We start from the raw sequence: 57,671 nt of genomic DNA on the forward strand, positions 1-57,671 counted from the left end.
TTTTCTCGCGTCCTACATTTCGTCTGCAAATTCTTGTAGGAAAAAACATAAAAGAGTACAAATGTACTCCATGACGACTTTAACTCCCCGCCGCACCGCCATCCTGACCTTTATCCGTGATCGAATCGCGGAACATGGCCAGTCCCCGAGCCTCGCTGAAATCAGCGAGGCCTTTGGTTTCGCCTCCCGCAGCGTGGCGCGCAAGCATGTGCTGGCGCTGACCGACGCCGGTTTCATCGAGGTCAATCCGCATCAGGCCCGGGGTATCCGCCTGCTCGGGCAACCGGCGCGCCCCGAGTTGCTGGATATTCCGGTACTCGGGCGGGTGGCGGCCGGGGTGCCGATTGGCGCCGATGCCGAGGTCCACAGCCGTTTGCTGCTCGATCCTTCGATCTTTTCCCGGGTGCCGGACTACATGCTGCGGGTCAAGGGCGACTCGATGATCGAGGACGGCATTCTCGACGGCGACCTGGTGGGCGTGCACCGCAATCCAGAGGCCTTCAACGGCCAGATCGTCGTGGCACGGCTTGACGGTGAAGTGACCATCAAGCGCTTCGAGCGGGTCGGCGACACGGTGCGCCTGTTGCCGCGTAACCCGGCCTATGAGCCGATCATCGTTGAAGCCGATCAGGACCTCGCCATCGAAGGCGTGTTCTGCGGCCTGGTGAGGCAAGGGTGATGGGCGCCGTCGTTGCACTGGACACGCTGTTCAATGGCGGCCAGGTCTGGAAAGGCCGGCCTGCGCCGCCCACCGTCAGCCCGCAACCCACCGGGCATGCCACGCTGGATGCGGCATTGCCCACCGGCGGCTGGCCGGAAGCGGCGCTGACCGAAATCCTCCTGGCCGGGCAGGGCGTCGGTGAATTGCAACTGGTGTGGCCGGCGCTGGCACGCTTGTCGGCGGCGGGTGAGCGCATCGTGCTGGTGGCACCGCCGTACGTGCCTTATCCGCAAGCCTGGCAAAACGCCGGGGTCGATCTGCGGCAGTTGTCGATCATCCAGGCCAGCGAGCGCGATGCGCTGTGGGCGGCGGAACAATGCCTGCGTTCGGGCAGTTGCGGCGCGGTGCTGTGCTGGCCGCACAAGGCCGATGACCGGGCGTTGCGGCGCTTGCAAGTGGCGGCGGAAACCGGCTCGACCCTGGCGTTTGCCTACCGCTCGATCCATGAAGCGATCAACCCTTCACCCGCGGCCCTGCGCATCGCCATCGATGCCAGGCCTGCGCAATTGCGCGTGCTCAAGTGCCGCGGCGGGCTGGCCCGTTCGGCACCGATTGCCTTTCCTGTGGGGCATTGAGGTTGCCATGCGTTGGGTGTGCATTCTGTTCCCGCAATTGGCGCTGGACGCGGTCCTGCGTCAGCGCCCCGATCCCGATCAGCCACTGGCGTTGTTGACCGGCCCGGCGCAGCGTCGGGTGTTGCAGGCGGTCAACACGTCGGCGCGTGCGCTGGGCTTGCGGCCCGGCCAGTCAATGACCGCCGCCCAGGCGTTGAGCAAAGGTTTCGTCACGGCCGAATACGACGCGGCCGAGATCGAACACTGGCAGCAGTTTCTCGCCGCCTGGGCTTACCGCTTCAGCGCTCAGGTCAGCGTGCATTACCCGCGTGCGGTGGTGTTTGAAATCGAGTCCAGCCTGGGGTTGTTTGGCGACTGGCCGCAATTCGAAGCCCGCTTGCGCCGCGAACTCGGCGAACTGGGGTTTCGGCATCGGATCGTGGCGGCTCCGAACCCGGTGGCGGCGCGGATTCTGGCCAACGCCTATGACGGCCTGGTCGTACCCGACGACCAGGCTTTGCAGTATCACCTGGGGCAATTGCCCGTCGAGCGGATTGGCCTCGAGGCCAACGTGGCCACGGCGTTGTCGCGAATGGGTCTGCGTACCTTGAGTCAGGTGCAGGCGTTGCCCCGGCAAAGTCTGGCCCGGCGTTTCGAGTCTCAGGTGCTCAAGCACCTGGATGCGCTGCTGGGCGCGCGGCGCCTGGCGCTGGCGTTCTACCTGCCGCCGGACCGATTCGATGTGCGCATCGAGCTCAATTTCGACGTGCAATCCCATCAGGCGCTGCTGTTTCCGCTGCGGCGCTTGACTGGTGACCTGTCGGCGTTCCTTTGCGGTCGCGACAGCGGCGTGCAGCGTTTCGACCTGCACCTGGAACACGCCGGGTTGCCGGACAGCGTGATCAAGGTCGGCCTGCTCAGCGCCGAGCGCGACCCGGCGATGCTTTTCGAGCTGGCTCGCGGACGCCTGGAGCAGGTTCAGGTCGAGGCCCCGGTGCGTGGTTTTCGCCTGCGCGCCGAAGACTTGCCGGCCTTCGTTCCGCAATATCAGGAGCTGTTCGACGACCGTCCGCAGCAGTCCTTGCCCTGGGAGCAGCTGCGCGAACGTTTGCGCGCCCGGTTGGGCGATGACGCGGTGCATGGCTTGCGCTTTCAGGCCGATCATCGACCGGAGTGTGCGTGGCAGGCCAGTGTCGACAGCCAGCGTTGCGCGGCGATGCCTGGCGTGCAGCGTCCAGGCTGGTTGCTGACCGAACCGCAGGCGGTGCATGAAGGTTCGACGCGCATCCTCATGGGGCCGGAGCGCATCGAGTCCGGTTGGTGGGACGGCGCCGACGTGCGCCGGGATTATTACCTGATCGAAACCCGATCCGGCCAGCAAGGCTGGGCCTATCGGGCAGTCGGCGAAGACGGCCCGTTGTGGTTGCAGGGCTGGTTCGCATGAGCCTTGACTATGCCGAGCTGCACTGCCTGTCGAACTTCAGTTTCCAGCGCGGTGCGTCCAGTGCGCTTGAACTCTTCCAGCAGGCGAAAAAGCAACGCTATCAGGCGCTGGCGATCACCGATGAATGCACCCTGGCGGGCATCGTCCGCGCCTGGCAGGCGGCCAAATCCGTGGAAATGCCACTGATTATCGGCAGCGAAGTGCGCATCGAGGGCGGGCCGAAACTGGTGCTGCTGGTGGAGAACCTTGAGGGCTATCAAAACCTCTGCCGGCTGATCACCCGGGCGCGACGGCGCACGCAGAAGGGCCAGTATCAGGTGCTGCGAGAGGATTTCAGCGAGCCATTGCCGGGGCTGTTGGCGTTGTGGGTGCCGGACGCCGTGGATGATTTTGCCAGCGGTCACTGGCTGAAACAGGCGTTCGGCGAACGCCTGTGGCTGGCGGTTCAGTTGCATCGTGGCCAGGACGATGCCCAGCGGCTGAACGCGTTGCTGACGCTGGCCAGGGAACTGCGCATTCCCGCCGTGGCCAGTGGCGATGTGCACATGCATGTCCGTGGCCGACGGGCCTTGCAGGACACCATGACCGCTATCCGCCATCACCTGCCGGTGGCCGAGGCCGGACTGCGTCTGCACCCCAATGGCGAGCGGCATTTGCGCAGTCTTGATGCACTGCAATCGATCTATCCCCCAGGGTTGCTGGATGAAACGCTGATCATTGCCCGGCGCTGCAGTTTTGATCTTGGACAATTGCGTTATGAGTATCCACGGGAGCTGGTGCCGGAAGGTCACAGTGCCACGTCCTGGCTGAGTGAATTGACCGAGCGTGGCATTTGCGAGCGCTGGCCCAAGGGTGCGAGCGAGAAGGTGCGAGGGCTGATCGACAAGGAACTCGGGCTGATCGCCGAGCTGGGTTATGAAAGTTATTTCCTGACCGTCCAGGACATCGTGGCCTTCGCCCGACGCCAGAACATCCTCTGTCAGGGCCGTGGCTCGGCGGCCAACTCGGCGGTGTGTTTCGCCTTGGGCATCACCGAGCTCGATCCGGACCGGATCAACATGCTGTTCGAGCGTTTTCTTTCCAAGGAGCGCAACGAGCCCCCGGACATCGACGTGGACTTCGAGCATGAACGCCGGGAAGAAGTCTTGCAGTACGTGTTCCAACGTTATGGCCGGACACGCGCGGCACTGACGGCGGTGGTCAGCACCTATCACGCGGCCGGCGCGGTGCGTGATGTGGCCAAGGCCTTGGGCTTACCGCCGGATCAGATCAATGCCCTGGCCGATTGCTGCGGGCACTGGAGCGACAACACGCCACCCGTCGAGCGTTTGCTTGAAAGTGGCTTTGACCCCGAGAGCCCGGTGTTGCGCCGGGTGTTGAGCTTGACGCAACAGCTGATCGGGTTTCCCCGGCACTTGTCCCAGCACCCTGGTGGCTTCGTGATTTCCGAACAGCCGCTGGACAGCCTGGTGCCGGTGGAAAACGCGGCGATGGCCGAGCGCACCATCATTCAGTGGGACAAGGACGATCTGGATGCGGTCGGGTTGCTCAAGGTGGATATTCTGGCCTTGGGTATGCTCAGCGCGATCCGGCGTTGTTTCGATTTGCTGCGTCGGCATCGCAACCGGAACTTGAGCCTGGCCACAGTGCCCTCGGAAGACCCGCAAACCTACGACATGATCAGCCGTGCCGACACCATCGGCGTGTTCCAGATCGAATCCCGGGCGCAGATGTCGATGCTGCCGCGACTCAAACCGCGCGAGTTCTATGACCTGGTGATCGAGGTGGCCATCGTTCGCCCCGGGCCTATACAGGGCGGAATGGTGCATCCGTATCTGCGGCGAAGAAACAAGGAAGAGCTTGAAAGTTATCCCTCCGAAGAATTGCGGGACGTGTTGAGACGTACCCTCGGGGTGCCGCTGTTCCAGGAACAGGTCATGCAGATCGCCATCGTCGCGGCCAACTACAGTCCGGGTGAAGCGGATCAACTGCGCCGCTCCATGGCCGCCTGGAAGCGTCACGGTGGGCTCGAACCGCACAGGGATCGCCTCGCGGCCGGCATGAAGGAAAAAGGCTACACGCCGGAGTTCGCCGCGCAGATCTTCGAACAGATCAAAGGCTTCGGCAGCTATGGTTTTCCCGAGTCCCACGCCGCCAGTTTCGCCTTGCTGACCTACGCCAGTTGCTGGTTGAAATGCCACGAACCGGCGGCCTTCGCTTGTGCACTGATCAACAGCTGGCCCATGGGCTTCTACAGCCCGGACCAGATTCTGCAGGATGCGCGCCGCCATCATTTGCAGATTCGCCCGGTGGACGTGCGCGCCAGTGACTGGGATTGCAGCCTCGAACCGATTGTTGGCGCGCAACCGGCGATTCGCATGGGGTTGCGGATGATCAAGGGCTTTCGCGAGGACGATGCCCGGCGTATCGAAGCGGCGAGGTCGATGGGGGTGTTTGTCGACATCGCTGACCTGGGCGACCGGGCGCAACTCGATGCCCGTGCGCAGGAGCAACTGGCCGATGCCGGGGCGTTGCGTGGGCTGGCCGGTGATCGTCATCGTGCGCGCTGGGAAGTGGCCGGGGTGCAGAAACAACTGGGTTTGTTCGCCGGTTTGCCGAGCCAGGAAGAGGACGCGGTGTCGCTGCCAAAGCCTACGGTGGGCGAAGACCTGCTGGCCGATTACAACAGCGTCGGCACCACCCTCGGCCCGCATCCGTTGGCGCTGTTGCGCGGCGAGTTGCGGGCGCGGCGGTGTCGCAGTTCGAAGGAATTGCTGGACGTCGAACATGGCCGCCCGGTCAGCGTCGCCGGGCTGGTAACCGGCCGACAACGCCCGGGCACCGCCAGCGGTGTGACCTTCGTCACCCTTGAGGACGAGTTTGGCAACGTCAACGTCGTGGTCTGGCGCGACTTGGCCGACAGGCAGCGAAAGGTCCTGGTCGGCTCGCAATTGCTCAAGGTCGACGGACGCTGGGAGAAGGAAGGCGAGGTGCGCCACCTGATTGCCGGACGCTTGAGCGACCTGACCGAATTGCTCGATGGCATCAGCATCCGCAGCCGGGATTTCCGCTAACAATCCCCTTGCTGCAACCAGCCTGCGATCAGGGCATCACGGCCACCCCGCATGAACAGCAAACCGAGCGCCTACAGGCCTCGGTCATCCTGAGGTGTTTTATTTGGGCCAGAACCGCTCGCCACCCCCCGGCGCCTCCGTCCAGGCCTGTAACGACCGGGTCGGCAGGTCGAAATAATCACGGGTGCGCGCATAGCCGTGGCCGCCCATGCGCCCGATGGCGTCGAGCCCCAGTTGATCGATGTACAAGGTTTTCGGGTCAATCAATTCGTCCCGAACATGGGCCATCAGCACTTCACCGAAAATGATTTCCCGCGACTGGCCGATGGACAGCGCCATCATCCGTCGGCATTCCAGCGCCACGGGCGCCTCGCCGATGCGCGGGCATTTCACCGTGGTGCCAGGGATGGCGGTGAGGCCGGCGGCGGTCAGTTCGTCGAAGCCGGGGGCGAAGGGCACGGCGCAGACGTTCATGGCTTCGACCAGCGCGTCGCTGACGATGTTGACGGTGAATTCCTGATTGAGCTGAATGTTGCGAGTGGTGTCCTTGGGGCTTTGATCGCCGTAGTTTTCCACGCCCAGTGCGAGGATCGGCGGGTCGGCCGACAGTGCGTTGAAGAAACTGAACGGCGCGGCGTTGACGCGGCCTTCGCCGTCGATGGTGGTCACCAGGGCAATCGGCCGTGGCACCACGCTGCCGATCAGTATCTTGTATTTGTCCCGCGCAGACAGGGTGCGGAAGTCGAAGCTTTGCATGGGCAGAAATCTCTAAATAAGGGGATCCAGCGCACTCAGCGGCGCGTGTGCGCTGTAGTCGTCGGCGAACGGGATGGCCGGTTTGAACAGGGTTTTCCAGTCCGGTCGGCCAAAGGCCCGGTCGCTGTGGCTGCGCATCAGTTTTTCGAATTGTCGTTGGGCCTGGCGTTGCAGGGCGGGGTAGTCGACTCCCTGAACCTGGCCGTCCTGCATCACGCAACGGCCGTCGATGTAGCTGGCGATGCAGTCGTCACCACGCCCGGCCAGCACCAGGTTTTTTAGTGGGTCGAACAACGGGCCCAGGTGCAGGCCGCGAAGACTGAACACCGTGATGTCAGCCTTGCACCCCGGCGCCAGTCGCCCGAGGTCGTCACGCCCCAACGCCCTGGCACCGCCGAGGGTGGCGGCGTTGTACAGATCAAGTGTGCTGGTCAACGAACTACCGCCCTCCATCAGCCGGGCGATGTTCAACCCCTGGCGCATGTTGTCCAGCAGGTCCGCCGGCCAGGTGTCGGTGCCCAGGGCGAAGTTGATGCCCTTGGCCTTATAGCGGCCAAATGAGTTCAGGGCCTCGCCGTCCCGGGCAAACACCACCGGGCAATGCACCAGGCTCGCGTCACCCGCTACCAGCCGTTGCAAGTCTTCATCGCCGCGGGTGTAAATGCCGTGGGGCAGCAGGCTGCGCGGGGTCAGCAAGCCCAGTTGCTCCAGCCAGGCCAATGGCGAAACACCGCGCAATTGCTCGACCATCGCCACTTCGCCGAGGCCTTGGCAGCAATGCAGACGCATCGGTGCGTTCAACTCACGGCTCAGCGCCGCGGTGCGTTGCAGCAACGCCGGGGTGCAGGTCTGGATGCGATCCGGCAGCAACGCACCGCGGATCAGGCCGTCATGCGCACCGTCGAAATCCTCGAAAAACCGCACCGCTGCGTCGAGCCCGGCCAGGCCCCGCGCTTCATCCCAGTGATGCCCGAGCTGCCCGTCGGCGCGCCAGTAGCTCATGCCACTCATGTAGCAGGGCCCGAGGTAAGTGCGCAGTCCCAGCTCGGCGGCCACTGCGGCCACCGCCGCGAATTCGTCGTAGGTCTCGGCCCATTCGCGGTAATACATCGAGGTGATCGGCAGGGCGGTGGTGATGCCATTGCGGATCAGCTGCGTGAAGGCGTAGCGATATTTGAAGACTTCCTCGTCGGCGCTGTAGCTCTCACGCGGACCGGCCGCCAGGTAATCCTCGGACCACATCCGGCCCATGTCGCGCTCATCGCCGTTGTCCAGGGTCAGCACGGTGGAATCGAGGTCGCCGAGGGCATCCAGATCAATGAAGCCAGGGCCGATCAGCGCGTTGCCGTAATCGACCCACTGATCCACCGCCCCCGGATAACCACGCCCGACGAACACAATGCGCGAACCTTCGAACACCACTTCGCCGTCGCGCCACAGCACGTGCTGCGTGCCGTCGAAGCCGACCACGCAGCTGCTTTTCAGACCGATTGTTGTGGCTGACACGGGTTTCACAAGCGACTGTCCAGCAGTCGGCCATCGGCGGCAATCAATTCGCCGCGTCGATAGACCTGGCGCAGAGGGCGCGACACCACGGCTTCACCCAGGGTCTGCACCGGCATCAACAGGAAGTCCGCGGCTTGGCCGATCTCTACGCCATAAGCGTCGCAGCCCAGTGCCAGCGCGCCATTCACGGTCGCCGCGGCAAACGCTGCCGCCAGCTCCTCGTCCTTGTTCAAGTCGAACCGGAACGCCAGCAGCATCGCTCGTTCCAGCATGTCGCCGTTGCCCATGGGCGACCAGGCGTCACGAATGCCGTCCGAACCCAGGCACACGTTGACACCGGCTTCACGCAACGCCAGAAACGGCGGCACCGCGCAATCCGCCGGCGCCGAACTCATCAGCGAAATCCCCAGCGCCGCCAGCCGTTGCGCGACCGGTTTGACCTGGCTCCACGGCAGCATCCCCAGGCAATACGCATGGCTGATCATCACCCGGCCATGACGCCCGTAACGCTCGGTGTAGTCGGCGATCAGGGCGATCTGCCACAGGCCCAGTTCGCCCTTGTCGTGCAGGTGAATGTCGACGCCGCGATCAAATTCGCTGGCCAGTTTGAACACGAAATCCAGTTGCGCGACCGGGTCGTTGTCGATGCCGCAGGGGTCGAGGCCGCCGACATTTTCCACGCCGAGGGTCATGGCTTCGCGCATCAATTCGGCGGTGCCAGGACGGCTGATCAGCCCGGTTTGCGGGAACACCACCAGTTGCAGGTCGATCAGGTCGCGGTAGCGTTCGCGCAGCTGTTGCAGGGCTTCGACGTGGCGCAGGCCGAAGTCCGGGTCGATGTCGACGTGACAGCGCAGGGTCAGCGAGCCGCGGGCGATGCAGTTTTCCAGCAGGGCGCCGGCGCGCTCGGCGATCGGGCTTTCGACTTCACGCAGCACCCGGCGCTCGTTGGCGATGTAGTCCTTGAGCGTCGGCCCGGCGCTGTTCGGCCGCCAGGGTTGGCCCCAGAGGGTTTTGTCGAGGTGGATGTGGCTTTCCACCAGGGTCGGGGTGAGGAGCTGGTGTTGGCCGTCGATGTCGGTGGCGGTCAGGGCCGCCGTCGATGCCGGACGGCGTTGGGTGAACAGACCGTTCTCGATCAGAAAGTCTTCGGCGGTGGAGCCGTAGGGCCGCACGTTGCGCAGCCAGCGGGGGTGGGTCATTTCAAACCTCAGGTTTCAAGTTGTCAGGGCCGGCTTCTTCGCGAGCAAGCCCGCTCCCACATTTGAAGTGCAGTCCTTTGTGGGAGCGGGCTTGCCCGCGAAGGCCGCGACTCGGTGTCAAGCCAGGCACTCAGCCCTTGAGCTTCGCCCAAATCCGGTCCTGCAGCTCCCGCGCCTTGTTGCTGCACTCTTTTTCGGGGCGCAGGCGCGAGGCGAATTCTTCGGGCATGTTGATCGCATCCATCACCCGCCATTTGGCGTCGATCAACTTGTCGCTCTGAATCCCGTTGTCATAGGCGATGGCGTTGGACACGGCGGCAGCGTTTTCCGGTTTCATCATCCAGTCGATGAAGATCTTCGCGTTGCCGGGATGCGGCGCGCTTTTCGGTACGGCGAAGTTGTCCTGGAACATCGCCAGGCCTTCCTTCGGATACACGTATTTGATCGTGCTCTTCTGCAACGTGGCCCGGGCGGTGGAGCCGTTCCAGTTCTGCATCATGATCACTTCACCGGAGGCCATGCGATCAACGGTGTTATCCGAGCTGTACATCTTCAAGAACGGTTTCTGCTTTTGCAGCAGTTCGAGGATGCGCTTGGCGTCCTGCGGGTTTTCGCTGCATTCGTCGACGTTCAGGTAATGGCTGGCGGCGTTGATCACGCTGCTGGAGGTGTCGAGGGCGGCAAGTTGGCCCTGCAGTTCCTTGCGCGGCTCGAAGAACTCTTTCCACGAATCGTCGAGTTTGCCGCCCGGCACGCGGGCGCTGTCATAGGAAAATCCGGTGGTGCCCCACAGGTATGGCGCCGAGAATTTGCGCCCAGGGTCGAAGCTCGGGTCGCGAAATGCCGGTTTCACGTACTGGAAGTTGGGCAAGGTCGGCGTGTCGATTTCCAGCAGCAGGTCCTGGTTGATCAGGGTGCGCATGATCGACTGCGACGGGACGATCACGTCATACGCCGCGCCACCGGCCTGCAACTTGGCCAGCAAGGTTTCGTTGCTGTCGTAGCCGTCCATGGTGACCTTGATCCCGGTCTCCTTTTCAAACTTGGCCAGCAGGTCCACCGGGTAGTAATCGGTCCAGTTGTAGAAAAACAGTTCCTTGGGCTCGGCGGCCTGGGCGCTGAACGAAGCGAGTGCGGTGAAGCCACTCAAGGCCAGACCGGCGACAGCGAAACACATGCTTTTTGTTTTCATGAAACAAGTCTCCAGGCTCATTGTTGTTTGCCGCGCTGTCCCAGCCAGAAGGCCAGCACCACCAGCACGATGGAAATCACCAGCATCAGGGTCGAGATCGCATTGATCTCCGGCGTCACGCCGGCCTTGATCGCCGAGAAGATGTACACCGGCAGGGTGGTCGACCCCGGCCCGGCGACAAAAAACGTCATGATGAAATCGTCGAGGCTGACCACGAATGCCAGCACCGAGCCGGACAACACTGCCGGCCACAGCAACGGCAGGGTCACCCGGCGAAACACCTGCCACGGATTGGCATACAGGTCGTTCGCGGCTTCCAGCAGGCTCTTGTCCAGGTCGTTGAGCCGCGCGCGGATCGGCAGGTAAGCAAAGGGAATGCAGAAACCGATGTGCGCGACGATCACCGTCAGCAGACCGAGCTTGATCCCCAACGCCATGAACAACAGCAGGGTGGCGACGGCGGTGACGATTTCCGGCAGGATCAGCGGCAGGTTGATCCCGCCCTCGACCATCTTCTGCCCATAGAACGGCCGATAGGTCGCCAGCGCGGCGAGCAGCGCAATGGCCGTGGCGCAGACCGTGGCGATGCTGGCGACGATGAGCGAGTTCAGCGCCGCGGTCTGGATCGACGGATTGGCGAGAATGCGTCCGTACCAGGCGAACGAAAACTCGGTCCACACCGTCGCCGAGCGGTTGGCGTTGAAGCTGTAGGCGATCAGCACAAAGATCGGTACGTACAGATAGGCCAGGATCAGCAGGCTGACTTCGCGGGTCAGCGGCAGTTTTTTCAGGTGCAGGGCGATCATGCGGTGGCTCCCCGACGCAGGGTCTTGGCGGCGTTGCGGCTATAGAGGGCGTAAAGCACCAGGGACAACAGCAGGATTCCCAGCAACAGGAACGACAGCGAACTGCCCAGCGGCCAATTACGCGCCGTGCCGAATTGCTGCTGGATCAGGTTGCCGATCATCAGTGTCTTGCCGCCGCCGAGAATCGCCGGAGTGATGAAGGCGCCGAGGCTCGGCACGAACACCAGCAAGGCGCCGGCAATCACCCCGGGCATTGACAGCGGCAGGATGATCCGGCGCAACGCGTGCCAGCGGTTGGCGCCGAGGTCGTAGGCGGCTTCCACCAGGCGCCAGTCGAGTTTTTCCAGGGTCGAGTAGATCGGCAGAATCATGAACGGCAGGAAGCTGTAGACCAGCCCGACGCTGACGGCGAAGTCGTTGTAGAGCAGGGTGATGCCGCCCGCCCCAGGGAACAGCGCGTTGAGGCTCTGGGCCAGCCAGCCGTGTTCGCGCAGGATGATCAGCCACGCGTAGTTGCGGATCAGCAGGTTGGTCCAGAACGGAATGGTGATCAGCAGGACCATGAGGTTGCGTCGCCGCGGGGTCAGGCTCGACATCCACAACGCCACCGGGAAACCGAACAGGAAGCACAACACGGTCGTGCCGCCGGCCTGGAACACCGAGCGCAACAACGCCTGGGCGTAGACCCAGTTAAGCTCCAGTTCACCGTCGAAGCCTTCCTGGAAAAACAGCTGCACGTAGCTTTGCAACTGCCAGTTGGCTTGCCAGTCGACGCCGCCATACACGTTGCGCGGCAACAGGCTGATGTAGCCCATGATGCCCAGCGGAATGGCAATCAGGGTCAGCAAGGTCAATACCACCGGGCTGAGCAACAGCGCGCGGTTGAGGGCGGGAGAAGTGCTGCTGACGCTCATCTCAGGCCTCCATCAGCAGGCAGGCGTGGGGCGGCAGATTGACCGCAACGCGATCACCGACCACGCGTCCGCGGTTCAGGCCCTCGTTGTTTTCCCGCAGCATGACCTTGATGTCGTTATTCAAACGGCATTGATAAAGCGTCGCGGTGCCGACGTACAACACCGCTTCGATCACGCCGCGCAGGTGATGCGGTTGCTCCGGTTCGACCAGTTGCGAACGCTCCGGACGGAACGCCAGTTGCACGTTACTGCCGTCGAAGCCCTGGGCCGGGCAGGGGATTTCCACCGGCATGCCGCTGGGCACGAACAGTTTCTCGTTCTGCTGGCCGCGCTTGAGGTGGCCGGGCAGGAAGTTGATGTCGCCGATGAACTGAGCAACGAACTGATGCTGCGGCCGCTCGTAAATGTCGTTCGGCGTGCCGATCTGCAGGATCTTGCCGGCAGACATCACGGCAATCCGGTCGGACAGGGTCAGGGCTTCTTCCTGGTCGTGGGTGACGAAAATGAAGGTGATCCCGGCTTCTTTCTGCACGCGCTTGAGTTCGACCTGCATTTCCTTGCGCAGCTTGAGGTCCAGCGCTGACAGCGGCTCATCCAGCAGCAGCACTTTCGGTTTCGGCGCCAGGGCCCGGGCCAGCGCCACGCGTTGCTGTTGGCCACCGGACAATTCGGCGGGTTTGCGCCGGGCCAGGTGTTGCATCTGCACCAGCGCCAGCATCTCATCGACGCGCCGTGCAATATCCTTGTGATCAAGGCCCTGCATCTCGAGGCCGAAGGCGATATTCTGCGCGACACTCATGTGCGGAAACAGCGCGTAGCTCTGGAAGACCGTGTTGACCCGGCGCTTGAACGGCGGCAGGTCATTGACCGGTTCGCCGGCCAGACGGATTTCGCCGTCGCTGACGTGTTCGAAACCGGCGATGGTCCGCAACAAGGTGGTTTTGCCGCAGCCGGACGGGCCGAGCAGGGTGAAGAATTCATTGTCGGCAATGTCGACTGACACGTTGTCGAGGGCTGGAGCCAGCCCCGGATCGTCGGAATACCGTTTGGAGACGTTACGCACTTCAATCGCTGTTGGTTGACCCATTATGGTGCAATCCTCTAATTATTGTATGCAATATCTGGATGCAATCTAGAAATAACCGGATTAATCTGCTTGTGCAACCCCCTTTTTCAAAGGCTGCTCATCGCCTGGGGCCGGTTGTTTAGCGCTAAAGGAGTGTTGAAATGACCGAGAAGAAACTCGAAACCACGGTCGATCGCGTCTACCAAGGGGTTTACGAGGCGATCAGCAAGCGTTCGTTGCGTCCCGGCATGAAGCTCGGCGAGGCGTCACTGGCCGAGCTTTTTAATGTCAGCCGGACGTCGGTTCGTGCCGCACTCAAGCAATTGGAAGCGGATGGACTGGTCACTACCGAGCCCAATAAAGGTGCGTCGGTGTCGTTGCCCAGTGACGAAGAGATCCGCTCGCTGTTCGAAACGCGGCGGTTGATCGAGATCGGCATCGTCAGCGAACTCTGTCGCCGACGGGATACCGCGGTGACTCAGGATTTGCGCGATCACCTGTTGCTGGAGGACGAGGCACATCGCAATGGCGACCATGAAAAGCTGATTCATTTGCTCGGCGAGTTCCATATCAAACTCGCGCGAAGCCTGAACAACCCGGTGTTGCTGGACTGGTTCCAGAAACTGATTTCCCGCGCCTCGCTGTACGCCGCCGCCCTGGACGACGACAGCCACGAAGCCTGCCGCGACGACGAACACCTGCGCCTGATCGAGTACATCGAAGCCGGCAACCAGAGCGCCGCGATCGAACTGACCTGCATGCATTTGAATGGCATCGAGAAAGCCATCCTCGACGTCGCCGCCACGCTGAAAACTGGCTACCATCCGCTCAAGCATCTGATCTCCCTGTAGAAACGGACTTGCTCGCGATGGACGTCGGGGCGCCGCGCTCAGCCAGGGCAATCGCCGTTTTCGTTAACGATCATCGCGAGCAGGCTCGCTCCCACAGGGGATCCCCAGTGGGCCGCGAGAATCAGCTATACCTCTATGAAACCATTGCCTAGCACGATGCTCGAAACAAACGGGCTTCAATTACAGGACACAGAACCAGTCGATGCAGTTTCTAGACGATAGCCACGGGTGTGCCGGATGGAACGGCGAAATGGCCGGACGCATCCGCGCGTTCGACTGGAGCCTCACCGAGCTGGGCCGCATCGACACCTGGCCCGCCAGCCTGTGCAGCGCCGTGCAATTGCTGCTCGCCGCACCACTGCCGATGGTGATGCTGTGGGGCCGTGCCGGGTACATGATCTACAACGATGCGTACTCGTCGTTCGCCGGTGGCCGCCATCCTTACCTGCTGGGATCTCCGGTGGAGCTGGGCTGGCCGGAAGTCGCCGAATTCAACCGGCATGTGGTGGATACCTGCCTGGCCGGCGGCACCTTGTCCTATCGCAACAAAGAACTGGTGTTGCTGCGCAACGGCGCCCCGGAAGACGTCTGGCTCGACCTTTATTACAGCCCGGTGGCCAACGATGCGGGCCAGCCGGCCGGCGTCATGGCGATGGTGGTCGAAACCACCGACCATGTGATTTCCGAGCGCCGCCGCCAGGAAGCCGAAGACGCCTACCGCGCCGACAATGAACGGGTACGCCTGGCGTTGAATGCCGGGGCGTTGCTCGGCTCGTTCGTCTGGGACATCAAGGGCAATTTGCTCTCCGGCGATGAGCGTTTTGCCCGGACCTTTTCCTTTCCTGTCGATCAGGACCTCGGCAACCTGCCGACGGACATCGCCGAATCGCGGATTCACCCCGACGACCGCAGCTGGGTCAACGAACAAGTTGATAAATCGGTGACCACCGGCGAGCCGTTCAACGCCGAATACCGCGTCCTGCGCCCCGACGGCAGTTACCTGTGGGTGCAAGCCAGCGGTTGCTGCGAGTTCGATGACCATGGCACGCCGTTCCGCTTTCCTGGCGTCCTGATCGATATTCACGAGCGCAAGACTGCCGAAGAATCCCTGCTCAAATTCACCCGCAATCTTGAGCAGCGTGTCGCCGATGAGGTGAATGCACGGCTGACCGCGGAAGAACAACTGCGTCAGTCACAAAAGCTCGAAGCCATCGGCGGTCTTACCGGCGGCGTGGCCCATGACTTCAACAACCTGCTGCAGGTGATTGCCGGCAACCTGCACTTGCTGGCGCGGCATGAGCCGGACAATGAGAACGTGCAGCGGCGGGTCTCGGCGTCGATTGCCGCCGTCGAGCGCGGCGCGAAGTTGTCGTCGCAATTACTCGCGTTCGCCCGTCGCCAACCGCTGTCGCCGGCGGTCTGCGACCCGCGGCAGATTTTCGAAGGCCTGGGCGAGCTGCTGCAACGGGCGTTGGGGGAAACCATCCAGATTGATGTGCGGCTGTCTCGGGCGTCGTGGTTCATCAACGTCGATCGCAACCAGCTGGAGAACGCCATTCTCAACCTGGCGATCAATGCCCGGGACGCGATGCAAGGTGAGGGGATGATTGAGCTGAGTGCCGAGAATGTCGCACTTGACCGGCACTTCTGCATCGGTAAAGGCATTTTGGCGGGTGACTATGTTCGCGTCGCTGTGGCGGATACCGGCTTCGGCATGTCGGAGCAAGTGCTCGCCCAGGCCTTCGAACCGTTTTTCACCACCAAGGCCGACGGCCAGGGCACGGGACTGGGATTGAGCATGGTGTTCGGGTTCGTCAAGCAGAGCGGCGGCCACATCGAGATGTCCAGCGTCGAGGGGCAGGGTACGCGGGTGCAATTGTATTTCCCGCGAAGCCTGCGCCCCTTGCTCGATGAAGCAGTGAATCCCCAGACGCAGCAACGCGGGGGGCACGAAACCATTCTGGTAGTCGAAGACAACGAGGCGGTACGCAGTTCGGCGGTGGAGTTGCTGCGCGAAGAGGGCTATCAAGTCCTCACCGCCGCCAACGGCGATGCCGCGATGCAGATGCTGCTGGACGGGGTGACGGTGGAGCTGATCTTCACCGACGTGGTCATGCCCGGCCTGATCAAAAGCTCCGACCTCGCCGCCTGGGCCAAGGTGCAGACGCCGCCAGTGGCGGTGCTGTTCACGTCGGGCCACACCCGTGACATTATTTCGCGCAACCACCAACTCAGCCCCGACACCTTTTTGCTGAGCAAACCCTATAGTCCTGAAGCTCTGACGCGGATGGTCCGCAGCGTGCTCAATGGCTGAACCCGATCAAGTGTGAGAGCGGGCTTGAATGGTAACATCCCTCAACTCTTCGAACTCAAGGCTATCCATGACTTCCAAGCGCACCTCCAATCCTCCTTCCGGCATGGTCCGAGTGCGCGGCGCCCGTGAACACAACCTCAAGAACGTCGACGTCGACATTCCCCGCGACGCCCTGGTGGTCTTCACCGGCGTGTCCGGTTCGGGCAAGTCGTCCCTGGCGTTTTCGACCCTGTACGCGGAAGCGCAACGGCGCTATTTCGAATCCGTGGCGCCGTATGCGCGGCGCCTGATCGATCAGGTCGGGGTGCCGGACGTCGATTCCATCGAAGGCTTGCCGCCCGCCGTCGCTTTGCAGCAACAGCGCGGCACGCCGAGCGCGCGGTCTTCGGTGGGCAGCGTGACCACGTTGTCGAGCCTGATCCGCATGCTGTACTCCCGCGCCGGCAGTTATCCGCCGGGGCAGCCAATGCTCTACGCCGAGGATTTTTCGCCGAATACACCGCAAGGCGCTTGCCCGCAATGCCATGGCCTGGGCCGGGTGTATGAAGTGACCGAAGCGCTGATGGTCCCGGACCCGAGCCTGACCATTCGCCAGCGCGCCGTCGCGTCCTGGCCCACAGCGTGGCAGGGCCAGAACTTGCGGGACATCCTCGTGACCCTGGGCTACGACGTCGATAGACCCTGGCGCGAACTGCCGAAAAAACAGCGCGACTGGATTCTCTTCACCGAGGAAACCCCGACCGTTCCGGTGTACGCCGGGCTCACGCCGGAAGAAACCAGAGTCGCGCTCAAACGCAAGATGGAACCGAGTTACCAGGGCACGTTCACCGGCGCCCGACGCTACATCCTGCACACGTTCAGCCATTCCCAGAGCGCGCTGATGAAGAAGCGCGTCTCGCAATTCATGCTCGGCAGCCCGTGCCCGCTGTGCGACGGTAAACGGCTCAAGCGCGAGGCGTTGTCGGTGACCTTCGCCGGTTACGACATTGGCGAGCTGTCGCAGATGCCATTGCTGCAAGTGGCCGAAGTCTTGAAACCGGTGGCCGCCCACAGTTACCTGGAACAGGCCGACGAGGCAGGCGAGGTGTTGACCCACGACCAGACCCGCGAGGCCCGTGCGCAGCGGGTGGCCCACGGCGCCAGCGGCCACGCCAACGCCCCGGACGTGCGCCACACGCCGAACCTGTCGGTGGAAAAACGCCTGGCCGCGCATCGCATCGCCGAGGATTTGCTTGAACGGGTCAGCACGTTGACCGACCTGGGCCTCGGTTACCTGGCGTTGGAGCGCAGCACGCCAACCTTGTCGTCCGGTGAGTTGCAGCGGCTGCGGCTGGCAACGCAACTGGGCTCGCAATTGTTCGGTGTGATTTACGTGCTGGATGAACCGTCGGCCGGTCTGCACCCAGCGGATGGCGAGGCGCTGTTCGAAGCGCTGCAACGTTTGAAAGCCGCAGGCAACACCTTGTTTGTGGTCGAGCATGACCTGGAAACCATGCGCCGCGCCGACTGGCTGATCGACGTCGGCCCGGCGGCGGGCGAGCATGGCGGGCGGATTCTGTATAGCGGTCCACCAGCTGGATTGACCGACGTGACGGATTCGCAGACCCGCGCTTACCTCTTCGCCGAGCAGGTCCCGCAGAAACGCGTCAGCCGTCAACCGACGGATTGGCTACGCCTGGACGGCATCACTCGCAACAACCTGGATAACCTCACGGCCGAGTTTCCGCTGGGCTGTTTTACCTCGGTCACCGGCGTTTCGGGCTCCGGCAAATCCAGCCTGGTCAGCCAGGCGTTGCTCGAGTTGGTGGGCGCGCACCTCGGGCGTGGAACGCCAGACAGCGAGGCGCAGGAGCTCAGCCTCGAGGACGACGCGCCGCAGGTCAGTGGCGGACAGGTCAGCGCCGGGCTGGAGTCGATCAAGCGTCTGGTGCAGGTGGACCAGAAGCCCATCGGCCGCACGCCACGCTCGAACCTGGCGACGTACACCGGGCTGTTCGACAACGTGCGCAAGCTCTACGCCGCCACGCCTGAGGCGCAGGCTGCGGGCTACGACGCCGGCCAGTTTTCCTTCAACGTTGCCAAAGGGCGCTGCCCGACCTGCGAAGGCGAAGGATTTGTCAGTGTTGAATTGCTGTTCATGCCCAGCGTCTACGCGCCATGCCCGACGTGTCATGGTGCGCGCTATAACCCTGAGACATTGGCAATCAACTGGCAGGGCCTGAACATCGCGCAGGTGTTGCAGTTGACGGTGGACGAAGCGGTCGAGGTGTTCGCCGAGCAACCGGGGATTCGTCGCTCGCTGGAAGTGCTGCGCGACATTGGCCTCGGCTACCTGCGCCTGGGTCAGCCGGCGACCGAGTTGTCCGGCGGCGAAGCCCAGCGGATCAAGCTGGCCACCGAGTTGCAACGCAACCAGCGTGGGGCGACCTTGTATGTGCTCGACGAACCAACCACCGGACTGCACCCGAGGGATGTCGATCGTTTGCTGGAGCAATTGAATAACCTGGTTGTCGCGGGGCACACGGTGATCGTCGTCGAACACGAAATGCGCGTGGTGGCGCAGAGTGACTGGGTGATCGACATCGGACCGGGGGCAGGGGATCAGGGTGGCAAGATTGTCGTCGCGGGCACACCGCAGAAAGTCGCCAAGAACAAAAAAAGCCGGACGGCGCCGTTTCTCGCGAGAACCCTCAATCGGTGAGGTCTGGCTTGTTGGCGATGGCGACTTTCCGGACGCCATCGCTGGCAGGCCAGGCTCCCACAGGATTGCGGTGACGCGGCCATGTGGGAGCGAGCCTGCTCGCGAATGGCTGTATCAGGCGCAATCAAGCGTGCGGCGGACCTTGTCCAGCAGTTCGCTGATCTGGAACGGTTTGATCAGCATGTCCATGCCATCGCCGAGAAACACCTGGCGATTCACGGCGTTTTCCGCGTAACCCGTCATGAACAGAATCGGCAACCCTTCGCGCCAGCCACGGGCGACATCGGCCAGTTCGCGGCCGTTCATGCGCGGCAGGCCCACGTCCGTCAGCATCAGGTTGATCGACGGATCGTTCTGCAACCGCTCCAGCGCGCCTTCGATGTCCCCCACCTGGGTACAGCGATAACCCGCATCCACCAACACTTCGGCAACGAACATACGCACCGACGGCATGTCCTCGACAATCAGCACATGCTCCCCCGAGCCTTGCGGGTCCACGACCGAAGGTTCCGCTTCAGTGGGGGTCGGATCGGCCGTGGCCGGCAGCATGATGGTCACTTCGGTGCCGCGTCTGGCCACGCTGCGGATGTGCGCGTCGCCCCCGGATTGCCGGGCGAACCCGTAAATGCTCGACAGCCCCAGCCCGGTGCCCTGGCCCAACGGTTTGGTGGTGAAAAACGGGTCGAATACTTTGTCGATCACGTTGTGTTCGATGCCGGTGCCGTCGTCGCGCACCGACAGCGCAACGTACGCGCCATCCGCCAGTTTCAGGTCCCCGTGCGAATACGCCGCATACGTGCTGACCCAGATATTCCCGCCCTGAGGCAAAGCGTCACGGGCATTGATCACCAGGTTCAACACCGCGCTTTCCAATTGAATCGGGTCGACCAGCGCAGTCGCTGCCTTCGAGGTCAGTTCGAGTTTCAGCGCAATGTGTTCACCGATGGTGCGCACCAGCAACTCTTCCAGGGAACGGATGTGCTCGTTGATGTCCACCGGCCGGGTATTGAGCGGTTGCTGACGGGCAAAGGCCAGCAGGCGATGAGTCAGCGCCGCCGCGCTCATGGCGGAATTCAATGCCGATTCGGCGTACAGCTGGACCTTGTCCGTGCGTGAATCGGCAATGCGTTTCTGAATCAGCTCCAGACTGGTGATGATGCCGGTCAGCAGATTGTTGAAATCATGCGCGATGCCGCCGGTGAGTTTGCCCAGTGCGTCCATCTTCTGCACTTGCAGCAACTGCGCCTCGGTGCGCACCCGTTCGGCGATTTCGTGTTCCAGCTGCGACGTGGCATCGTCGAGCCGCGCCAGGTGCGAGCGCTCGCGGTGACGGTGTTCAGTGACGTCCTCGACGAACACCAGGCTCAGCTCCGGCGTGCGGTAGGGCGAGATCTGCCACTCGGTTTCCCGCAGTTCACCCTCGACCCGCATGTTCAGCGTGCCTTTCCAGCGTTCACCGGCGCTCAAGCGCAGGCGCAGTTCGTCGAGAATCGACTGCTGCTGCTCGGCGAAGCATTCCTGCAAGGCATCCGGGTCGCGGTTGTCCTGGATCAGTCGGGCAAAGGCGTGGTTGCACTCGTGCACCTTGAGCTGGTCATCGAGCACCGCGATAGGCGCCGAGACGTTGACGAAAATCTCACGAAACCGCGCCTCGCTTTCCCGCAGGGCGTATTCCGTGTCGCGGACCCGCAACAGCGTGCGTAGGGTCGCCAACAATACGTCCGGGTCCACGGGATGGATCAGATAGGCGTCGGCGCCCGCGTCCAGGCCGGTGATGATGTCGCCGGTCTGGATCGACGCCGCCGACACGTGAATCACCGGGAGCAGGGCGGTGGTGGCTTCGGAGCGCAGTTTGCGCACGATGTCGAAGCCGCTCATATCCGGCAGGTTGACGTCGAGGATCAGCGCATCAATCAATTCACTGTCGATCAGCGCCAGGCCGTCGCCACCGGTTCCCGCTTCAAGCACGTGATAACCATGGCTCTCGAGGCGTCGGCGCAGGGCGTAGCGCGTGGCGACGTTGTCATCGACGATCAACAGGCGGATATCACGTTTCATCGGCGGGCTCCATGGCGATGGCCAGCGGGATGATCACGAAAAAGGTCGAACCGACCCCCGGTGTACTCTCGACCCCGACTTCGCCTCCCAACAGGGCGGCGAAGCGCTTGCACAGGGACAGTCCCAGCCCGGTGCCGCGCAAGCGTTTCTGCAAGGGCGAGTCGACCTGGGAAAAGTCTTCGAACAATGCGCCATGTAGCTCGGCAGCGATACCTATTCCGGTGTCCGTGACCGCAAAGCGCACCCGATCACCTTCAAGGCGCGCCGAAACCCGGACTTCGCCCCGGGTGGTGAATTTCAGCGAGTTGGAAATGAAATTGCGCAGGATCTGCGCGAGTTTCTTGTCGTCGGTGTACAGCCTCGGCAGGCCGATGGGCTCTTCGAAAATCAGGTCCACGGCGCTGGCGTCGACAATCGGCCGGAACATGCCGCGCAAAGCGGCAAACAAGTCGAACATGTCGAACCAGGCCGGGGAAATGCTGATGCGTCCGGCTTCGATTTTCGCCAGGTCCAGCAGGTCGTCGACCATGTCGCTGAGTTCACGGGCGGCCGTGCTGACAAAGGCCACCTGCTTGTGCTGTTCGGGACTCAACGGGCCGTCGAGCTCATCGCTCAGCAAGCTGGCGATGCTCAGGATCGACCCCAGTGGTGTGCGGAATTCGTGGCTCATGTACGACAGGAAACGACTTTTCAGATCCGACGCCTGGCGCAGCTGTTCGGCCTGGTTATCGAGCTCGGCGTATAACGCGAGGACGCCCTGGTTGGTTTCGTCCAGTTCCTCGCGCAGGGCGTCGGCTTCACTTTGCAACTGCACAATCTGCGCAGCGTATTCGTCAGCCTGAGTCAGGGGCGTATCAGCCATGGGCTGTCTCCAGGGCAATGACCACCACGGTAACGTCGTCCCGTCCACGACAGAAATCGCGGTGCAGAATTGCGGCGATTACGGCGGGATGGCGGTGCACCAGGCCGGGGTAATCTTGCAGGTTCCAACGGGATTGCAGGCCGTCGCTGTACATGATCAACAGATGTCCGTTCACTTGAGCATAGTCAAAAGGTTGGGCTTTCCGGTATTGCCCACCGACGATACCGGGGTGTGACGCCAGACCGCGGGATTTGTCCGGGCCAATCAGGCAGGCACCTATATTACCGATACCGACAAATCGCAGCGTGTCGGCGTCGCCATCGAACTGCGCGATGGCCAGCGCGCCGCCACGAGTGCCGGTCATGGCGATATGAATGTCTTCGAGTAGCAGCACCGGGGACGTGAACGGCGCCAGGGCGAAGGTTTTTTCGCCCGCGCGGGCCGCACGCTCGGCTTCCTCGCCATGCCCCAGGCCGTCGATCACCAGCGCACTGATGCGCGCCCCGTCGAACGCCAGGTGCCAGACATCGCCGCAGGCCGGGTCGTGGTGCAAGGAATGCTGGCTGACTCCGATCCGCCGGTCCGGCGCCTTGTCGGTGCGCGGGTACAACCGCGTCAACAGCACGGCGCCCCGCGCATCGGCATAGGCATCGAACACTTCGGTTTGCCGCGACACTGCACCCAGGCCAATGCCCTGGGTACCGCGAGTGGAAAAACCATCGGCCAGACACGCCTGCAAGTCAAAGCCCTTGGCGCGGTCGACGGCGAGTATTTCGATGCCCGCACCCGATGCCCGTGGCAACACCCGCAGATGCAGCTCACCGTGGGTGGCATGCTTGAGAATGTTGCTGGCGAGCTCGGTGGCGACCAGCGCCACGCGACCGGCGTCTGTCGCGTCGAAGCCGTTCTTTTCCGCGAGCTGCTGAGCGGTGCGGCGTGCGTAACCGATCTGGCTGTTGTCTTCGATCGGCAGCACCTGGGTCATTGCCCCCCCGATATTCATGTCCATCGGGTGATCGTTATGCGAGTGCCTTTGCCGGGCTCGGTCTCGAGTTCAAACTCTTCCACCAGCCGCTTGGCGCCGGTCAGGCCCAGGCCCAAACCGCTGCCGGACGTCCAGCCGTCGGTCATGGCCAGCTTGAGGTCGGGAATGCCCGGGCCCTCGTCGCGGAACACCAGACGCAGGCCGGTGCGCGTGTTTTCCTCAAGAATCTGCCAGTCCATGTCGCCGCCACCGCCATAGACCATGGTGTTGCGCGCCAGCTCACTGACAGCGGTAACCAGTTTGGTCAGGTCGATCAGGCGCATGCCGCATTCGGTGGCCAGCTTGCGGGTCAGCTGCCGTGCCAGCACTACGTCTTGCTCGATGTTGATCGGTTGAGTGCCGCTGCTGCGTACGGTCATTGCTCGCGCACTCGATCCTGAAGCAGTTTCATCCCGCGCTCGACATTCAGCGCCGTACTGACGCCGGGCAAGGTCATGCCAAGCTCCACCAAGGTGATGGCGACAGCGGGCTGCATGCCCACCAGCACGGTTTGGGCGTCCATGATTCTCGACAGGCCGGAAATGGTGCCGATCATCCGGCCGATGAACGAGTCGACCATGTCCAGCGCGGAGATGTCGATCAATACGCCGCGGGCAGACGTGCGGTTGATGCGTTCGGACAAATCATCCTGCAGCGTAAGGGCCAACTGGTCATGCATGTCGACCTGGATGGTCACCAGCAGGAAGTCGCCCATCTGCAAAATCGGAATACGCTCCATGGGCTCAGACCGCCTTGTTGACGGTCAACCCCAGACGGGTCAAGGCCAGTTTCAGCGCATCGGCCAGGTTGGCCTTGGTGACCACGCCTTGCAGGTCCAGTCCGAGGTGGACAATGGTCTGGGCAATCTGTGGACGTACGCCGCTGATGATGCAATCCGCACCCATCAGGCGAATGGCGGTGACGGTTTTGAGCAAATGCTGGGCCACCAGGGTGTCGACCGTCGGTACGCCGGTAATGTCGATAATGGCGATTTCCGAACCGGTGTCGACAATGCGCTGCAACAGCGATTCCATCACTACCTGGGTGCGTTGCGAATCGAGGGTGCCGATCATGGGCAGCGCCAGGACGCCGTCCCACAGCTTGACCACCGGGGTCGACAATTCCAGCAGTTCTTCCTGCTGACGCTTGATCACGGCTTCACGGGACTTCTGGAATGTGCGGATGGTGTGCATGCCCAGGGCGTCGAGCAATTCCGAGATTTCCCAGAGTTGTTCGGCCAGCAGGGCCGGATTGTCCTGGTAATGATTTTGCAGAAGCGCAAACAGCGGGCCCTTCAGCGCGAAGATGAAGCTTGCAGTCTGCTGCGAGTCCTGGCCGAGCAGGGCGCGGCTATGGGAAAGCTTCTCCAGGTACTGGCGAATCTCGTCCCAACCTGATGCAGCAACATTCTGGCCATTGCCTTTCTCAAGTCCGGCGACGATCAATTGCAGGAATTCCGAGGTCTGCTGCCGCAGATCCTGCTCCTTGATGTTGCGCGTGGCACCACTGGCCTCGAGGGCTTTGGTCCAGTCGGCAAGCAATTGCGCCTGGTCTTTTTTGATCGCTTCGAGCGTGGTGGTCTGCAGTGCTGCCATGTCCGGTGACTCCTTGGAGGTGCGCGCCGATTCCCCAAAAATTGATCGGCGCAGATCAGTGACATTTGCCGTATGAAATAGTTGTTCAGCCCGGCAGGAATTTTTACCCGGGGCAACAATACTCTAGTTGGCACTGCCGAAGGCTGCGTTCTTTTGTGTTCTATCAGGCATTGGATGGAACCCTGTCCGGGCAGCGGCTTCGAAACTACAAGGCCGAGTGTTTCAGCCGTGTATTGGCAGTGACGAACGAGGTACGTATGAAAGAGCAATCACCGACACAGACGCAGGATCAAAACCCCGCACCGGGCGAACGCAACGACCCGGCCATCGACCCGCAGACCCCGGGCGGCTCAGGCGGACAAAGCCAGGATCAAGGCCAGACCGCCAAGCCGGAAAGTGCCGACCAGTCGGTCGACCAGAAGAACCGGCACAACGATAACGACAACGAATTCAGCCCCGGCTTCAAACCCGATCCGGATCGGCCGAAGCCCAGCGATGACACCGATGCCGACATTGATACCGACGGCGGTTAACACTGATCCCCTGTAGGAGCGAGCTCGCTCGCGAAGGTCGTGAACGAACACGCGGGAAACCTGACACCCTTGGCGTTCTCGGGTTCATCGCGAGCAAGCTCGCTCCTACAGTACAAACGAAAAGGCCGCATCCTGGGATGCGGCCTTTTTTGTGCGCGATGTACTTACTTACTTGCTTGGATGGGCGGCTTGCAGTTTCTTCGCCATGTCCAGGTGTTTTTCCAGCCCGGGCAACATTTTCTGCGCGAAACCTTTCAGCTCGGGTGCGCCTTTGACCTTGTCGTCAGTCACGGTATTGGCTTCTTTCTTGAACAGCTCGATGGTTTCTTCGTGGGCCTTCACCTGGTTATTGGCGTACGCCGCATCGAACGATTCATCACGCATGTCGAGGATCTTTTCCTTCGCCTGTTTCACCAGTGTCGTGCTATCCGGCACCTTGATGTCGTTTTTCTTGGCAATGGCGGCCAACTCATCGTTCGCCTTGGAATGATCGGTGATCATCATGTTGGCAAATGCCTTGATATCCGCCGACTGACTTTTTTCCAGGGCAAGTTTGCTGGTTTCGATTTCGGCGATCCCACCGGCGGCGGCATTGTCGACGAAGTTATTGTCGGTGGCCGCGAAAGCCGCGCCCATGCTGGTGCTCAAGGCGACGGCCAGAGCGAGGTGGCGCAGGGTGAATCCGTCCATTGGTTATTCTCCACACAGGTTTTTATGGACGATCAAGTGATCGTTAATCAATGGAGACCGACGAGCGGACAAAGGTTTTACCGGGTTTGTCTCAAGACGACGAACGGACACCGCTGGTCTGATAGGCGGTCGACAGAACCAGTAGACCGAGGCCATTCTGGTAGTTGGTGAGCGCAATCGATCGCGTTCGCTGCCGATCAACAAACGGAGGTGTTCCATGCCGGTGTCACACGACCTTTCTGCAGATTTGAAACTTTCAAAGGAAGAAATCCAGCAAAGACGCACCAAGGATCCGTTACTGGATTCACTGATCAATAAATACGCGCAGGCGGACGCCGAGGTGGTCAAGGCTGAAACCGCCCAATCGGACGCGCCCAGTGATGACGTACTGAAAAAGCTCAAGGAGAAGCGTTTGCAGGTCAAGGACAAGATCGTCCAGCAACTCCAGGCGCCGTCCTGACGGGTTGCCCCGGCCACCGACGACCGGTGACTGAAAAATTGGAACGGCATTAAATCCCGGCACCTCGAATGATCAGAGTCCGACATTACGGCTCCATGCGAGGTGCCCCATGACCGATGAAAAATTCCCCAGCGAAGAGCAGGGCGGCTACGACCCGATCCCCACCCATCCCGAGCCCCTAAGTCCGGGTCGCACCACCGTCAACCCGGAAGACGAACCGGGCATTGACGAACTTCCGAACAACGAAGGCGCGATCCCCATGGATCAGGACGACGGCACCGACCTCGACCCAGAGCGGGTGCGCGAAGAGACCGACAATGCCGTGCGCGACGGCGAGATTGATCCCCGTTAGTCCAGGTATGCACGCCCCCCTGTGGGAGCGGGCTTGCTCGCGAAAGCGGCTTGACATTCAATGAGCGTGTCGCCTGCGACGTCGCCTTCGCGAGCAAGCCCGCTCCCACATTTTGATCTGGGTTAATTCTGCAGGGCGGTGGCTAACGGCAACCGCACCATGTGCCTCGCCTTCAGCGAGCCGAAATACAACCAGTCCCCGTACTCTCGTACCGTAGTAATCGGCGAGTAATTGTCGCTGCTGCCGTCCTGCAGATTGGCAATCACCTTGCCCTCCACATCCAGCCCCAAGGCAAACCCACGTTTCTCCACCGGTTTGGGCAAGATCGTCATCGCCCGCACGATCATCTTGCGCACGAACGGAAGCGTCGCCGTGGCGTCGAGCAGCGCGTTGCGCGGGGCGTACAGCGCCACCCAGAAGCGGTCGCGGCCGTTGAATGCCAGGTTGTCGGGCAACCCTGGCAGGTTGTCGATGAACAGGTCGTGCGTGCCCGCCTTGGGTCCGCTCAACCAGTAACGACTGATGCGGTAGGCACCGGTTTCGTTGACCAGGACAAAGGCTTCGTCCGGCCCGAGGGTCACGCCGTTGGCAAACTCCAGCTTATCCAGCAGGACCTCGGTCTTGCCGGTCTGGAAGTCGTAGCGCAGCAGGCGACCGTCGCCGCCATGCTCGATGATCGCCTCGCCATCGTGGCCGTAACCGAAACGGCTGGACGCATCACTGAAGTAGGCGAAGTGCCCGGACTTGTCGATGGCCACGTCGTCGGTGAAACCGAAGTCGACACCGTTCGCCGTCGTGGTCAACGGGATCAAGCGACCTTGCGCATCCAGCGACAGCAGGCCCTTGATTCCGTCGGCGATCACCAGCAATCCATTGGGATGACGCGCCAGCCCCAGCGGTCGGCCACCGGTATCGGCCAGCACTTTAGTGTCCTTGCCATCAAGGCTGGTACGGATCAGCCGACCGTCGTGCAGGCCGGTGATCAGCACGTCACCCTCCAACAGCAAGGCCTCCGGGCCGTCGATATCCCCGGCGCCAACCCGCTCCACACCTTTGAGGCGCTGATTGTCAGCGTAGGGGCCGCTGGCCAGCGAAGGCGCAGGTGAGGGTGTCCAGGCCACGGGTTGCACCTTGGTCGGCATCAGCAGCAGGAATGCAGCAATGGCAACCACCACCAACAGCAATGCATGACGAAACTTGACGGTTCGACTCACGCAGTAACCCCCGCCGGGGCCAGGTGTCTTTCAGCCATTTCGCACAAGGCCAGCATCGACGCGGCCGACTCTCTATCGATCCGCCGTTTCAGCAGCAGGCGATTGGCGATCCGCATCGCCAGGCCGCTGAACTGATAGTCGAGGGTGCGTACGAACCGCGTGCCAGCGCCCTCGGCCTCGCACTCATAAGTCACCACCAGCGACAGGCCGTTGTCACCGAGCGCCCGGGCACTCCAGCGGCGTCCGGGCAAATACTCGTTGACCGCCCAGCTCAAATGCCCGTCGCGGCCTCCGGCCCTGATGTCTTCTTCAAAGCGCGAGCCGGCATGCAGCGCGCCAGCCGGGCCATCGATCTTGAGTGAGGAGGGGTGCCACTCTGGCCACCGGGTCACGGTGCTGGCATAGGCGAGCACGTCAATCGGGTCGCCGGCAATGTGGATCTGATGCTGCATGCGTGTCATGGGCGTTCTCGTCGGGTCGAGGTAGGTCGGCTCGGGCTCCCAGTAGAAGGTGCCGAACAGGTAGTCCATCAGTGGAAAAACGATGTTGAAATTGCGTTCCTGCATCAACTCGCGGCGGTGATGCAGTTCGTGCAGACGACGCATCTGGCGAATCCACGGCCAGCGCGTGACCGGGTTCGAGGGCGGCAGGTGTTCGCAGGCATGGAACACTTCATAGGCCAGGTAACCGAGCACCAGGCCGCCACCGACCAGACCGGCGACGTTGGCATCCACCCGGCTGATCAGCCACCACACCGGCAGGCTGATGAGCAGTGTGTGCGCCACGATCAGCCACGCTGGAAACAGGATCACCCGCCAGTCGCGGGCATGGTCGTAAGTCATGTGGCCAGGGGCGAAAAAACTGTGATGGTCGCCGGCATGGCGGGCGTAAAACAGCCGCGCGAAGCGTTGTTTGTGATGGCCCAGGTGGCGATGCACGCCGTACACGGCGAGATTGAAGAGCAGCAACGTCAGTGGCAGCGCCAGCCATTCCAGCGGCAGCACCTGATGCACGCTGCTCCAGAATGCCGCGATCGACAATAAGCCGAACAGCAGCACGAAGGCGCCATGTAGCCAGGGGTTGTAACGGGGATGGATGTCAGCGCGGTAGCGGCTGCGAAATGCCTCGGTGGTCTGCCTCACTGCATTCACCTGTTCTTGTTGTCCTCCCAGCAGGTTAGACGATCCCGCCGTTTTCGCTGGGTCAAAGCCAAAGGACACAAACGCCATGTTCCGGTGTGAGGCGAACTCAGGTCAGCGGATTCCAGCGTTGCGACCAGTCTTCGTCGGACTGGATGACTTCTCGCAGCAGGTCGAACGCCCGTTGCAGGGTCGCCGAGTCGCGATCGCGAGAGTAGACCAGATAGGTCGGGTAACTGAATTCCGGGGCTTTCGGCACGGCCTCCAGCACGCCGCTTTCCAGATAACTCTGCACGACGCGAGTCCGAAAGTAGCCGCTGCCGCCGTTTTCCAGAATGTACTGCAAACCCAGCGGGCCCAAGTTGAAGCTCAACGCGGCTTTGGCCTTTTCCGGCAGCGCGGCGTCGTGTTGACGGCGGAAATCCGGGCCCCAGTCGATGTACACGTAAGGGTCGGGTTTGCCGGGAAAGCGTACGAGCACGAGTTTTTCTTCCAGCACCTGCTCGACCTGCAGGCGCGGCCAGTATTCCGGCTGATAGACCAACGCCGCGTCCAGCACGCCCAGCTCCAATTGCCGCAGCAGGTTTTCGCCGTCACGGATTTCCATGCGCAAGGCATGGCTGGGAATCTTCTCCCGCAGCTCGCCGGCCCAACTGAGCATCAACGGGTTGCACAAACTGACCTCGCCGCCGATGTGCAGCACGTCCCGATAGCCCTCCGGCAACGGCAGGTCCCTGCGCGCGGCCTCCCAGGTTTCCACCAATTGATTGGCGTAGACCACGAACGCCTCGCCATTCGGTGTCAGGCGGGCGCCGGCACGGTTACGCACGAACAGCGTACTGCCCAGTTGGCTTTCCAGTTTCTGCACCCGGGCAGTGATCGCGGTCTGAGTGACGTGGAGTTTCTCCGCGGCCGCGGCGAGGCTGCCGTGGCGGACGATTTCCAGAAAGGTGCGGGCGAGGTCGATGTCCATGGGCAGGCCGGAACGGGAGGTGCGGGCATTGTAAGAGCTGAGGCATTCTTGCGATACGGCCACGGACTGTGGGCGCCTCGGTGTTACTTGCTAGCCGAGGCGGCGCTATCGCCAGCAAGCCGGCTCCTACAGGTTGTGTTCAGCTTTCCAGGGGATCGAGGCACTACACTGCAAGCGTCTCTGCTCAACGGAATCACACATGACGGCCAAACCCGCTGCGAACATCCTGGACACTGTCGAAGGCCTGCGCCTCACCGGCCCCGACGCCGAGGCCTGGCGCGAATGGGGGCCGTACCTGAGCGAGCGCCAATGGGGCACGGTGCGCGAAGACTACAGCGCCGACGGCGATGCCTGGCGCTACTTTCCCCATGATCACGCGCGCAGCCGGGCGTATCGCTGGGGCGAAGACGGGCTCGCCGGGTTCTCCGACCGGGCCCAGCACTGGTGCCTGGGCCTGGCCTTGTGGAATGGCCGTGACCCGATTCTCAAGGAGCGCCTGTTTGGCCTGAACAACGCCGAGGGCAACCACGGCGAGGACGTCAAGGAGCTGTATTTCTACGTCGATGGTTTGCCGAGCCATGCCTACATGCGCATGCTCTACAAATACCCGCAGGCCGAATTTCCCTACGCCGATCTGGTGGCCGAAAACGCCCGCCGTGGTCTGGCCGATGCCGAATACGAAATTCTCGACAGCGGTGTGTTCGAGGATGACCGCTACTTCGACGTGACCGTGGAGTACGCCAAGCACACTGCGGACGACCTGTTCATGCGCATCACCGTGCACAACCGCGCCAATCAGCCGGCGCACCTGCACGTGTTGCCGCAGCTGTGGGCACGCAATAGCTGGAGCTGGGTGGTGGACGGGCAGAAACCGAGCCTGACGCTGGACGGTGATCAGGTGTTGGCTCGACACCCGCAACTGCGCGATCGGCACGCCAGCGCCTGGGGTGAAGAGGACTGCCAATGGCTGTTCTGCAATAACGAAAGCAATTTCCCCAAACTCGATGGCGTCGCGGCCCGCGGCCCGTTCAAGGACGGGATCAATGATTTCATCGTCGACGGCCGCGACGATGCGATTCGCCATGACACGGGTACGCGGGTGGCGGCGCACTTTTCCCTGGCGTTCGAAGCGGGGCAGAGTCGTAGCGTCTACCTGCGATTCGCTCCGACGGGTGCGCCGCGGGTCAGTGCCAAAACCGTGTTCGATCTCAGGCGCGCCGAGGCCGACGGTTTTTACGCGCAGCTGCAAAGCGCGACCACCGACCCCGATGCGCGTAACGTTCAGCGGCAGGCACTGGCCGGGTTGCTCTGGTCGAAACAGTTGTATTACTTCGACGTCAATCAATGGCTCGACGGCGACCCGGCACAACCTGCGCCGCCGCCCGCGCATCTGCACATTCGCAATAGCCATTGGCGACACCTGTCGAATGCCGACATCGTTTCCATGCCCGACACCTGGGAATATCCGTGGTACGCCTCGTGGGACCTGGGTTTCCAGGCCGTCGCGTTCGCGCTGATCGATCCGGGGTTCGCCAAGCATCAATTGCTGCTGCTGGTCAAAGACCGCTTCATGCACCCCAACGGCCAGCTGCCGGCCTATGAGTGGCGGTTCGACGACGCCAACCCGCCGGTTCACGCCTGGGCCAGTTGGCGGGTGTATCAACAGGACAAGGCGCTGACCGGCATCGGCGACCTGGACTTCCTCGAGCGGATCTTCCATAAGCTGCTGCTGAATTTTTCCTGGTGGGTCAACCGCAAGGACGCCGAGGGTCGCAACCTGTTCCAAGGCGGGTTCCTCGGCCTGGACAACATCGCGCTGTTCGATCGTTCGGCGCTGCTGCCACCCGGCTATCAACTCGATCAGGCCGACGGAACGGCGTGGGTCGCCGCTTATGCGCTGGACCTGATGCGCATCGCCCTGGAGCTGGCCAAGCGCAACAGCGTGTACGTCGACATCGCGGTGAAGTTCTTCGAGCATTTTCTCTACATCGCCGGGGCGATCAACCGGGTCGACTCAGAGGCGGAAGGCTTGTGGGACGAGCAGGACCAGTTTTTCTACGACGTGCTGCACCGTCCCGACGGCGTCAACGAGCCGCTGCGTTTGCGCTCGATTGTCGGCCTGATGCCGCTGTTTGCCGTGCAGGTGCTGGAGCAGCACGAACACGAAGGGTTGCCGGGGTTGCGTGAACGCCTGCTGGGTTTCATGCGGCATCGCCCGGACCTGGCGAGCCTGGTGTCGCGCTGGACCGAGCCGGGCGAAGGTAACCGCATGCTGCTGGCGCTGTTGCGTGGCGAACGGACCAAGGACTTGCTCAGGCGCATGCTGGATGAGGCTGAATTTCTGTCGCCGTACGGCGTTCGGTCGCTGTCGAAAAGTTTTGCCGAGCAACCGTTTGGTCTGCAAATCAACGGTGATCAGTTGTGTGCCCGTTACGAAGCGGGAGAGTCTGAATCGCGCCTGTATGGCGGCAATTCCAACTGGCGCGGACCAGTGTGGATGCCGATCAACTACATGCTGATCGAGTCGCTGCGCGAGTTTCATCGTTATTACGATCAGAACTTTTCAGTGGAATACCCGACGGGATCGGGTTTTTTGGCGTCGCTGGAAGAGGTGGCGCAGAGTTTGAGCCAACGGCTGACGCGGCTGTTTCTCAGAAACGAAGAGGGTAATCGACCGTCGATGGCGGCTTATCCGCAGCTGGAGGCCGACCCGTTGAGTCGCGACCTGGTGCTGTTCCATGAGTATTTTCATGGCGAAACCGGACGTGGGTTAGGGGCCAGCCATCAGACGGGATGGACGGCGTTGGTGGCGCTGCTACTGCAAAAATGATTCTCAGCCTGTCGCAGAATCCCTGTGGGAGCGAGCCTGCTCGCGAAGGCGGCAGTACCGCCAATATTGACGTTATCTGACACACCGATTTCGCGAGCAGGCTCGCTCCCACTTTAAAACGTAAAACACGAACACCCGAACGCTCCCCAGAATCCCTGGAAGTCACTGACAGGTGCTGAAGACAACCGCGCTCGTTCATGACGGTGTGCATGCACCGCGCAAGCGCCGACGCACTGATGAACCTGCGCCGTCAGCGGCGCCAGCGGCCGCCAATGGCCTGGCACGTTGACCACCGGGGACCATTCCGGCACCACCGGCACGGGCGGCGGGCCGAGTTTTTCGAATTCGGCGGTGCCGTAGACGATCTTGCCGTCGACGATGGTCAGCACCGACTCGATCCCTTTGACCGCTTCGTCTTCGATATGGAAATAGTCTGCCGACAGCGCAATCAGGTCCGCCAGTTGCCCGACCTTGATCTGGCCTTTCTTGCCTTGTTCGGAGGAAAACCAGGCGCTGCCGTGGGTGAACAACTCCAGCGCGGTGTCGCGGCTCAAGCCTTGAGGGTACAGCTCCAGACCGCCGACAGTTCGGCCACTGACCAGCCAGTACAGCGAGGTCCAGGGGTTATAACTGGACACCCGCGTGGCATCGGTGCCGGCGCCGACCGGAATACCTTCGGCCAGCATGCGCGCTATCGGTGGCGTGTGTTCGGCAGCCTTGGCGCCGTAACGGTCGACGAAATACTCGCCCTGGAACGCCATGCGATCCTGGATCGCGATACCGCCGCCGAGGGCTTTTACCCGTTCGATGTTCTGCGGCGTGATGGTTTCGGCGTGGTCGAAAAACCACGGCAAGCCATCAAACGGAATGTCACGATTGACCTTCTCGAACACATCGAGCATGCGACTGATGGATTCGTTGTACGTGGCATGCAGCCGGAACGGCCAACGCTGCTCCACCAGGTGCCGCACCACAGGCTCCAGTTCCTGTTCCATGGTGTGCGGCAGATCCGGCCGAGGCTCAAGGAAATCTTCGAAGTCCGCCGCCGAAAACACCAGCATTTCCCCGGCGCCGTTGTGCCGCAGGAAATCATCGCCCTGGCCGTAATGCGAAGTGCTGGTCCAGTTCTTGAAATCGGTCAGCTCTTCCTTGGGTTTCTGGGTGAACAGGTTGTAGGCAATGCGCACCGTCAGCTGTTGATCTTTCGCCAGTTGCTGGATGACCTGGTAATCGTCCGGATAATTCTGATAGCCGCCACCGGCATCGATGGCACTGGTGATGCCCAGGCGATTGAGTTCGCGCATGAACTGGCGGGTCGAGTTGACCTGGTATTCCAGCGGCAATTTCGGCCCCTTGGCCAGGGTCGAGTAAAGAATCATCGCGTTGGGACGGGCGATCAACATGCCGGTCGGGTCGCCATTGGCGTCGCGCTGGATTTCACCGCCCGGCGGGTTTGGCGTGTCGCGGGTGTAGCCGACCACTTTCAGCGCCGCGCGGTTGAGCAGGGCGCGGTCGTAGAGGTGTAACACGAACACCGGTGTGTCCGGCGCGGCTTTGTTCAGCTCATCAAGGGTCGGCAGGCGTCTTTCGGCGAACTGGAATTCGTTCCAGCCCCCGACCACCCGCACCCATTGCGGCGTCGGCGTGCGGTCGGCCTGCTCCTTGAGCAGGCGCAACGCATCGACCAGTGACGGCACGCCTTCCCAGCGCAGTTCGAGGTTGTAGTTCAAGCCGCCGCGGATCAGGTGCAGGTGTGAGTCGTTGAGGCCGGGAATCACCGTACGACCATGCAGGTCGACGATGTGTGTGCCGGGGCCTTGCAGGGCCATGGCCTGGGCATCGCTGCCGACCATGACGAAGCGTCCGTCCTTGATCGCGACCGCGCTGGCCTGTGGTTTCTTGCGATCGACGGTGTGCAGGCGTCCGTTGTACAGAATGAGGTCGGCCGGGCTGTCGGGCATGGTTTTACTCCCTGCGAACAGAGGGCTGATCCAGGCACCGACGGCGCCCGCCGACAGGCCTTGCAGTACGCGTCGGCGGTTGAAGCTGTCGTGGTCGTCAGGTGGTGTCATGGCAGTGCTCCGCGCAAAATGATCGAGGGGCAAACAGCCGATGTCTGACACATGCGGCCAGAAGAAATATAGACGGCAAATCCGCGCAGGGCGTTTTTCCAGAAGCGGAAAACGACAAATCCCGCCACAAGGGGCGGGATTCGTCTGCAGCCAGAGCAGCTCCCGAAGAGGGAGCCGCCGTCTTAGGCCGGGAACAGTTCGGACAGTTTCATGGCCAGCATCATGTCGCCTTCGGCGCGCAGTTTGCCGCCCATGAACGCTTGCATGCCGTCGGTTTCGCCGCTGACGATGCCTTCCAGGGTTTCGCCATCCATCACCAGCGTCACCTGGGCGTCAGGGTTCTCGCCTTCTTTCAGCTCGCAGGTGCTGTCCTTGACGATCAGCGAGAAGTTCTTGGTGTCATCGATGCGAAAACCGAAGACCAGGTCCAGACCGGCAGCAGCGGCTGGGTTGAACTTGGCTTTCATTGCTTGTACGGCATCAGCTACGGTGGTCATGGTTCGATCCTTTTGGTTGATTACAGCCAGGGTCACAATTGTCCGGACTCAGCGAAACGTGATGAGTTCCGGGGCTTTCAACAGTTGCAGATGCACATGACTGTTGAAAGAAGCCAGGGCCACCTCGCGACCGCGAAACTTCAGCTGGTGCAGCGAGGTGTTGACGATTTGCCAGTTCAGTTCAAATGCCTGTTTTGCCGGCATTTGCGTAATGAGGTGGAGCAGGGCAGTGATGGTGCCGCCGGAGGTGAACACGGCGATTTTCTGGGTATTGTCGGCGTTCTCGAGGATCCGCTGCAGACCGGCCTGGACCCGCTCGACAAAGCCCAGCCAGCTTTCCAGGCCCGGAGTGTCGTAGGTGCCGGCAAGCCAGCGCTCGATGATCAGCGCGAAGATGCGCTGGAACTCGGCACGGTTTTGCGCGGCATTGCGCAGGATGTCCAGCGCTTCAGGCTCATCGTCGAGCATGGCGGGCAGCAAGGCGCGGATCACTGCGTCGGCGTCGAATTCATTGAAGGCGGCGTCGGTCTCCACGATCGGCACCGGCAGACCCGCCGCGGTAAACTGTTCCAGCGCGCTACGGGCGGTGTGCTGCTGGCGGCGCAAGTCACCCGCAAGGCAGCGATCGAAGCTGATACCCAGCTCGGCGAGGTGCCTGCCGAGAATTTCCGCCTGGTGAATACCGGTCGGCGACAGGACGTCATAGTCGTCTGCACCAAAGGAGGCCTGGCCATGTCGAATCAGATAGATACTGCCCACGTCCGCGTCATCCCGGTACGTTGAAGGTTTGGCGAGGTTATGAGGATGACGATGAGCTGTCAATGAAAAAACATACGCTTGTTTGAAATGCTTGTTACAGGCCTGTTGCCTGAGGTTTCACGGCTGGCCGCGGGGCCGGTGCATGGGTATGCTGGTGGTATCCGCGCGCGTCATGCAGCGCATCGTATTGAAGGAGTGCCTGTGGAGTTTCTGTCTGAGTACGCCAGTTTCCTGGCTAAAACCGTGACCCTGGTGATCGCCATCCTGGTGGTCCTGGCCAGTTTTGCGGCGTTGCGCAGCAAGGGTCGACGCAAATCGGCCGGTCAGTTGCAAGTCAGCAAGCTCAATGATTTCTACAAAGGGCTGCGTGAACGCCTGGAGCAAACCTTGCTCGACAAGGATCAGCTCAAGGCCCTACGTAAGGTCGAAGCGAAAAGCGAGAAAAAGCAAAAGAAGAAACCCGAAGCCAAAGCCCGGGTGTTTGTCCTGGATTTTGACGGCGACATCAAGGCCTCGGCGACCGAGAGCCTGCGCCACGAAATCACCGCGCTGCTGACCCTGGCGACGCCCAAGGATGAAGTGGTCCTGCGCCTGGAAAGCGGTGGCGGCATGGTCCACAGCTACGGCCTGGCGTCTTCGCAACTGGCGCGTATCCGCGACGCCGGTGTGCCGTTGACCGTGTGCATCGACAAGGTCGCGGCCAGCGGCGGCTACATGATGGCGTGCATTGGCGAGAAGATCATCAGCGCACCGTTCGCCATCCTCGGATCGATTGGCGTGGTGGCGCAGTTGCCCAACGTCAACCGCCTGTTGAAAAAGCATGACATCGACTTTGAAGTCCTGACCGCCGGGGAATACAAGCGCACCCTCACCGTGTTTGGTGAAAACACCGAGAAGGGCCGCGAGAAGTTCCAGGAAGACCTGGACATCACCCATCAGTTGTTCAAGAACTTCGTTTCCCGCTATCGCCCGCAACTGGCCATCGACGAAGTGGCCACCGGCGAAATCTGGCTCGGCATTGCCGCGCTGGACAAGCAATTGGTGGACGAGCTCAAGACCAGTGACGAATACCTCGCCGAACGCGCGAAGAAGTCCGAGGTTTACCACCTGCACTACGCCGAGCGTAAAAGTTTGCAGGAACGCATCGGTATGGCGGCCAGCGGTTCGGTTGATCGCGTGTTGCTGAGCTGGTGGAGCCGTTTGACCCAGCAGCGATTCTGGTAAACGGCCAGAGGGCGCCCGGATGAACGCGGCGCCGTTGAGTCCATTACAGGATCGCAGCACGCCACAAAACCTGTAGGAGCGAGCATGCTCGCGATGGTCGTCAACGATCACGCGGGCTGCCTGAAATGAACGCGGGGCCGTTGAGACCATCGCCAGCAAGCTGGCTCCTACAGGAATTACGCCAGCCGCACCCTGCTACATATTGAGCCAGGCCCTCTGCGGTAAATATCTGTTTTAACGTCTCTTATTGTGGTTGTTTCAAAGCGCATACCCATCGGGCAATTGCGCTTTTTTCATGAAAAGTTCGATCTTAAGCTGAGGACTCTTATCAGTTTCAAGGTCGTTTCAACATGGATGTCAAAACGAGTCACACACCATTGCCCACCCTAACGCCTGCCCAACAAGGCGTTTTTTTTGATCTGCTTGAAAAACAGACCCCTGCCTGGCTGCTGGAATCTTCGGATGACCTGCGCAGCGCACTGTATAAAACGATGAAAGCCAGTTACCACACGCGCCGTGCGGCATTGGACGAATTGCGGGCGTTGAAATCCCCGGAAGCCTTTTGCGCGCCGATATTGGCCAAAGCCATGTCGGCCAAGCTGGGTGAGCCCTTTGACGTGGAAGGGGTGATTTTCCAGCACGTCCGCTCGACTTCCAGTCTGCTGGGCCTGCGAAAAAAACTGGTCCTGCCGATTGAACGGGACCTGCTGACGGCCGCCTGCGAAAACTTCGAAGCGTCCGAAACAAAGGCGAGCAACTACCACGACAGTTCATTGATTTATGTGCCGGAGCGCATAACCGGCCAACCCAATAAAGTGCTGTCGATCAATCCCCATGAGTTCGCACAACTGTGTCGTGCTCTCGACCTGGGCAAACACTATCAAGAGCACGTCAAAGCGCTGTTCGGTGACGGCACCCAAGCGGGGTCGCTAGGCGATAAATATGTGGCGTGCGCCAAAGATCAGTTTGAAGTGGCCCGGCACATCGCCCTGATGAAAAAGCACATCGGTACCGACGTGTATCAAATGCTGAGGCTGGTCACGGATGTCACGCCATCGGTAAAACTGGGCAAAAACACGCTGGGTTTTCAGCGTCTGGAAATGTTCGGGGTCAAGTTGAATGGCCCGATGTTCATAGGGCCGGTCAGTGCGCCCGCAGACGAAGATTACCGGTGTGTGGTCTACATCCCGGATGATCCATCGCACCCGTTGAAGGAGTACGCGTCGTTCACCCGCTGCGAAGTGGAGCTGAGCAATCGCCTGAAGACCTCCGAATATCGCAACTTTTTCTTGCGCTTCATCGCTTTGAAAGATCGTGGGCGTTTTCTCAAGGAGCTGGACGCAAGGCTGCTGAATCCACCCAGAACCCCCTTGCCCCCGAAGAGTCTTTACGCCCAGATCACCGGTGTCGATTTGCCGTCGGATGTAAAAACCGATTTGTTTTCGGCGATGTACCGACAGCGAGCGGCTCAGGTCATCGCCGATTCGCGGTTGCTGGTGGTGCCGACGGACGACGAAGATGAGAAAACCCGCCTCGCCAGGCTGGAGACCTACGAAACGATCGGTATCAACATCACGCTGTTTTTTGCCTCGTTCGTGCCGGTCGTGGGCGAAGTCATGTTTGCCGTGGCCGGGTTCCAGTTGCTGCATCAGGTCTACGACGGCATCGACAGCTGGGCGAGGGGCGAACAGGAACAAGCCACCGACTATTTTTTCGATACCCTCGAGAATCTGATTGTGATGGCGGCAGTGGGCGCCGGGGCTGCGGCAGCCGGCAAGGCCTACAAAGCCGTCAGGGCATCGGATTTTGTCCAGGGTTTGAGGACGGTCGCTGTTGCGGACGGTGCTCGCCGGTTATGGAAGCCCGATTTGAGCGCTTACCGCCGGCCCTTGCCCCTGCGACCCGGTATGCCTTTCAGTGAGCAGGGATTGGTCTCGCGCCATGGGCGCCGCTATCTGCCGGTCGGCACGGAAGGCTATGCGGTGCATCCGGTGCCGGACACGGGGCTATGGGAAATCCAGTCGCCGGGGCGTTATTCACCGGTGCTTGAAACCAACGGCGCGGGCGCCTGGCGGCACGCTTCGGAACTGCCTCAGGACTGGAATCTTCTGACTTTGTTCCGCCGTCTGGGTTATCACCAGGCAGAGCTGTCCGACACCCAGGCCTTGCAGATCCTCGCGGCCACCGGTCTCGACGAAAAGCCTTTGCGACAGCTGTACGTTGACCGACGCAAGCCAATGGCGGCCCTGATCGATACTGCGCGGCGCTTTCGCGCGGACGGCGACGTCACGCGTTTCATCGAGCAGATGGGCACGCCGGCCAGCGCGTCGTTCGCCGATGCCGATCTGCAGCTCTATCTGTTGAGCTCCCTGGCCAAATGGCCAAAAAACCTGGCCGTCAGCAGCGTCGATATTCTTCAGACTGAGGTCGCGCGCTATGGCTCAGTCACGGCCACTCGGACCTTGAAGATCAGCGCCGAACAGCTGCGCAAAGGACAGTTCCATCCAGCGATCTGGCAGGCCCTGAGTTCCGAGGAACGTTTGCCGCTATTCGGCACGGCCACCGCCGATAAAACGGCGCAGACCACGTTGCTGACCAGCGCCATCGGTGCACAAGCGCAACAGATGCGGCTGTCGCTCTTTGATCGGCTCATCCGGCGCACCGACGTCGAGCGGCAGGAAAACGCCACGCCCATCCGTCAAGCCTTCCGTGAGCTGCCCGCCAGTGTTGCCGACGAACTGGTCGAGCACGCCGATCTTGGCGAGTGGCAGGAACTGGAGGCGGGACGAGTGCCGCTGCGGCTCGCCGAAGAGGCGCGGCGCTACGTGCAGGTGTTGCGTCTGAACCGGGCGTACGAAGGGCTGTTTCTCGACGCGGTCGGCGACCATGGCACGTATTTGCTGGTGCTTGATGCCCTGGAAAACCTGCCGGGCTGGCCAAAGGATGTGGCACTCGAGATTATGGAGCGGGCCGTGCATTCGGACAGCAACCCCGGAATTGGTCCGAAGGCGCCGCTGCACAAGGTGTACATCGACGCTTACGCCGACCGTTATGAAGCCACCGATGCCCAGGACAACGTCCTGGCAAAACATTCGGGGCGGACCCTTCGACATTTTTTCCAGACGCTCCGCGAGTGCCTGCCTGACCATGCGCGCAAAAGCCTGGGCGTCCAGGTGGACGATGCCGGTATCAACCTGCAACAGAAAATCACCGCGCTCGCCCTGCAACGCCGTGATGCCATCGCCCAGGTCATTGGCATCGAATCGGTACGCGCGGGCTATCGATCGCCGATGGGCCTGGCGGATCGGCCGCTGGAGCATTCGGCCCTGCTAGGCATGTCTGACTCGAACGTCACAGCGCGCCATTCACCTCCCGTCATTCGACGAGCCAGGGAACTGTATCCGTTGCATTCCCTTGCGCAGATCGACCGGTTTCTGGGGACCCTGGGCACGGATAAAGTGCTCGTGCTCAGGGCGCTTGAAAACCTCCGGCAGGAGTACCAGACCATCCGTACGGCGCTGGAACACTGGGTCAATCGTGAAAGTTACTACCAGGACGGCGATGGCCCCAGGCTCAAGGTGCCGCGACAGAGCAAGGCACGGGCGCAACAAGTGATTCTGCGCGCCTGGCGCAAGGAATCCGAAGCCACCCTCGACGGAGCGCAAACGCTTCACCGCCTGATCTTCGATGCGCAGCCGCTGGGTGACATGCCGGTGATCGTCGGTGATTTCAGTCATATCGGCCTCCTCGAAATGAACAATGTGGGGAGCAGTGCAGGGCTGAATGACTTCCTGCGCAACTTCACGCAGCTGAGGGTATTGAGCCTGACCGGTAACGGCTTGACTCGCATCCCGCAAGCGGTCGCCGAAATGCCGCACCTGACGCGCCTGGATGTGAGCGACAACCGGATTTACCTGACAGCCGAAGCGGTCACCGCGCTGGCCAGCAAAACCGATCTGCAGAACCTCAACCTGAGCTTCAATCCGGCCCTGGGCCGAGTGCCGACGGTCACTACCCTGAGCAAACTGCGCCACCTGGCGTTGCGGGGAACAGGGATCGACGAATGGCCGGCGGGAGCAAGCGAACTGCCGGATCTACAGACCCTGGATTTGCGCGACAACGCCATCGTGCAGATCCCGCAGGCCATCTTCGCGGCGCGTTCCGACTTGAACCTTGGCACCAATGTCGACGGTAATCCGCTGTCATCGTCCAGCCTGCAGGCGATCGTGGCTTACCAGAAGTCCCACGGCATCAATCTCGGCGTGACGACCGCCGGTTACCGTCCGGCGATCGTCAGGCAACCGTCACGCGATCCGCTCGGTTCCCGATGGATCACCGGACTACCGGTCACAGAAGTCAACCTCAAACAAACCCTCTGGACCTCGTTGACGGCTTATCCCAATTCCGGAGATTTGTTTTATCTGTTGGGGCAACTGCTCAATACCGTGGACTTCATCCGGCTCCCGGGTGCCTTCTCGCAACGGGTCTGGAACGTGCTCGAAGCCGCGGGAGAAGACGACGCGTGGCGCCGTGCCCTGTTTCAAATAGCCCGAATCGGCCGGGTGAGTGCCGAGGATCCGGCCCGGTTGTTCAGCAACCTGGAGATTCGTGTCCTGTGCTTCCGGGCGACGGCCGCCTCCCGCACGGGCACTCGCTCACTGGAAGGTGAGCTGATTCATTTGATGAGGGGCTTGTTTCGACTGCAGCAGGTTGAACAACAAGTGCTGAAGGACATTGCCACCCGCCCGGGATCGAGCGCATTCACTCGCGCACAGGTGCAGGAACTGAGCCTGGCGTATCGCGTGGGGCTGGCCCGGCGCCTGGATCTGCCTGCGCAGCCAAGAGAAATCAACGTCCGGCTGGACGTCGAGGTCTCTGCCCAACAGCTGGAAAACGCGTATCAGGCCATCATCAAGGCCGAGACGCCGACGGCATTGCTGGCCTCCGCCAATGCCCGGGGCTTCTGGTACGAATACCTGGTGACGGCTTACCAGGGGCAATTCACCGCCATTTCTGACCGCACCACACAAGCCTTGGTGCTCCTCGAAGCGCAGATCGATCTGCCCCGTGCCACCGCCAGCCGACGGCTGAAGGCAATCATTGAAAACGACAGGAACGAGAACCAGCAACTGATCCAACGGCTGACCACCGAGGCCGTCGCCCGACACTCCGGGCTGGCGATCCCCGGTCCGTCCACCCGTGCAACTGATCTGCCAGGAGCGAGCAGCGATGAATAAATTGCCTGAGACAACTTCGGCACCGCGCCTGAGTGACGAACTGCGCGCGGTAGTCGAGACCGCGCTGCCACAGACTCCGGCCCAGTATGGCGCGCAGGCGATCCGGGAAAAGTGGGGCCCAGACCTTGATCCGCAGACTGCGCAACTGGTGACGCTGCATTACGACTACTGGCTACACGCCGGGCACGACGGCCGCCACCAGGGCCGAGTGGCGAGTTCGCAGTCCCTGGTGCAGGTGCTGTTGTCCGACTACCAGACCGTGGGGGATGGTCGCTTCGGCGAAACCGGCTTCGGTTTCTACACGCCACCGGACGTGGGCCCCGCCGTGAGCATCGTCGAGGGCCCCGAACCGACGGATGACCACCGTACGTATGAAGGCATTTATCGGCACACGGTGCCGCAAACGTATGGGCCGCACACGCAGATCGCGGTGAGACCGGCCGACTTCAAGCAATGGGTCTGGACGCTGTTTTTCGACGAGCTGTATCAGGCCTACGTCGATAAGGCCTGGCCGTCCGACGAGGTGATCCTCGGGGCCAAGGCTGTTGCGTTGAGAACGTCGACCAAAGCCGGCTTCGTCATGGCAGCCTGGCTGCAGCGTCATGAGAACGGCTTGACTCGAAAGGGCCTGGAACTGGCGATGCAGGCGGCCGGCCTGGCGTCAGGGCAGGCCTGGGATCGGCTGACCATGGCTCAACTTCAGGCGCCGACGCATGTGCCTGCGCAGATCGAAGTCAGCAGGCTCAGGCTCTATCGGTACACCGCCACGGATATCTGGTGCTATCGCCACCGCGACACCGGCAGGACCTTGATGTACGTGCCGGGCAACTCCTCACCGCTGCATGAGTTTGCCGATCTCGGCCATCTGCGCCGTTGGGTCGTGAATCAGGGCAAAGCTGCGGAAACCCGACAGGCGCTGGCATCGCACTTCGCCGACGACGATCGCCGCGACGGCAGCTTTCACGCAGGCGTCCTCACCGCGCTGGAGGGCATGGCGATTTACCCTGAGGAACATCGGCTGACCAAACAGGCGGGTTTCTTCAACAACGACGGCTACTGGGATCCCGCCGACTACATCGGTTTCGACCTTGCGCCCTTGGGCACCGATCCGTTTGCGCAACTGGTGCTGACCATGAAGCAGACGGCCCAGGCCAGCGTCAAAACCATTCGCAACGATGCCCAGGTCAACCGCGACAATTTGGGCGCGGTCATCGAGCCGATCGTCCTGTGGGTCAACCGGTTCGGTCCCCTGGCGTTATTCGTTCCCGGAGGCGAAGGCGTGATGGCCCTGGCGGGGCTGATTGACGCCGGTTATGGACTGGATCAGGCCATCAACGGTGACGACTCCAGCCAACGCGCTCAGGGCGTAACCCGCATGGTGTTCGGCTTGCTCAATGCGTTGCCGCTGGCAGCGGGCGTTGCCACGGTCGGTCGCGAGGGGGTGGAAGAGGGCACATCGATCGAAGAGGAAGCCGTTGGCCAGACCGTGTCGGCCCCGATTGCCGATGGGGTGGTGCGGGCGCCGTTGACGCGTGTTGACCTGTTGCGCGGCGTCGGCGCTCCGGCGGGTACGTTCAGTGACGAGGTGCTGGCGCAAATCGGCCGGGTCTGCGCCGTCGATGACGACATGCTGCGCCTGATGCAGGCCGGGCGCGCACCGACGCCGTTGCTGGCGGACACGGTCGAGCGTTTCCGCATCGATCAGGATGTCGCCGGGCTGGCCGATTCGCTGGCGGCCCGCAGTGAGTTGTTCAACAGCCGTTACCAGCTCCTGCAAAAATCCGGACACGAGTGGGTGCGGTTGTTTCAGCGGCAATATCCCGGTTTGCCCAAGGCCGCGGTGGAACAAATGCTGGATCGCTACGGCGTCGACTTCACCGCAGCGCCGGACGCTGCGCAGGCCCGGCACCTGTTTCGGCAACTGGACAGCAAGGCCCGTCAGTATCAGCAGCATGTGCGTCTGAATCGGGCGTATGAAGGGCTCTATCTGCGCTCGGTCATCAGTCCCGAGTCGGACACGCTGGCTCTGCACTCGCTGAAAAACCTGCCGGGATGGCCTAAAGGCGTGCGCATCGAAGTGCTCGACGGTTCGAGCGAAGGTCGGGTGCTGGATCGCAGCGGTCCTCTGGGGGCAATGGATTGCCGGCGCCTGATCAGGACAACGAATGGCTATCAGCCTTATGGTCTAGCCACTGAGGCCAGTGTCAGTGTGTATGACGCCATCGCCGATGTGCTCTCCGAGGGTGAGCGTGCCGCGTTGCACCTGTTGGTCAACCAGCCCGGAAAGGCTTTGCAACTCAGGATCGGGGAGCACCTGATCTCCCGTTCAGAACTGGCCCTGGGTCTGGGCCGAATGGATTTCGGGTTGACCTTCGAAGCGCAGGGATTGAGAGGCGGCGTGTTCCCGGATACACCTCAAGGAAATGCCTTGACCCGGGGCATGATGAGGTTGCAGGTCAGGGAGATCTATCCCGAGTTTTCCGATGGCGATGCCGAGGCGCTCTTGCAGCAATTGGGAGAAGGGGTGCAAGCGCATGTTGACCGGGCGAGGGTGCAGCTGCATCAACTGTGTGTGGATCTTGAAAAGTGGATTGATCTCGTCGCGCGGGATATCCAAGTGATGGACGTCCCGCTGTTGCAGATGGGCGATCCCGGGACCGAGGAACTTACCGTGACAGAGGTCGGGCAACGGAATGCCCGGCGGGTGCAGGCGGCAATGGAATATGAGCTCGATGCTCGAACCGAACTGGGTAACGAACTGATCGCCATCCTGCGAAAACGTGCGCCTGAACAGGACAGCCATTTCTCGGGGGATCATGTTGCCGGTTACACGGTCGACATGAACCATGAAGACTTTCATCGATTGCCTGTGTTGAATGTACGGTTCGATGATGTGGTCGGACTGAACCTGAAAAGATTCCACCTGTTTGAACAAACGACTCTTAATGGGTTTCTGGAGCATTTTCCGAATCTGCGCAGTCTGGATCTGGAAGGAACCGACCTGCGAATGCCGAATGCCGATGGCGTAGAGGAGAGTGTATTGCCTCCGGCAATTCCACAGCTACAGCATCTCGCCAATCTGAACTTGTGCTCGACCAGTCTGACACTCCAAGAAAATACCGCCGCGCAATTAAGTTCGCTGGTAAAACTGCGATCGCTGGATTTGAGTAATAACCCGTTAAATGTTCCGCCCGTGCTGATAGGAATGGATCAGTTGCAAGTACTGAAACTTAACGATACCGGTATTAGCGTCTGCCCCGTCGGCATCATGGATCACCCGTACATGACAACGCTGGACCTGAGGAATAACCAGATCCGTCGTGTTCCCCAAGCGATTCTGAATCAAGCCATCGCCAGGGACCGCGTGTTGTTGTGGAACAACCCCCTGACCGATGAGGACACCCTGCGGCGGCTGGTCAGGCATCGGGAGCGAACCGGCCTTAACCTGTGGCTCAAGGCAGCCGGCCCGGACTACGCAGGCCCGGCAGTCTGGTTGAACGGGGCCGAGCCTGCGTTGCGGGAGGCCCGGCTACAGGTCTGGCAGCGGATCGCGCTGAAACCTCGTGGCATGCGGTTGCTGGGGTCGATGAATACGTTGACCCTCACTGCGGATTTTCAGGTCAATTACCTCGATCTTCAGGCCCGCGTCTGGCGCCTGTTGACCGAGGCTGATGCCTCGGACGAATTGTGGGGGCGATTGAACCAGAACACCCCGATGCCTGAGGGCGCGTTGGATAGCCCCTACGCCGTGTTCACAGCGCTGGAAGACAGGGCGAGGCTTTATAACGATTGGGTGGCATTGGGGCGACCGTTCCCGGTCGAATAAGGCGGGCGCGCCGTTGCATGACAACAAAGCCCTGATCCCGTTTGGGATCAGGGCTTTGATTTTTCACGCCTGCAGGTTTTGCGTAAGCTGCTTAGCGGCGGCGGAACAACGGTAGCGGTTCGTCGGTGGCGGCCTGATAGGTCACCGAGAAGTCCTTCAAACTTTCCAGTGCTTCGTACGGATCTTTGTCAGCGCGGATGGCAAACGCGTCGAACCCGCAGCGGTGCAGGTAGAACAACTGGTCACGCAGCACATCGCCAATCGCCCGCAGTTCGCCTTTGAAACCGTAACGGTCACGCAGCAGGCGGGCGTTGGAGTAATTGCGACCGTCGGTGAAGGCCGGGAAGTTCAGGGCGATGACCTGGAAGTTGTCCACGTCTTCGCCGATTTCTTCGGCTTCTTCATCAGCGTCCAGCCACACGCCCAGGCCGCCATCGCGGGCCTTGAGCATGCGCCCGTGTTCGCGCCACAGCGCCAGCGGCACGATCAGATCGTCGCAGTTGCTGATCTCGTCGATGTTGAAGTCCTTGGGCAGCAAGTGCCAGGTTTCGTCGACGACCTCGTTGTTCTTAATGATTCGCTGCATAGACGCGCTCCTTGAAGAGGTCGATGCCAATACGCTGGTAGGTGTCGATGAAGCGCTCGTCTTCGGTACGTTGTTCGATGTACACGTCGATCAGCTTCTCGATCACGTCAGGCATGGCTTCCTGGGCGAAGGACGGGCCGAGGATCTTGCCCAGGCTCGCATCGCGGCTGGCGCTGCCGCCCAGGGAGACCTGGTAGAACTCTTCGCCTTTCTTGTCCACCCCGAGGATGCCGATGTGGCCGACGTGGTGGTGGCCACAGGCGTTCATGCAACCGGAGATGTTCAGGTCCAGCTCGCCGATGTCGAACAGGTAGTCCAGGTCGTCGAAACGGCGCTGGATCGATTCGGCGATCGGGATCGACTTGGCGTTGGCCAGCGAGCAGAAATCACCGCCAGGGCAGCAGATGATGTCGGTCAGCAAACCAATGTTCGGCGTGGCGAAGCCTTGCTCGCGCAATTCGCCCCACATGGCGAACAACTGGCTTTGTTCAACGTCGGCCAGAATGATGTTCTGCTCGTGGGAGGTGCGCAGTTGGCCAAAGCTATAGCGGTCAGCCAGATCGGCCACGGCGTCAAGCTGCTTGTCGGTGATGTCGCCCGGCGCAACGCCGGTCGGCTTCAGGGACAGGGTCACGGCGACATAACCCGGCTTCTTGTGCGCCAGGGTGTTGCGGGCGCGCCAGCGGGCGAAGCCTGGATGCTGCTTGTCGAGTTCGGCCAGTTCGGCGGTCTGGTTGTCCAGCGCCTTGTAGTCCGGGTCGACGAAATGCTTGGCTACGCGATGCACTTCGGCTTCGGTCAGCGTGGTCTGGCCACCGCGAAGGTGTTCCATCTCCGCGTCGACTTTTTGCGCGAACACTTCAGGTGTCAGGGCCTTGACCAGAATCTTGATCCGGGCCTTGTACTTGTTGTCGCGACGGCCATAGCGGTTGTAGACACGCAGGATGGCGTCGAGGTAGCTCAACAGGTCTTGCCACGGCAGAAATTCATTGATGAACGCGCCGACCACCGGGGTACGACCCAAGCCACCACCGACCAGCACACGGAAACCCAGTTCGCCGGCGGCGTTGTGCACCGGCTCGAGGCCGATGTCATGGACTTCGATGGCGGCACGGTCAGAGGTCGAACCGTTGATGGCGATCTTGAACTTGCGCGGCAGGTAGGCGAATTCCGGGTGGAACGTGGTCCACTGGCGGACGATCTCGCACCATGGGCGCGGGTCGATCAGCTCATCGGCAGCGACACCGGCGAACTGGTCGGTGGTGACGTTGCGCAGGCAGTTGCCGCTGGTCTGGATCGCGTGCATCTGCACGGTGGCCAGTTCAGCGAGGATGTCCGGGATGTCTTCCAGCGCCGGCCAGTTGAACTGCACGTTCTGGCGGGTACTGATGTGGGCATAGCCCTTGTCGTAGTCGCGGGCAATTTTGGCCATCATTCGCGTCTGGCGCGAAGTCAGCTGGCCGTAAGGCACAGCCACCCGCAACATGGGGGCGAAACGCTGGACATAAAGCCCGTTCTGCAGGCGCAAGGGGCGGAATTCTTCTTCGCTCAGCTCGCCTGCCAGATAGCGTCGGGTCTGATCACGGAACTGCTTGACGCGGTCCTCGATGATCCGCTGATCGTACTCGTCGTATACGTACATATAAGTCCTGTTCTCAGGCTTGGGCCGGTCGGATCCAGTTGCGTTTTTCGCCTTGAAGTCTCCGATACTGCCTCGGCAATTCTGCGCGCACGGCCGCGCACTCCCTACGGAGCCGGGGCAAGATACCAGTTTGGAGTTATGCGCAAAAGTGATGTTTGAATATATGCAAAGAACCAAAACGACTAACGAGAAACGTTATTGGTAAACCCACATTTGTGGTGCGGGCAATCCTCGTCTTTACTCTGGTCGAGTCTTTCTGCAATCACCGATAAAACCGACAAGAGGCGATGCAATGAGCAATCCTACCAAAGCTTCAAAGCCTGACAGTACGGTCGATGCCTGGGCCATTCTGTTTCTGATCATTCTGGTCGTGGGCACCGCGGTATTCTGGGTCAGCCATCAATAACCGACCCGTCCGGGCCTGTGTCCGACGATTGTCGGACAATTTGCGGAATAAACCCCGTTTTACGGGCGTTCGCTGGCTATAATGCGCGGCGAATTTCCGGGGGCTCGGACGATCAATGTTGAAGTTTTTCTACACCTTCCTGCTGATGCTGGGCACGGCGTACGTGCCTGTAGCGCGCGCGGAATCGGTGTTGTTCCTCAATCCCGGAAAGGTCGACGAAGCCTTCTGGATCAACTATTCGCGATTCATGCAGGCGGCCGCCACGGATCTGGGGATCGACCTGCGGATTCTCTATTCCCGACGCATGCCCGAGCTGACGTTGGCGCAAGCTCGCCAGGCGCTGCAAGGTCCTGATCGTCCGGACTATCTGGTCTTCGTCAACGAACAGTACATCGCCCCGCAGGTGCTGCGCATGGCTCAGGGCAGCGGGGTGAAGCTGTTCATGGTCAACGCGTCGCTGACGGCCAATCAGCTGAGCTTGCTGGGCGAGCGACCTGATCGCCTCGGCAGCCTGGTGCCGAATGACGAGGAGGGCGGTTACCTGATGCTCAAGGAGCTGATTCGTCAGCATGCACCCGTGGCGCCGGGTCAGGTGATCGAGCTGCTGGCGTTCTCCGGGTTGAAGATCACGCCGTCGGCGCATTTGCGCGAAGAGGGCATGATGCGCGCGTTGGCCGAACATCCCGAAGTACGTTTGCGGCAACTGGTCTACAGCGGCTGGACCCGGGAGCGCGCATACGAACAGGCGAAGTTGTTGCTGCGACGCTACCCGAATGTGTCGCTGATGTGGTCGGCCAATGACGAAATGGCTTTTGGGGCCATGCAGGCCTACGCGGAGACGGGCGGCGTGCCTGGAAAAGGTGCGTTGTTCAGTGCGGTCAATACGTCTACCGAGGCCTTGCAGGCAAAGATCGATGGAAGGTTGAGCGTCTTGTTGGGCGGCCATTTCACTTTGGGCGGCTGGGCGCTGGTGGAGTTGCATGACCTGGATCGCGGGGTTGATATCAGCCAGTACGGCGGCCGGGATCAACTGATTCCGCTGCTGCAAGTGGTCGACAAGGCCACGGCCAGGCGCATGCTGGCCATGGGGGAATCGCCGGACTACGGGGTGGATTTCCGTCGACTGTCAGCCAAGGGCCGCCCCACGTCCTATCGCTATCCGTTCACCCTGCAAACGCTGATGCGCTAAACCCCGGCCAACATCAGCACCAGCTGCACAATGCCGTAGAGCGACAGCGCGAACACGGCAGTGAACAGAATCCCCAGCATCACGAAGTGGCTGGGCTTGCCGTGGGTGAAATCCCGTGCCCGGTTCTTCCCGCTCTGCACCCCGAATGCCGCGGCCATGACGCTGTGCAGCATTTGCCAGAAGGTCGGCGGCTTGTTGTCGACTGGATCGTCCATAAACCCCTCGTCACGGATGTGTGAGTGGTAAGCATAGACAATCCCGCCAGATTGGAGGGTGGTTTGGCCCTGTGGATGCACCCGCCCCCCCCTGTAGGAGCCAGCTTGCTGGCGATGGACGAAAGCGCGCCGCGTTGAACCAGGCAAAACGCGTCATCGTTAACGATCTTCGCCAGCAAGCTGGCTCCTACAGTGGATCCGATTGGCGACAGGTGTGTCGCCAACCGAGTGACTCAGTTGTCGTAACCCAGATTCGGCGCGAGCCAGCGTTCGGTCACACTCAGCTCCTGGCCTTTACGTGACGTGTAGCTCTGCACCTGATCCTTGTCGATCTTGCCCACGGCGAAGTATTGCGCCTGGGGATGGGCGAAGTACCAGCCGCTGACGGCCGCCGCCGGGAACATTGCGTAGTGCTCGGTGAGGAACACGCCGCTGCGGCCGGCCTGCATTTCGCTGGCCTCGGGGTCGAGCAACGTGAACAGTGTCGACTTCTCGGTGTGGTCCGGGCAGGCCGGGTAGCCCGGAGCAGGGCGGATGCCGGTGTATTGCTCTTTGATCAGCGCCTCGTTGTCCAGCGTCTCGTCCTTGGCGTAACCCCAGTAATCCTTGCGCACTTGCTGGTGCAGCCACTCGGCGCAGGCCTCGGCCAGGCGGTCGGCCAACGCCTTGACCATGATCGAGTTGTAATCGTCGCCAGCGTCCTGGTAAGCCTTGGCCACTTCCTCGGCACCGATGCCGGCGGTCGTGATGAAACCGCCGACGTAATCGGTCACTTCGCTGTCCTTGGGCGCGACGAAGTCGGCCAGGGAGAAGTTCGGCTTGCCGTCGGTCTTGATGATCTGCTGGCGCAGATGATGCAGCTTGGCCATCGGCTTGCCGTCATCGCCATACAGTTCGATGTCATCGTCGCGCACCTGGTTGGCCGGCCAGAAACCGAACACCGCACGGGCGCTGATCAGTTTCTCGTCGATCAGCTTGGCGAGCATTTCCTGGGCGTCGGCGTACAGCGCAGTCGCCGCTTCACCGACGACTTCGTCCTGGAGGATGCGCGGGAACTTGCCGGCCAAATCCCAGGAGATGAAGAACGGTGTCCAGTCGATGTATTCCGCCAGGACTTTCAGGTCAATGTTGTCCAGCACCCTGGAACCGGTGAACGTCGGCTTGACCGGCGTGTAGGTGCTCCAGTCGAATTGCGGTTTCTTGGCGATGGCCGCCGGATAGCTCAGGCGTTCGGTGCGAGCGCTGCGGTTGGCGGTACGCTCGCGAACATCGACGTATTCCAGACGGGTCTTTTCGACGAACGCCGGTTTCAGTTCCTTCGACAACAGCTGCGTTGCCACACCCACGGCACGGGAGGCGTCGGTGACGTAGATCACCGCGTCGTTGCTGTACTTCGGCTCGATCTTCACCGCGGTGTGCGCTTTCGAGGTGGTCGCGCCACCGATCATCAAGGGCAGGTGGAAGTCCTGACGCTGCATCTCGCGGGCGACGTGGACCATTTCATCCAGCGACGGCGTGATCAGGCCGGACAGGCCGATGATGTCGCACTTCTGTTCCCTGGCCACTTGCAGGATCTTCTCGGCGGGCACCATCACGCCGAGGTCGACGATGTCGTAGCCGTTACAGCCAAGCACCACGCCGACAATGTTCTTGCCGATGTCATGCACGTCGCCTTTGACCGTCGCCATCAGGATCTTGCCCTTGGCTTCCGGTTTGTCGCCTTTTTCCAGTTCGATGAACGGGATCAAGTGAGCCACCGCCTGTTTCATCACTCGGGCGGATTTCACCACTTGCGGCAGGAACATTTTGCCGGCGCCGAACAGGTCGCCGACGATGTTCATGCCGGACATCAGCGGGCCCTCGATCACTTCGATCGGGCGCGCGAACGATAGGCGCGATTCCTCGGTGTCTTCAACGATGTGCGTGGTGATGCCCTTGACCAGCGCATGCTCCAGACGTTTGTTAACGTCCCAGTTGCGCCACTCTTCTGTCTCGGCTTCCTTGACGCTGCCGTCGCCTTTGTACTTGTCGGCGATGGCGAGGAGGGCGTCGGTGCCTTCCGGGGTGCGGTTGAGGATCACGTCCTCCACGGCGTCGCGCAGTTCCACCGGGATCTGGTCGTAGATTTCCAGCTGGCCGGCGTTGACGATACCCATGGTCAGGCCGTTGCGGATCGCATACAGCAGGAACACCGAGTGAATCGCCTCGCGCACCGGGTTGTTGCCGCGGAACGAGAACGACACGTTGGAGACGCCGCCCGAAGTCAGCGCATAGGGCAGCTCGTCACGGATGTAGGCACAGGCGTTGATGAAGTCCACAGCGTAGTTGTTGTGTTCTTCGATGCCGGTGGCCACGGCGAAGATGTTCGGGTCGAAGATGATGTCTTCCGGCGGGAAGCCGACTTCGTTGACCAGGATGTCGTAGGAGCGTTTGCAGATTTCTTTCTTGCGCGCTTCAGTGTCGGCCTGGCCGGCTTCGTCGAAGGCCATCACGACCACCGCGGCGCCGTAGCGCTTGCACAGTCTGGCGTGATGGATGAACTGCTCGACGCCTTCCTTCATGCTGATCGAGTTGACGATGCCCTTGCCCTGGATGCACTTGAGGCCGGCTTCGATCACTTCCCATTTCGAGGAGTCGATCATGATCGGTACGCGGGAGATGTCCGGCTCGCCGGCAATCAGATTGAGGAAGGTCACCATGGCCTTCTTCGAATCGAGCATGCCCTCGTCCATGTTGATGTCGATCACCTGGGCGCCGGCTTCGACCTGTTGCAGGGCAACTTCCAGGGCTTCGGTGTAGTTGTCCTCGCGGATCAGGCGGGCGAACTTGGCCGAGCCGGTGATGTTGGTCCGCTCGCCGACGTTGACGAACAGCGAACTGCGATCAATGGTGAACGGCTCCAGGCCGGAGAGGCGGCAGGCCTTCGGAATGTCCGGAATCTGGCGCGGTGCGTAACCGGCCACCGCTTTGGCGATGGCCTCGATGTGGCCCGGGGTGGTGCCGCAGCAGCCGCCGACGATATTGAGGAAGCCGCTCTGGGCGAATTCTTCGATGACCTTGGCGGTTTGCGCCGGCAGCTCGTCGTACTCGCCGAATTCGTTCGGCAGGCCGGCGTTCGGGTGCGCCGACACGTGGGTGCCGGCCTTGTTCGACAGCTCTTCCAGGTACGGACGCAACTCGCTGGCGCCGAGGGCGCAGTTCAGGCCGACCGAAATCGGCTTGGCGTGGGCCACGGAGTTCCAGAACGCTTCGGTGGTCTGGCCGGAGAGCGTGCGGCCGGACGCGTCGGTGATGGTCCCGGAAATCATAATCGGCAGCTCGATGCCCAGTTCTTCGAACACGCCCTGCACGGCGAAGATCGCCGCTTTGGCGTTCAAGGTGTCGAAGATGGTCTCGATCAGGATCAGGTCGGCGCCGCCTTCGATCAGGCCCTTGGTGGACTCGGTGTAGTTCTCCACCAATTCATCGAAGGTGACGTTGCGATAGCCGGGGTTGTTCACGTCCGGCGACAGCGAGCAGGTACGACTGGTCGGGCCGAGCACGCCGGCGACGAAGCGCGGCTTGTCCGGGGTCTCAAGGGTTTTCGCATCGGCGACCTTGCGCGCCAGGCGAGCGCCTTCTACGTTCAATTCGTAGGTCAGGGCTTCCATGCCGTAGTCGGCCATGGAAATCCGGGTGGCGTTGAAGGTGTTGGTTTCGAGAATGTCGGCGCCGGCATCCAGGTAGGCTTTCTCGATACCGCCGATCACGTCAGGGCGCGTCAGCACCAGCAGGTCGTTGTTGCCCTTGACATCGCTCGGCCAGTCGGCGAAGCGTTTGCCACGGTAATCCTGTTCCTCGAGCTTGTAGCTCTGGATCATCGTGCCCATACCGCCATCGAGAATCAGGATGCGCTCTTTGAGGGCGTGCTTGAGTGCTTGAAGGCGAATACTGCGATCGGACATTTGGACTACTCGGAAAGACCATGACGAAGGGCCGGGATCATAGCAAACCTGCGCGCTATTAGAGCATGTCCGGTTTTTGCATGAATATCGCTCATGTTGACACCGAGACCATACCGGTAGAATCGCGGCGTTTTTTTCATGATCAGGACCAGCGACATGTCTTTGCGCGTCATCAGCACTGTATTGCTGTTTTTAAGCTGGGGCGCCGCCGCGCAGGAACTGGCCATCTCGCCGTCCATTTCCTACAGCCGCGATATCCAACCGATCTTCAGCGAAAAATGCGTGGCCTGCCATGCCTGCTACGACTCCGCCTGTCAGCTGAACCTGGGCAGCGGCGAAGGGGCGCTTCGTGGCGCGACGAAAGTCCCGGTCTACGACGGCGAACGCAGTCAGGCGGCGGCGCCGACCCGCTTGTTCTATGACGCATCGGGCAAACGGGCCTGGCAGCAGAAGGGCTTTTATTCGGTGCTTGACGCCCAGGGCAGCCAAGCGGCGTTGATGGCGCGCATGCTGGAGTTGGGTCACAAAACACCATTGACGCCCAACGCCAAACTGCCGGAAGACATTGTGCTCGGCCTTAACCGGGAAAACATGTGCGCCATGCCCGCCGAGTTCGACGGCTACGCCGGCGCGCACCCGAAGGAGGGCATGCCGCTGGCGGTCACCGGCCTGACCGATCAGCAATACCAGACGCTGCAACGCTGGCTGGCCTCGGGCGCGCCGATCGATGAGCAAGGCCTGGTGCCGTCAGCGAACGAAGCCTTGCAAGTGGTGCAGTGGGAAAACCTGCTCAACGCGCCAGGTGCCCGGCAGAGCCTGGTGGGGCGCTGGTTGTTCGAGCACTGGTTTCTCGCCCATGTTTATTTCAAGGACGGCGAGCCGGGTCATTTCTTTCAGTGGGTGCGTTCGCGCACGCCCACCGGCCAGCCCATCGACCTGATCAACACCCGGCGCCCGAATGACGATCCGGGCACCCAGGTGTACTACCGCTTGTGGCCGGTGCAGGGCGTTATCGTGCAAAAGACCCACATCACCTATCCGCTGAGCGCGGCGAAGATGGCGCGGGTCAAAAGCCTGTTCTACAGCGGCAACTGGCAGGTCAACGCCTTGCCGGGCTATGGGCCGGAGCGCCGGGCCAATCCGTTCACCACGTTCGAGGCGATCCCGGCGCAGGCGCGTTATCAGTTCATGCTCGATAACGCCGAATACTTCGTGCGCACGTTCATCCGCGGGCCGGTGTGCCGCGGCCAGATTGCCACCGATGTGATTCGCGATCACTTCTGGGCGCTGTTCCAGGCGCCGGAGCACGACCTGTACATCACCGACCCGAACTACCGCGGCCAGGCCACGCCGTTGCTGGCGATGCCGGGACAGAACGACGACGTCGGCAGTGTCCTGAGCCTCTGGCATGACTACCGCGACAAGCGCAATGAGTACGAAGCGCTGCGCCGCGACAGCTACGCCGACGCGCCGGCGCCGAGCTGGTCGACGTTGTGGGCCGGCAACGACAACGCACTGCTGACGATTTTCCGTCATTTCGATAGTGCTTCGGTCAACAAAGGCCTGATCGGCGATGTGCCGCAGACGATGTGGCTGTTCGATTTCCCGTTGCTGGAGCGCACCTATTATCAGTTGGCGGTCAACTTCGACGTGTTCGGCAACGTCTCCCACCAGGCGCAGACGCGCCTGTATTTCGACCTGATCCGCAACGGCGCGGAACAGAACTTCCTGCGGCTGATGCCGGCCGACTCGCGGGATGGTTTTCTCGACGATTGGTACCAGAACAGCGGCAAATTCAAGATGTGGCTGGATTACGAGGCCATTGATGATGACAAGCCGACGGCGCTGAAACTTGATGAGAAAGACCCGAAGCGTGACTTTGCCCTGCAGTTGCTGGCCCGATACGGCGAACTCAACGCCAAGCCCGATCCGATCAACCGTTGCGATGGCGCTTACTGCTCGCGGCCGAACATCGACCCGGCCTTGCAGAGTGCAGAGCAGGCCTTGAGCCGCCTGACATCGCGTCCTGCCGCCGGGCTGAAGGTCATCGATCAGTTGCCGGAAGCGACGATGCTGCGCATTGAGACGGCCAGTGGCAAACGCGAGGTTTACAGCCTGATGCGCAACCGCGCCCACAGCAACGTGGCGTTTTTGCTCGGTGAATCTTTGCGGTATCAGCCGGGGCTCGACACCCTGACGATTTTCCCCGGTGTGCTCAGCAGTTACCCGAACTTCATGTTCAACATTCCCGCCGAGCAAGTGCCGGCGTTCGTCGATGCGATGGAAAACGCCAAGGACGCCAATCTCTTCGAGAAAATCGTCGAACGCTGGGGCATTCGCCGCAGCCATCCGCAGTTCTGGTTCTACTTCCATGACTTGAGCCGCTATGTCCACGAGACCGATCCAGTGGAAGAGGGCGTGCTGGACATGAACCGCTACGAGAATCTTTGATCGACCTTTGGTGAATGGCGGGTGTCTCAACCCCATAGGCACCGCCGATCCCCTGTAGGAGCGAGCTTGCTCGCGATGGTCGTCAACGCTGACGCTGCGTACCTGATGCCCCGCGGCGATCTCCAGTCCATCGCGAGCAAGCCCGCTCCCACCAGGAAATCTGCGGTGATATCTGGATCGGGAGAGCCACCCATGTTGATTTCAGTACAGGCACTGCGCGCCCTCGCGGCCTGGACCGTGGTTTGCCACCATTTCATGCAGATTTTCTTCGACTTCAAGGCTCGTGGCCCGATTGGTCAGATGTTCATCGACAAAGGCGCGGTGGGCGTCGACATCTTCTTCGTCATCAGTGGCCTGGTGATTTTCCTGTCCACTCAAAGCAAGTCGCTGCCTCCCGGCCGATTTCTCCTGTACCGGTTGTTCCGCATCGTCCCGGCGTACTGGCTGTACACGGTGCTGATGGCGCTGATCGTGGTCTTCGCCCGGCCACTGGTGCCGGATCAGACCGTCGACTGGTCGCATTTCCTGCTGTCTTTACTGTTCATTCCTACGGAAAACCCCGGCGGCTACGGGATTTATCCGACGCTCAATGTCGGCTGGACCCTCAATTACGAAATGCTGTTCTACGTGCTGTTTGCCTGGGCGTTACTGTTTCGCCTGCAAGTGCGCCTGTTGATCGTCGCCGCGCTGTTGTTCGCGGTGTGCCAGGCGTGGACCGGCTACGGCTGGATCAGCGGGTTCTACCGTTCGGACATTGTTTATGAGTTTTTGCTGGGGATCGGCATTGGCATG

The 57,671-nt window shown here is 61.4% G+C and carries 41 protein-coding genes (1 of these 41 only partly in view); 17 read left to right on the forward strand and 24 right to left on the reverse strand.

Annotated elements, in window-relative coordinates:
- Nucleotides 1-61: 61 nt before the first annotated feature.
- From lexA to NTD84_RS13175, 4 genes are read left to right on the forward strand one after another with little or no spacing between them, the layout of a single operon-like run.
- Nucleotides 62-679 carry a transcriptional repressor LexA gene (gene lexA, locus NTD84_RS13160; protein WP_262166040.1) on the forward strand — a complete coding sequence of 206 codons (618 nt, stop codon included), beginning with the start codon at nucleotides 62-64 and terminating at the stop codon, nucleotides 677-679.
- On the forward strand, nucleotides 679-1,296 hold the full coding sequence (gene imuA, locus NTD84_RS13165; RefSeq protein WP_262166043.1) for a translesion DNA synthesis-associated protein ImuA: 618 nt from the start codon (nucleotides 679-681) through the stop codon (nucleotides 1,294-1,296). The genes lexA and imuA overlap by 1 nt, the downstream gene beginning before the upstream one ends.
- A 7-nt stretch (nucleotides 1,297-1,303) precedes the next feature.
- Complete coding sequence (locus tag NTD84_RS13170; protein WP_262166046.1) at nucleotides 1,304-2,719, forward strand: Y-family DNA polymerase; 1,416 nt, start codon at nucleotides 1,304-1,306, stop codon at nucleotides 2,717-2,719.
- Entirely contained in the window at nucleotides 2,695-5,793 is a 3,099-nt protein-coding gene (locus tag NTD84_RS13175) for an error-prone DNA polymerase (RefSeq protein ID WP_262166049.1), read from the forward strand. The genes NTD84_RS13170 and NTD84_RS13175 overlap by 25 nt, the downstream gene beginning before the upstream one ends.
- 99 nt (nucleotides 5,794-5,892) lie before the next feature.
- Here the strand turns inward: NTD84_RS13175 and NTD84_RS13180 are convergent, their stop codons facing one another.
- The 7 genes from NTD84_RS13180 to NTD84_RS13210 all read right to left on the reverse strand — a co-directional run bounded on the left by NTD84_RS13180 (nucleotide 5,893) and on the right by NTD84_RS13210 (nucleotide 13,256).
- Entirely contained in the window at nucleotides 5,893-6,549 is a 657-nt protein-coding gene (locus NTD84_RS13180) for a flavin reductase family protein (protein WP_262166051.1), read from the reverse strand.
- Nucleotides 6,550-6,561: 12 nt separating this feature from the next.
- Entirely contained in the window at nucleotides 6,562-8,055 is a 1,494-nt protein-coding gene (locus NTD84_RS13185; protein WP_262166054.1) for an amidohydrolase family protein, read from the reverse strand.
- A 5-nt stretch (nucleotides 8,056-8,060) separates the two neighbouring features.
- Nucleotides 8,061-9,257 carry an amidohydrolase family protein gene (locus NTD84_RS13190; protein WP_262166057.1) on the reverse strand — a complete coding sequence of 399 codons (1,197 nt, stop codon included), beginning with the start codon at nucleotides 9,255-9,257 and terminating at the stop codon, nucleotides 8,061-8,063.
- Between the two features lie 130 nt (nucleotides 9,258-9,387).
- Complete coding sequence (locus NTD84_RS13195) at nucleotides 9,388-10,449, reverse strand: extracellular solute-binding protein (protein WP_262166059.1); 1,062 nt, start codon at nucleotides 10,447-10,449, stop codon at nucleotides 9,388-9,390.
- 17 nt (nucleotides 10,450-10,466) lie between these two features.
- Nucleotides 10,467-11,255 carry an ABC transporter permease gene (locus tag NTD84_RS13200; protein WP_262166062.1) on the reverse strand — a complete coding sequence of 263 codons (789 nt, stop codon included), beginning with the start codon at nucleotides 11,253-11,255 and terminating at the stop codon, nucleotides 10,467-10,469.
- Nucleotides 11,252-12,169 (reverse strand): ABC transporter permease, encoded by a 918-nt coding sequence (locus NTD84_RS13205; RefSeq protein WP_262166065.1) that lies wholly within the window; start codon nucleotides 12,167-12,169, stop codon nucleotides 11,252-11,254. The genes NTD84_RS13200 and NTD84_RS13205 overlap by 4 nt, the downstream gene beginning before the upstream one ends.
- Nucleotide 12,170: 1 nt before the next feature.
- On the reverse strand, nucleotides 12,171-13,256 hold the full coding sequence (locus NTD84_RS13210) for an ABC transporter ATP-binding protein (protein ID WP_262166066.1): 1,086 nt from the start codon (nucleotides 13,254-13,256) through the stop codon (nucleotides 12,171-12,173).
- A 140-nt stretch (nucleotides 13,257-13,396) separates the two neighbouring features.
- Between NTD84_RS13210 and NTD84_RS13215 the strand changes: the two genes are divergently transcribed.
- The 3 genes from NTD84_RS13215 (at nucleotide 13,397) to NTD84_RS13225 (ending at nucleotide 19,101) form a co-directional block, all read left to right on the forward strand.
- On the forward strand, nucleotides 13,397-14,086 hold the full coding sequence (locus tag NTD84_RS13215; RefSeq protein WP_262166070.1) for a GntR family transcriptional regulator: 690 nt from the start codon (nucleotides 13,397-13,399) through the stop codon (nucleotides 14,084-14,086).
- Between the two features lie 202 nt (nucleotides 14,087-14,288).
- Entirely contained in the window at nucleotides 14,289-16,400 is a 2,112-nt protein-coding gene (locus NTD84_RS13220; protein WP_262166073.1) for a PAS domain-containing sensor histidine kinase, read from the forward strand.
- 67 nt (nucleotides 16,401-16,467) lie between these two features.
- Complete coding sequence (locus NTD84_RS13225; RefSeq protein WP_262166076.1) at nucleotides 16,468-19,101, forward strand: excinuclease ABC subunit UvrA; 2,634 nt, start codon at nucleotides 16,468-16,470, stop codon at nucleotides 19,099-19,101.
- A gap of 114 nt (nucleotides 19,102-19,215) precedes the next feature.
- Here the strand turns inward: NTD84_RS13225 and NTD84_RS13230 are convergent, their stop codons facing one another.
- From NTD84_RS13230 to NTD84_RS13255, 6 genes are read right to left on the reverse strand one after another with little or no spacing between them, the layout of a single operon-like run.
- The gene (locus tag NTD84_RS13230; RefSeq protein WP_262166079.1) at nucleotides 19,216-21,159 is read right to left on the reverse strand and encodes a response regulator; all 1,944 of its coding nucleotides are present in this window, start codon (nucleotides 21,157-21,159) and stop codon (nucleotides 19,216-19,218) included.
- A complete protein-coding gene (locus NTD84_RS13235; protein ID WP_262166082.1) occupies nucleotides 21,149-22,021 on the reverse strand; it encodes a sensor histidine kinase in 873 nt (290 codons plus the stop codon). Before NTD84_RS13235 ends, NTD84_RS13230 begins: the two co-directional genes overlap by 11 nt.
- Entirely contained in the window at nucleotides 22,014-23,024 is a 1,011-nt protein-coding gene (locus tag NTD84_RS13240; RefSeq protein ID WP_262166531.1) for an ATP-binding protein, read from the reverse strand. Before NTD84_RS13240 ends, NTD84_RS13235 begins: the two co-directional genes overlap by 8 nt.
- Entirely contained in the window at nucleotides 23,021-23,425 is a 405-nt protein-coding gene (locus NTD84_RS13245; protein WP_262166086.1) for an anti-sigma regulatory factor, read from the reverse strand. Before NTD84_RS13245 ends, NTD84_RS13240 begins: the two co-directional genes overlap by 4 nt.
- Entirely contained in the window at nucleotides 23,422-23,784 is a 363-nt protein-coding gene (locus NTD84_RS13250) for an STAS domain-containing protein (RefSeq protein ID WP_262166088.1), read from the reverse strand. The genes NTD84_RS13245 and NTD84_RS13250 overlap by 4 nt, the downstream gene beginning before the upstream one ends.
- Before the next feature lie 4 nt (nucleotides 23,785-23,788).
- A complete protein-coding gene (locus NTD84_RS13255; protein ID WP_262166090.1) occupies nucleotides 23,789-24,640 on the reverse strand; it encodes an STAS domain-containing protein in 852 nt (283 codons plus the stop codon).
- Between the two features lie 257 nt (nucleotides 24,641-24,897).
- Between NTD84_RS13255 and NTD84_RS13260 the strand changes: the two genes are divergently transcribed.
- Complete coding sequence (locus tag NTD84_RS13260; protein WP_262166091.1) at nucleotides 24,898-25,173, forward strand: hypothetical protein; 276 nt, start codon at nucleotides 24,898-24,900, stop codon at nucleotides 25,171-25,173.
- A gap of 168 nt (nucleotides 25,174-25,341) precedes the next feature.
- Here the strand turns inward: NTD84_RS13260 and NTD84_RS13265 are convergent, their stop codons facing one another.
- Nucleotides 25,342-25,863 carry a DUF4142 domain-containing protein gene (locus NTD84_RS13265; protein WP_262166092.1) on the reverse strand — a complete coding sequence of 174 codons (522 nt, stop codon included), beginning with the start codon at nucleotides 25,861-25,863 and terminating at the stop codon, nucleotides 25,342-25,344.
- A gap of 217 nt (nucleotides 25,864-26,080) precedes the next feature.
- On the opposite strand from NTD84_RS13265, the gene NTD84_RS13270 reads away from it, so the two are divergent.
- Together NTD84_RS13270 and NTD84_RS13275 are read left to right on the forward strand one after the other, a co-directional pair.
- Nucleotides 26,081-26,323, forward strand: a complete 243-nt coding sequence (locus NTD84_RS13270; RefSeq protein ID WP_262166095.1) for a YdcH family protein — start codon at nucleotides 26,081-26,083, stop codon at nucleotides 26,321-26,323.
- A gap of 109 nt (nucleotides 26,324-26,432) precedes the next feature.
- A complete protein-coding gene (locus NTD84_RS13275) occupies nucleotides 26,433-26,675 on the forward strand; it encodes a hypothetical protein (RefSeq protein ID WP_262166097.1) in 243 nt (80 codons plus the stop codon).
- Between the two features lie 122 nt (nucleotides 26,676-26,797).
- Here NTD84_RS13275 and NTD84_RS13280 read toward each other — a convergent pair whose 3' ends face one another.
- The 3 genes from NTD84_RS13280 to NTD84_RS13290 form a co-directional block, all read right to left on the reverse strand.
- Entirely contained in the window at nucleotides 26,798-27,889 is a 1,092-nt protein-coding gene (locus tag NTD84_RS13280; protein ID WP_262166100.1) for an SMP-30/gluconolactonase/LRE family protein, read from the reverse strand.
- Entirely contained in the window at nucleotides 27,886-29,031 is a 1,146-nt protein-coding gene (locus tag NTD84_RS13285) for a sterol desaturase/SRPBCC family protein (RefSeq protein WP_262166103.1), read from the reverse strand. The genes NTD84_RS13280 and NTD84_RS13285 overlap by 4 nt, the downstream gene beginning before the upstream one ends.
- Before the next feature lie 106 nt (nucleotides 29,032-29,137).
- The gene (locus tag NTD84_RS13290; RefSeq protein ID WP_262166534.1) at nucleotides 29,138-30,001 is read right to left on the reverse strand and encodes a LysR family transcriptional regulator; all 864 of its coding nucleotides are present in this window, start codon (nucleotides 29,999-30,001) and stop codon (nucleotides 29,138-29,140) included.
- 199 nt (nucleotides 30,002-30,200) lie between these two features.
- On the opposite strand from NTD84_RS13290, the gene NTD84_RS13295 reads away from it, so the two are divergent.
- Nucleotides 30,201-32,831 carry an MGH1-like glycoside hydrolase domain-containing protein gene (locus NTD84_RS13295; RefSeq protein ID WP_262166106.1) on the forward strand — a complete coding sequence of 877 codons (2,631 nt, stop codon included), beginning with the start codon at nucleotides 30,201-30,203 and terminating at the stop codon, nucleotides 32,829-32,831.
- Between the two features lie 113 nt (nucleotides 32,832-32,944).
- On the opposite strand, the gene NTD84_RS13300 is transcribed toward NTD84_RS13295, so the two are convergent.
- The 3 genes from NTD84_RS13300 to NTD84_RS13310 all read right to left on the reverse strand — a co-directional run bounded on the left by NTD84_RS13300 (nucleotide 32,945) and on the right by NTD84_RS13310 (nucleotide 36,159).
- Nucleotides 32,945-34,792 (reverse strand): amidohydrolase, encoded by a 1,848-nt coding sequence (locus NTD84_RS13300; protein ID WP_262166536.1) that lies wholly within the window; start codon nucleotides 34,790-34,792, stop codon nucleotides 32,945-32,947.
- Nucleotides 34,793-35,085: 293 nt separating this feature from the next.
- A complete protein-coding gene (locus tag NTD84_RS13305) occupies nucleotides 35,086-35,400 on the reverse strand; it encodes an SCP2 sterol-binding domain-containing protein (RefSeq protein WP_262166109.1) in 315 nt (104 codons plus the stop codon).
- A gap of 48 nt (nucleotides 35,401-35,448) precedes the next feature.
- On the reverse strand, nucleotides 35,449-36,159 hold the full coding sequence (locus tag NTD84_RS13310) for a histidine phosphatase family protein (protein ID WP_262166110.1): 711 nt from the start codon (nucleotides 36,157-36,159) through the stop codon (nucleotides 35,449-35,451).
- A gap of 201 nt (nucleotides 36,160-36,360) precedes the next feature.
- Here NTD84_RS13310 and sohB point away from each other — a divergent pair, with 201 nt between their 5' ends.
- The 3 genes from sohB (at nucleotide 36,361) to NTD84_RS13325 (ending at nucleotide 46,446) form a co-directional block, all read left to right on the forward strand.
- Nucleotides 36,361-37,383 (forward strand): protease SohB, encoded by a 1,023-nt coding sequence (gene sohB / locus NTD84_RS13315; protein ID WP_262166112.1) that lies wholly within the window; start codon nucleotides 36,361-36,363, stop codon nucleotides 37,381-37,383.
- Between the two features lie 350 nt (nucleotides 37,384-37,733).
- Nucleotides 37,734-42,620 (forward strand): dermonecrotic toxin domain-containing protein, encoded by a 4,887-nt coding sequence (locus NTD84_RS13320; RefSeq protein WP_262166114.1) that lies wholly within the window; start codon nucleotides 37,734-37,736, stop codon nucleotides 42,618-42,620.
- Complete coding sequence (locus NTD84_RS13325; protein WP_262166116.1) at nucleotides 42,613-46,446, forward strand: dermonecrotic toxin domain-containing protein; 3,834 nt, start codon at nucleotides 42,613-42,615, stop codon at nucleotides 46,444-46,446. The genes NTD84_RS13320 and NTD84_RS13325 overlap by 8 nt, the downstream gene beginning before the upstream one ends.
- Before the next feature lie 91 nt (nucleotides 46,447-46,537).
- Here the strand turns inward: NTD84_RS13325 and NTD84_RS13330 are convergent, their stop codons facing one another.
- Both NTD84_RS13330 and NTD84_RS13335 read right to left on the reverse strand, forming a co-directional pair.
- Nucleotides 46,538-47,032 carry a DUF934 domain-containing protein gene (locus NTD84_RS13330; RefSeq protein ID WP_262166119.1) on the reverse strand — a complete coding sequence of 165 codons (495 nt, stop codon included), beginning with the start codon at nucleotides 47,030-47,032 and terminating at the stop codon, nucleotides 46,538-46,540.
- Nucleotides 47,016-48,674 (reverse strand): nitrite/sulfite reductase, encoded by a 1,659-nt coding sequence (locus NTD84_RS13335; RefSeq protein WP_262166121.1) that lies wholly within the window; start codon nucleotides 48,672-48,674, stop codon nucleotides 47,016-47,018. Before NTD84_RS13335 ends, NTD84_RS13330 begins: the two co-directional genes overlap by 17 nt.
- A gap of 521 nt (nucleotides 48,675-49,195) precedes the next feature.
- Here NTD84_RS13335 and NTD84_RS13340 point away from each other — a divergent pair.
- Nucleotides 49,196-50,269, forward strand: coding sequence for an ABC transporter substrate-binding protein (locus tag NTD84_RS13340; RefSeq protein ID WP_262166122.1), 1,074 nt, complete (start codon nucleotides 49,196-49,198; stop codon nucleotides 50,267-50,269).
- Here NTD84_RS13340 and NTD84_RS13345 read toward each other — a convergent pair.
- A complete protein-coding gene (locus NTD84_RS13345) occupies nucleotides 50,266-50,484 on the reverse strand; it encodes a DUF2970 domain-containing protein (RefSeq protein WP_262166124.1) in 219 nt (72 codons plus the stop codon). The genes NTD84_RS13340 and NTD84_RS13345 overlap by 4 nt on opposite strands.
- Before the next feature lie 233 nt (nucleotides 50,485-50,717).
- A complete protein-coding gene (gene metH, locus NTD84_RS13350; protein ID WP_262166126.1) occupies nucleotides 50,718-54,428 on the reverse strand; it encodes a methionine synthase in 3,711 nt (1,236 codons plus the stop codon).
- A gap of 156 nt (nucleotides 54,429-54,584) precedes the next feature.
- Here metH and NTD84_RS13355 point away from each other — a divergent pair, with 156 nt between their 5' ends.
- Complete coding sequence (locus NTD84_RS13355; RefSeq protein ID WP_262166128.1) at nucleotides 54,585-56,879, forward strand: fatty acid cis/trans isomerase; 2,295 nt, start codon at nucleotides 54,585-54,587, stop codon at nucleotides 56,877-56,879.
- Between the two features lie 192 nt (nucleotides 56,880-57,071).
- Nucleotides 57,072-57,671: the 5' portion of an acyltransferase family protein gene (locus tag NTD84_RS13360; protein WP_262166130.1), read on the forward strand. The gene runs 435 nt beyond the window's last position; only the first 600 of its 1,035 coding nucleotides appear in the window; it begins with the start codon at nucleotides 57,072-57,074; the stop codon falls past the right edge of the window.

This window comes from Pseudomonas sp. 14P_8.1_Bac3 (assembly GCF_025466085.1).
Lineage (GTDB): Bacteria > Pseudomonadota > Gammaproteobacteria > Pseudomonadales > Pseudomonadaceae > Aquipseudomonas.

Excerpts from the sequence above, each read along its gene's own strand:
- metH (WP_262166126.1), bottom strand. The coding sequence starts at position 54,428 with ATGTCCGATCGCAGTATTCGCCTTCAAGCACTCAAGCACGCCCTCAAA.
- NTD84_RS13205 (WP_262166065.1), bottom strand. The coding sequence starts at position 12,169 with ATGAGCGTCAGCAGCACTTCTCCCGCCCTCAACCGCGCGCTGTTGCTC.
- NTD84_RS13190 (WP_262166057.1), bottom strand. The coding sequence starts at position 9,257 with ATGACCCACCCCCGCTGGCTGCGCAACGTGCGGCCCTACGGCTCCACC.
- NTD84_RS13260 (WP_262166091.1), top strand. The coding sequence starts at position 24,898 with ATGAAAGAGCAATCACCGACACAGACGCAGGATCAAAACCCCGCACCG.
- NTD84_RS13220 (WP_262166073.1), top strand. The coding sequence starts at position 14,289 with ATGCAGTTTCTAGACGATAGCCACGGGTGTGCCGGATGGAACGGCGAA.
- NTD84_RS13195 (WP_262166059.1), bottom strand. The coding sequence starts at position 10,449 with ATGAAAACAAAAAGCATGTGTTTCGCTGTCGCCGGTCTGGCCTTGAGT.
- NTD84_RS13290 (WP_262166534.1), bottom strand. The coding sequence starts at position 30,001 with ATGGACATCGACCTCGCCCGCACCTTTCTGGAAATCGTCCGCCACGGC.
- imuA (WP_262166043.1), top strand. The coding sequence starts at position 679 with ATGGGCGCCGTCGTTGCACTGGACACGCTGTTCAATGGCGGCCAGGTC.
- NTD84_RS13320 (WP_262166114.1), top strand. The coding sequence starts at position 37,734 with ATGGATGTCAAAACGAGTCACACACCATTGCCCACCCTAACGCCTGCC.
- NTD84_RS13275 (WP_262166097.1), top strand. The coding sequence starts at position 26,433 with ATGACCGATGAAAAATTCCCCAGCGAAGAGCAGGGCGGCTACGACCCG.
- NTD84_RS13170 (WP_262166046.1), top strand. The coding sequence starts at position 1,304 with ATGCGTTGGGTGTGCATTCTGTTCCCGCAATTGGCGCTGGACGCGGTC.
- NTD84_RS13300 (WP_262166536.1), bottom strand. The coding sequence starts at position 34,792 with ATGCCCGACAGCCCGGCCGACCTCATTCTGTACAACGGACGCCTGCAC.
- NTD84_RS13230 (WP_262166079.1), bottom strand. The coding sequence starts at position 21,159 with ATGAAACGTGATATCCGCCTGTTGATCGTCGATGACAACGTCGCCACG.
- lexA (WP_262166040.1), top strand. The coding sequence starts at position 62 with ATGTACTCCATGACGACTTTAACTCCCCGCCGCACCGCCATCCTGACC.
- NTD84_RS13255 (WP_262166090.1), bottom strand. The coding sequence starts at position 24,640 with ATGGCAGCACTGCAGACCACCACGCTCGAAGCGATCAAAAAAGACCAG.
- NTD84_RS13295 (WP_262166106.1), top strand. The coding sequence starts at position 30,201 with ATGACGGCCAAACCCGCTGCGAACATCCTGGACACTGTCGAAGGCCTG.
- NTD84_RS13345 (WP_262166124.1), bottom strand. The coding sequence starts at position 50,484 with ATGGACGATCCAGTCGACAACAAGCCGCCGACCTTCTGGCAAATGCTG.
- NTD84_RS13200 (WP_262166062.1), bottom strand. The coding sequence starts at position 11,255 with ATGATCGCCCTGCACCTGAAAAAACTGCCGCTGACCCGCGAAGTCAGC.
- NTD84_RS13235 (WP_262166082.1), bottom strand. The coding sequence starts at position 22,021 with ATGGCTGATACGCCCCTGACTCAGGCTGACGAATACGCTGCGCAGATT.
- NTD84_RS13335 (WP_262166121.1), bottom strand. The coding sequence starts at position 48,674 with ATGTACGTATACGACGAGTACGATCAGCGGATCATCGAGGACCGCGTC.
- NTD84_RS13355 (WP_262166128.1), top strand. The coding sequence starts at position 54,585 with ATGTCTTTGCGCGTCATCAGCACTGTATTGCTGTTTTTAAGCTGGGGC.
- NTD84_RS13265 (WP_262166092.1), bottom strand. The coding sequence starts at position 25,863 with ATGGACGGATTCACCCTGCGCCACCTCGCTCTGGCCGTCGCCTTGAGC.
- NTD84_RS13270 (WP_262166095.1), top strand. The coding sequence starts at position 26,081 with ATGCCGGTGTCACACGACCTTTCTGCAGATTTGAAACTTTCAAAGGAA.
- NTD84_RS13245 (WP_262166086.1), bottom strand. The coding sequence starts at position 23,425 with ATGACCGTACGCAGCAGCGGCACTCAACCGATCAACATCGAGCAAGAC.
- NTD84_RS13210 (WP_262166066.1), bottom strand. The coding sequence starts at position 13,256 with ATGGGTCAACCAACAGCGATTGAAGTGCGTAACGTCTCCAAACGGTAT.
- NTD84_RS13215 (WP_262166070.1), top strand. The coding sequence starts at position 13,397 with ATGACCGAGAAGAAACTCGAAACCACGGTCGATCGCGTCTACCAAGGG.
- NTD84_RS13180 (WP_262166051.1), bottom strand. The coding sequence starts at position 6,549 with ATGCAAAGCTTCGACTTCCGCACCCTGTCTGCGCGGGACAAATACAAG.
- NTD84_RS13340 (WP_262166122.1), top strand. The coding sequence starts at position 49,196 with ATGTTGAAGTTTTTCTACACCTTCCTGCTGATGCTGGGCACGGCGTAC.
- NTD84_RS13305 (WP_262166109.1), bottom strand. The coding sequence starts at position 35,400 with ATGACCACCGTAGCTGATGCCGTACAAGCAATGAAAGCCAAGTTCAAC.
- NTD84_RS13225 (WP_262166076.1), top strand. The coding sequence starts at position 16,468 with ATGACTTCCAAGCGCACCTCCAATCCTCCTTCCGGCATGGTCCGAGTG.
- NTD84_RS13330 (WP_262166119.1), bottom strand. The coding sequence starts at position 47,032 with ATGCAGCGAATCATTAAGAACAACGAGGTCGTCGACGAAACCTGGCAC.
- NTD84_RS13325 (WP_262166116.1), top strand. The coding sequence starts at position 42,613 with ATGAATAAATTGCCTGAGACAACTTCGGCACCGCGCCTGAGTGACGAA.
- NTD84_RS13250 (WP_262166088.1), bottom strand. The coding sequence starts at position 23,784 with ATGGAGCGTATTCCGATTTTGCAGATGGGCGACTTCCTGCTGGTGACC.
- NTD84_RS13240 (WP_262166531.1), bottom strand. The coding sequence starts at position 23,024 with ATGAATATCGGGGGGGCAATGACCCAGGTGCTGCCGATCGAAGACAAC.